This window comes from Nocardia sp. NPDC019219, from assembly GCF_040632645.1.
In the GTDB taxonomy this organism is placed as follows: domain Bacteria; phylum Actinomycetota; class Actinomycetes; order Mycobacteriales; family Mycobacteriaceae; genus Nocardia; species Nocardia sputorum.
In genome coordinates this window covers 398,378-454,101 of record NZ_JBEYCG010000004.1, presented here as the reverse complement: position 1 = coordinate 454,101, position 55,724 = coordinate 398,378, and the positions used below count along the sequence as shown (strand labels likewise).

Sequence of the window (55,724 nt, the reverse complement as noted above, 5' to 3'; positions counted from 1 at the left end):
AGCCGGGCGGCGGCCACGGCGACATTGGTGGCGGTGCCGCCCAGGAACTTCGCGAAACCGCGCACCTGTGCCAGGGCTACGCCGCTCTGTTCGGGATAGAGGTCCACTCCCACGCGGCCGATGGTCAGCGCGTCCAGCTCGCCCGCGTTCACGGCGTCACCACGCGCTGCAGTTCGTGCTGCAGCGCCTCGAGTTCCGCCCCGCCCGCCATCTGGCGGATCAGTTCGGGCAGGTCGATCTCGGACTTCTCGTAGGAGCCCAGCACCGCGCCCCGCTTCAGCAACAGGAACCGGTCGCCGACCGGATAGGCGTGGTGCGGGTTGTGCGTGATCAGTACGACACCGAGCCCGCGGTCGCGCGCCTGCACGACGTATTTCAGCACCACCCCGGCCTGTTTGACGCCGAGCGCCGCGGTGGGCTCGTCGAGGATCAGCACCTTCGCCCCGTAGTGCACGGCCCGTGCGATCGCGACGCATTGCCGCTGGCCGCCGGACAGGGTGCCGACCGGCTGTTCCATGTCGCGGATCTCGATACCCATGTCCGCCAGTGCGGTTCGTGCGATCTCGCGGCCCTTCTCGCGGTCCAGCAGACGGAAGGGGCCGTAGCCGAAGGTGGGCTCGGAGCCGAGTACGAAATTGCGCCACACGCTCATCAGCGGAACCACCGCGAGATCCTGATAGACCGTGGCGATGCCGCGATCCAAAGCCGCACGGGGTGAGGCGAACCGGACCGATTCGCCGTCCACGCGAAGGTCGCCGCGGTCGTGCTGGTGCACCCCGGCGAGGATCTTGATCAAGGTCGATTTGCCCGCGCCGTTGTCGCCGAGCACGCAGGTCACCTCGCCCGCGCTCACCACCGTGGACACGTCCCGGAGGGCGACGACGCCGCCGTAGCTCTTGCCGAGGTCGACGGCCTGGATGAGGGAAGTCATCGGCGCACCCTTTCGGCTCGTTTCTGGAATCTGTTGTTGACCAGGACCGCCGCCAGCAGCAGCACGCCGAGGAACAGCATGAACCAGTCGCTGTCCCAGCGGGCGAACACGATGCCCTGGCGCGCCATGCCGAAGATGAGCGCCCCGATCGCGGCGCCGACCGCCGAGCCGAAGCCGCCGGTGAGCAGGCAGCCGCCCACCACGGCGGCGATGATGTAGTGCAGTTCGAGCCCGACGCCCTGGTTGGCCTGCACGCTGGCGAACCGCAGGATGTCGCAGGAACCCACCACCCAGGCCGCGAACGCGGTACCCATGAACAGCAGGATCTTGGTGCGGTCGGCGGGCACGCCGACCGCGCGGGCGCTCGGCAGCGCACCGCCGACGGCGAAGATCCAGTTGCCGAACCGGGTGCGCACCAGAATCGTCGCGGCGATCGCGGTCAGCACGATCCACCAGACCACCGAGGCTTGCAGGTGCGCCTCGCCGAGGTCCAGGGTCGACGCGAAAACCCAGCCCGCCGATTGGTAGCCGTCCGCGCTCCGCACGCCCGACACCTGCACCGTGTCGGTGACCAGCCGCGTCACGCCGAGGTTCAGTCCTTGCAGCGCGAGGAAGGTGCCCAGCGTGACGATGAAGCTCGGCAGGCCGGTGCGCATCACCACCCAGCCGTTGAACGCGCCGACGGCCAGCGCGAACACGAGCGAGGCGAGCAGCGCGAACCACACGTTCCACCCGGCGTGCACCGCGAGTAAGGCGGTGACCAGCGCCGTGGAGGCCGTCATCACGCCCGCCGACAGATCGAACTCACCGCCGATCATCAGCAGCGCCACGGCCACCGCCATGATGCCCAGCGTGGAGGCATCGTCCAGCCAGGTCGCGACGCCGAGGGGGCTTAGGAACCGGTCGGTGACGAGCGAGAAGAACACGAACACCAGCAGTGCCCCCAGCGCCGCGCCGATCTCCGGCCGCACGGCCAGGCGTTGCAGCGGCGAGAGGCCCGGCCGGTCCTGCGCCGGGTCGGATGTCTTCGTGGCAACGGTCATGTCATCCACCTCAGCGCGTGCCCTGCGCGACGAGCGCGGCGACGGCTTCCACATTGCTCTTGTCGACGAAGCCGGGGCCGGTCTGCACCGGCGCGCCGCCTCCGACGGTGTTCAGGTTCGTCCGGTACAGCTGCAGCAGCACGATCGGCAGATAGCCCTGCTCGTACTGTTGCTGATCGACCGCGAACAGCAGCTTTCCGGCGCGGATCTCTTCCACCACATCGGAATTCAGATCGAAGGTCGCGACGGTCGCACCGGACGCCGCCTCCCGGACCGCGTCCACGGCCCGCGCGGCGACCTGCGAGTTCAACGTCAGCACCGCGTCGATGGAACGGTCGGCTTCCAGCGCGCCTTTGATCCTCGATTGCGCGTCGGTGGGATTGTTGATGTCCACCTGCAGCGTGGTCGCGTCGCCGAACGCCTTGGTCGCGCCACCGCAGCGCTCGTTCGCGCCGATATTGCCCGCCTCGTGGACGACGCACAGCATCTTCGTGCGCCGGGCCTCGGCGAGCCGCTTGCCCGCGGCCTGTCCGGCCAGCGATTCGCTCTGGCCCACATGAACGAACGCGCCGAACTTCGCGCTCTCGGACTCCCCCGAATTGATGGTCACCACCGGAATGCCCGCGGCGACAGCCTTTTCCACGGACGACCGCAGCGCCTCGGGATTGGCCATCGAGACGACGAGCCCGTCGACGCCCTGCGCCACCGCGTTGTCGATCAGCTTCGCCTGCTGGCCCGGATCACCGGAGGCGTTGTAGGCCACCCGGATTCCGAGATCCTTGCCCGCGGCCTCCGCGCCGTTCTTGACGACGTTCCAGAACGCGTCGCCGGGACTGCCGTGGGTCACCACCGCGACGGATTCCACCGTCCCGGCGGCGATCGGCGTCTGCGAGGGTGCGGGCGCGTCAGCGCCGGGGCCACTGCACGCGGCCAGCATTGCGGCCGTGGCGATCCACGGCAGCAGGCGCCATCCGGCGGTCACGCCGCGCTGTCGTCTCGAAGACATCGTTGTCGTCGCTTCCTCTAGATTCCCGCTGCGGCGAGCGCGATGTCGGCCAGGTGGCGCAAACTGCGACCGGTGTCATCGCGGGCCTGTCGAGCCGAGTCGCCCGGCCGCAGTACGGCATCCTGCTCCAGCACGTACCAACCTCGGTAGCCCGCGGCCCGCATGGTGTGCACGAGTGCCGCGATGTCGACGTCGCCATCTCCCAGCGGGACATACAGCCCGCGGCGCACGGCCTCGCCGTACTCGAGCTTTCCCCCGCGGACCTGATCGGCCAGGGCGCCGCGGACATCCTTGAGATGGATGTGCCCGATCCGCTCGGCGTGTCGCGCCGCGAGCCGCACCGGGTCCGTGCCGCCGATGAGCAGATGGCCGGTGTCCAGACAGATGTCGAGATCGGAATCGGCGAGGAACCGCTCGACTTCGGCCTCGCTCTCCACATGGGTGCCGACGTGCGGGTGCAGCACCGTGCGCAGCCCGTGCGCGGCGGCGGCGTCGCGGATCGCGGCGGCCGTGTCGACCAAGGCGCTCCACTCCGAGCCGTCGAGCTGCGTGCGCGCGTCGTACCCGCCGAATCCGGTCGCGGCGGCGAGCACGAGAACTTCCGCACCGGCGGCGGCCAGCAGGGCGGCGGCGTTCTCCGCGCGGTGGACCGCGTCCCGCCGGTCCCGGTGCAGCACGACGGCGAGGAATCCGCCGACGGCGGTGAGCCCGAAGGTCTCCAGTAACCGGCGCAGCTCCACCTGATCCTGCGGCAGATAGCCGGGAGGACCGAGTTCTGTCGCGGTCAACCCCAGCGCGGCCATCTCCCCCAGGACGGTCCGCGCGTCGAGCACGTGACCCCAGCCGGGGACCTCACAGACCCCCCAGGAGATCGGCGCGGCCGCGACGCGCAGCGGGTAGAGGGATTCGGTCATCGGTACTCTCCCGTCGAGGTTCACCGCTCTATTGGAGCGCTCCAACTATGTAACGCGGGTCATAGCGTGTCAAGAGTCGTCAGCGCGTCGACCGAAGCGCGATTACCAGGCAATTTCCGCTCTTCACGCCGCTCCCGAAGTCGGTCCGCCATCGCGGATTTCCGATTAGAGCGCTCTATTGCCTCGCCTACCAGGAACTTGTATCGTCCGAGCCGAAAAGGGCCTACGGAGGCGGAACGGAGGCGTCATGGCACGACCGACCATGGAAGACGTCGCTGCCCGCGCGGGCGTCTCGCGCGCCCTCGTCTCGCTGGTCATGCGCAACTCCCCGAAGGTCAGCGAACACCGCCGCCGCGCCGTGCTGGACGCGGCGAAAGACCTCGGCTACCAACCGCACATCCTGGCTCGCTCCCTCGCCAGCCGGACCTCCAGCATCGTCGGCGTGATGGTTTCCGATCTGCGCAACGCCTTCTTCGCCGATGTCGTCGAGGGCATGGACGCCGCCGCCCAGACCCGCGGCCTGGAACTCATCCTCAACACCGGCCGGCGCACCGCCGCCCGCGAGCGTGCCGCCCTGGAGAGCTTGCTCTCCTTCCGGCCGGGGGGCGTCATCCTGCTGTCGCCGGTCCTGCCCGCCGCCGCCATTCGCGAAGCGGCGCAGCAAGCTCCGCTGGTGCTGGTATCCCGCACTTCCACCGTCGCCGAGGTCGACACGGTCAACGACGACGGCGAGATCGGTGTCGGCCTGGCCGTCGATCACCTCGTCTCCCTCGGACATCGGCGCATCGTGCACCTCGACGGCGGCGGCGCCTTCACCTCCGCGCCGCGCCGCAAGGGCTACCGCGCCGCCATGCGGCGCCACGGCCTGGAGCCGATGGTCGTGCCGAGCGAGCACACCGACGCCGCGGGCATGGCCGCGGTACGCAAACTGCTGAACCTGTTCTCCAGCGAGAATTTCCCCACCGCGCTCGTATGCGGCAACGATTTCAACGCCGTCGGGGCCATGTCCGCGCTCGAGGAGGCGGGCCTGCGGGTGCCCGAGGACGTCTCCGTGGTCGGCTACGACAACACCTCCCTGGCCGCCCTGCGCCACGTCGCGCTGACCACCATCGACCAGCCACGCATCCAGATGGGCCGCCTCGCGATCGAGGCGCTCGCCGAACGCCTCCACGACGGCCGCACCACCCCGGCCCGCCGCCGGGTGGAACCTTCGCTCGTAGTCCGCTCCACCACGACCGCTCCACGCTGAACCACCAGGCCCGCAGCCCCGCCACCGCACGTCGCGATTCCACATATATAAGGAGAGCCGATGTCCTCGCACCGAGCCGTCACGCTGGGCCTCGCCGGAACCGGCCGCATCGGGAGCGCGCACGCCGAGACCCTGAGGAAACTCCCGAACGTGGCCACCGTCCTGGTCGCCGACGCCGACGCGGCCCGCGCCCGCACCACCGCCACCGACCTCGGCGTCGAGTTCGCCCCCGATCTCGACGCCCTCTTCGCCGCCGACCTCGACGGCCTGATCATCGCCACCGCCACCGACGCCCACCCCGAACTCATCATCCGCGCCGTCGACGCGGGCATCCCCGTCTTCTGCGAAAAACCCGTCGCCGCCGACATCACCGGCACCCTCGCCGTCATCGACCACCTCCGCAGCTCCCCCGTCCCCGTCCAGATCGGCTTTCAACGCCGCTTCGACGCCGGCTACCGCGCGGCGCGCGAAGCGATCCGCTCCGGGCGGCTCGGCTGGCTGCACACGTTGCGCGCGACGACCCTCGACCCGGCGCCACCGCCCGCCGAATACATCGCCCGCTCCGGGGGCATCTTCCGCGACTGCGGGGTGCATGATTTCGACATCATCCGCTGGGTGACGGGTCGCGAGATCACCTCCGTCTACGCACTCGGGGCGAACCGGGGTGCGTCGTTCTTCGCCGAAGCGGACGACGTCGACACAGCGGCGGTGCTGCTGCGCCTGGATGACGGCACCATCGCCACCGTGTCACTGACCCGATACAACGGGGCGGGGTACGACGTGCGACTCGAAGCGTTGGGCTCCAAGGGGAATGCGATCGTCGGGCTCGACGACCGCGCGCCGCTCACTTCCGTCGAACCCGACCACAGCCCCTCCCCCTATCCTCCCTATGCAGGGTTCATGGAGCGCTTCCGTCCGGCCTATGCCGATGAACTGGCGGCGTTCATCGAGGTCGCGACCGGACAGCTCGACAATCCCTGCCCGCCTGTCGACGCGCTGGAAGCGTTCTATGTCGCAGAGGCGTGCGAGCTGTCGCGGCGGGAGAGGCGAGCCGTCGAGGTAGCCGAAGTCCGGCGCTGACTGATTCGAAGTACGCTCGGTTCGTGGCAGATGATCATCACCAGTATGTGCGGTATGAGCAGGACCGGGCCATGCTGGCGACGATCGGAACCTCTCTCGATTCCCAGACCACTCGGATCAGCGTGCGGTTGCCTCGGTCCGCGGCTGAGTCCGCGGTCGCTGCCTGGAACCGCGACGAATCGTGCGAGATCGAGAACGAGAGCCGTGCACAGTACGAACTCCGTGACGCTGCCGCCGAGCTGGCTTTGATCGGCCTCGCAATCACCACGCGCGGGGTCTGGGATGGTGATGAGGTCGTCGTCGACCTGGACCTCGTTCAGATCGCGGCGGCATTGCGGGCCGCGCGGTAGGCCAAGCCGCTGCAGCTAGGGCGCGCTTTCCGTATCTCAGGTCCTTTCGCTCAGTGCAACGGCCGGGCCATCTCGTCCATAATCGGCGCGTCGGCAAAGGGCTGATCTTGACCGATCACCTGCCAGCCCCACGCCTCGTAGGCCGCGCGCGCAGGGTTGCCCACTCGCACCAGCAGGTAAGCCAAGCGTTCGGGGCGCTGCGAGAGCAAGGTGTCGTGAAAGAGCCGTGCGTAGCCCTGGCCTTGGTAGTCGGGGTGCACAGCGAACTCCCGAAAGATATAAACGGCCACGCTTTTCGATCCCGTAGCTATACGCGGGTAGACCCAAACTGCTTTCTTCCACACCGCTTGCGATCGACGGTAGGGCGTGCCGAACGCATAGCCGATCATCCGGCCGTCGATCCGGGCCGCGACGAGTTCGAACCCAGGTATCGGGGCGTACATCTCTTCCAGGCGTTCCCAGAATCGGGCTGGGCTGTACCACGGTTTGTCTTGCTGCTCGCGGTGGGAGTCGAGATATAAGATCTTCAGTTCGTCCGCGAGCTCGAGTGTCCCGGCCGCGTCATAGCGGGCGAGTTCGAGAGAGCGCGAGGTGGTCACGATTCGAGGGTCTCTGTTCGACGCACGGCGTCGCCCCGAAGTAGCTCGTGCAGTTCCCGTGCGCTGCCCGTGCGCCGCTGGTCTTTCGGTACGGCTGCGAGGACTTGCTCACCCAGGCCCATGACGAATCGCGTTCGATGTTCGATCGGCAACTCTTCCAGCGTGGTCGTCGCGTAGCCGGCACCCTCGATGGAATCACCGGCCGAGACCAGGCAAAGCGCTCGTTGCAACTCGATCTGGATCGGCCCGCGTCGACTGTCGGGCGGGTACAAGTCGAGCGCCGCCGACTGCGCTTCTTCTGCCCGGCGGGTATCGCCCAGATGGGAGTACACGAAACTCTCGGCGAATTTGACTCGCTCTTCGGGGTAGGCCCAACAGTGCCAGCTGTGATCCTTCGTCATGTGAGACGGGAGGGCGGCGAAAGTCTCCCGCAGCTCGATCAACGACGCCTCGGCTTCCTCGGCGCGCCCTAGCAAGGCGAATGATTGTGCCCTTGCGGCAAGCAGGCTCGGTCTTCCGACTGCTGGACCATCGGCAATCAACTGATCCGATTCCCCGAGCTCTTCGATGATGGTTTCAGGTGACTGTCCGTCATAGATCGCCCGAATAGCCCTGCGCCCCCGCACGAACATCATCGTGTGAAGGTCACCAGAGCAGTCAGCCGCGTAACGCGCGGTGCGCCACCACCGCATGCCTTCGCGTCGCTGGCCGAGGTCCCCGATGGCCTGAGCCATGTACTGGCTCAGTAGAGCGCCGATCTTGTACAACTCGCGTCGCTGGCGGGAATCTGCCGACATGCCAAGCGCCATCTCGAGACTCAGAACGTCGGCCAACAGCATCTCGCGCAGTTCCGCCGCCGTGTGGGTGACGTAGGCGGCCCCGTATTCGCGGATGATCTCGTTCCAGTCGTCGAGGTCAATCGAGACAGTCTCGGCGACAGCTCGATTCAGCCCATGCCGCGCTGACTCCAAGCCAAAGGCCATACCGACACCAGCGGCCGGCGCGCTGAGCAGAAAACTTCGGCGTCGCACGTCATCGACCTCTTTCCCCGCGTTCGGCAGGAACATCGGTGAATCATCCGACTCCATGCTATCCCTGCCGGTTCCGCGCTGGGCCGGACGAAAACCGAGTTCGGCGTCAGTCGCCACACCGAGCACAGCCCGCAACCCGGCGCGGTATTCCGCATTCGGCCAGCGAAGGACGCCACGCTCCAACTTGCCGATAGGTGAATTGAGAAACAGCCGGGCACTACGCCTCGTTCGTAGGCGAGTCGAGATGCCGTAGAAGGGCGCGTACATCGGCGACATCCATTCCAGCACCAACCGCTGGTTCCTCCTGCAAGTCAGCGAGTTGCTGTACGCCAGGGTCGTCAAGGATGCGGCCCATGAACTCCAGTTTCTCGTCTAGTCGCAGACGCACCACCTCATCGACCGTATCGCGAGTGACCAGGATGGTTACCCTTGTCTCGGTGTCCGGCGCCAGGCCAAGGCGGTGAATGCGGTCCAGGCTTTGCAGAAACCGGCCGGCCATGAAGTCACGATCGACATATACAGCATCGTGGCAGACCTGGTGGAGGCTGATACCCTCGCCGAGGGTGGCCGGGTTTGAGATCAAGACATTGCATTCAGGATCTTGACGGAAACGCCGGAGTTGCTCGTCGCGGTCGGGGGTGCCGCCGTAAACGACGGCTGGGTTGTAGCTCGAAAGCAGCTTTTCCAGCGTGGTGAGACTGCGCACGAATGTCGTCCAAACTAGCGTTTTGCGGCCATTTGCTACGTTGTCCGCGACGATCCTCAATGTCTCCTGATACTTCGGCGAGAGCTCGATGCGCGGTAGCTTTTGCAGAAGCTCGAATAGGGAATCGCCTGGCGAGGGTTCTAGGGGCGGAAGTTGATACTCCAGCGGTTCGTATGGGCTGGCGCCCTCCAGGAGCAATGCGGGGCTGATGGCAGCCATCAACAGCCGCAGCATGGCCCGGCCAAGAGCCTCGATGCTCTTACGCGAGCCTTCCGCCCGGGCGGAGAAGTTGCCCTTGAGGGCTTCATAGACTTCGGCGTGAAGCGGCGGCATATCCAGGTAACGGACCTTTGGTTCGAATGGCGGAAGCCCCAGCTCTCCCTTAGTCGTACGGGTGAACAAGGGCCGCAGCACCGAACTGGCGTAAGCCAAGTCACCGCCCCTGACGGCATCTGTCACCACACGCTTCCCATGCCCTGGCCATACGAAGGACAGTAGGTTTTCCAGATCCTTCGCTCCATTGGGAGCCGGCGTTCCGGTAAGGATCAATCGCCTGCTTGCCAGCGGACCGAGGGCGAGGCAGGCAGCACCATAAGTACCATTGGCGCCGAGCTTCATTCGGTGTGCCTCGTCCAGCACGATCATGGATGGCCCCGACCGCAACCAGGTGGCTAGGCGGCCTAGTGAACGGTCCAGCCGCTCGTAGTTCACGATTCGCAGCTCGGCGAGGAGGTCATCGGAACGTCCAGTTACCGCAGTGCGTAGCGGTTGCTTGAAACACACGGCGCTCTCGTACTCCCAGGACTCATAGGCTGACTTCGGTCCTACAACCAGCAGCCTTTGAGCCTCTCCGCGCTCGCGTGTCGCTGCGTAAACCGCCAGGGCAACACGGGTCTTGCCGGCGCCTGGGACGCTGAAGTTAGCGCCGTGGCGTAGCGAAAGTAGCCGGGCGACATCCCGTCGCTGGAACGAAGTGAGGTCGGCAGTCCAGTCCGAACCCAGCAATGCGACCACGTCTTCCGGCTGAACGACGTCATCGATGTTTCTGGAGCGCGGGTCTTCCAGGCTACGCTGTACCACGTCGGCGTCGTCAAGCACGCCATTGACGAGCGCCATGAGGTCTGCGTCCCAGTCGACGCCTGGGTGGGTCCAGGTGGCGAGTTCGCTAAGGTTGACCAGGAAGTCGTCTAAGTCGATCTCTGCAGACAGCGGTCCGCGCTGGCCGCTCGTAGACATCTTTGCGGTCAGCTGCGCGAAGTCGCGCTGGAAGCTCGATGAGGTACGGAGTTCCACTCTGGTGCGTGTAACGTCGAAGCCCAGCAGTAGCGAAGGAGTGGTCTGGTGGTTGCTCATGCCTGTGGTCGCTTCACGCTGACCGCGGCGATCAGCCAGCCCAGTCCGTTCCCGGGCAAATCTATGCTGCGCTGAGCCTCAATCGCCAGTTTGTCTAATACCGTGCGAAGCCGATCGATAGCGTCATCGAAGGCCCCCTCATCGAGGCTCGAATTTCCCCGGGACATCACGAGATCGGTGATGGACTGCTCCAAGTCTTTGCATGCGTCGTTGATTCGGTCTGGGGCAGCCAGCCGCTTTCGTCGCAGCCGAGCATCCCGGCCTGCGGTATCGATTGCCTCGTTGAACGCATCTCTATAGCTAGAGATGATCGATGCGGCAGCAGATTGCTCGGCAGGCGTGGCAACCTCGCCGATCGCCTCGACAGCCTTTGCCTGAAGTAATGCATCGGTGACAGAACGCGCAGCGGCAACGTTCGCACCTGCCGTCTTCACGCTACGGTTCAACCCCGGAATGGCAACGGTAGAGGGGGTATCCACCTGGGTTGCCCTCAATTCGTCGGGCAGGATCTTATCCAGGTAGCGACTCTGGAAGTCGGCGTCGATATAGCGAACGTCGGTCTTGGAGAAGTCGAGCAAGATCGCAGAAAGCCGCGCCTCCTTGAGCAGGTCGGCCTCTTCCTTGGTCTTAGCGTTCCTGTAGGCGCGGTAGAGTTCGGCGAGCTTCTCCTGAGATCGCTCGAGGTCCATGAGGCGCAGTGACGCTCCGCCGGCCGTCACGCTGCGCTTTATAAGGTCCCGTAACTGCGCGAGGACCCAGAGATCGCGCTCACAAGCTTGCGTGGTGGTGTGAAACGCCTTGGCTATTATCGACAAGTCGCGATTCAGCTCGACCCTCTGCTCATCGATCGCAAGCAGACGGTTGATGTACGAGTAGTCACGCCTCTGGTCCGGGCGCAACTGAAGGGACAGTTCGACGTCATTGATGTCTTCCCATGTGCAGGATTCCGGCAGTACCCCGACGCGCATACTATTGATGGTGTTGAGTTCGCGAAGCGCTGCACAACGGGTGTTTCCGTTGACCAGAATGCCTTCGTGGGTGATCAGGCCGGGTTCATTCTGCTTGTGCTCCTGCAGGCTTTCTTTCAAATCATCGAACGCAGGGTCACGGCGATCAGGTTCCGAAGGCCGTATCGTCAGCAGATACCGCAGGTAATCTTGACTCTTCTCAGCCCAAGGATCTGCAGTGAGGATGGCATCCCGGGCTGGATCCAGGCTGCGCTGCGCGCGTATGCGATGTGTGCCGGGGTTATAGAGCAGAGCATCCAGAGGCATGTCGATCACCTCGACGTGCAGCGGTCGGCCGCGCCACTCCACCGTCAAGGTCTCGGTAACTCCTGTGTACTCGCGCTGCTCCTTGAGCCGTTGCTCAACCAGGGAGCGAGTAGTAGCGGCGTTCGGAGGAACCCCGAAGTCAAGAAACATTTCTAGCAATCTCCTTGCGAAGATGTGGAGGAGGAAAAGTGCAGCAACCGAAGACGAGATAGGGCAGCCGAGACCGCCCCGACGAGCAATGAGCCCCGAGCTAGGTCAGCGCGGCACGGATAATGTCCCTGGACTCTGCAGGCAACGTCCGGTAAGCGGCCCATAGGTCCTCTGTCTCACTGAAGCTGCGAGCGTCCTGTTCTACCCAAGCCGCCAGCATCTTCCGCTCGTAGGCAGGCAAGCAGTCGATACGTGACAGGACCTCGCCCAGATCGGCGGTCAGGTCGCGGCCTCCGATGCGGCAGCGGTTGCACTCGATCACCAATTGAAGCTCCGTCTCACCAGTAGGCATCCGGACCGAACGGCGCGCAATATCGAGCTGTGAGGCGACGTATGTGCCGGCATACCGCTCACCGGGCCCGATTCCGCACGAGCGGCACTTATGACCATCGCGCATCATCAAGGCGTGCCGCTCAGCGGCCGTCACCGTGACACCAACCTTCCGAGTTGCCTTGCCGGGCTCCCATACGGGGATACCCTGCCTGACGAACCGGTGCTCATGTGAACCCAGGGCGGGGTCCTCGCGATTGGTGTCGATGCGCCATTCGAAGTCACGCAGATCGCGCATCCGACGGTCGATCTGGGAGGTATCGGGGAAGGCATCGCGCAAAGCGGTCTTCGTGAACACCTCACCAACGCCTACCTCCTGCACGAGCCAGAGCGCTACGCGCTTCATGGTACCGAGATTCGAGTTGTTCCAGCTAGGCATTGTCATATGAGGAATCCACCTTTCGGGTCAAGAGGGGCCAGCTTCGAGCAGCACCGCAGGATTGCGGCACCGACCAAAGTGCGGCATACCGCACCCTCTGAACTGAACAGCAAGGGAGGCCGGATCGAAAGGCAGCCGTGTGTCCTGGCTTTCGGATCATCCAAACCAGGACAGTGAGCACACGCGCAAACCTCCTGCGAGACAGGAAGATGGGATGGTTCCTGTGGACAACCCTCAAGGGGAGAACCAGCTTGGTGCAGCCCAGTACGTTCCCGAAGAGTCAAGAGTTCGGAGAACTTAGTCCCACCTTGTCCGACTCACAGAGAGAGTTCGCACTAGCCGTGCGCTGCCTGGTTGACCAAACCAGCCTTTCCTGCCGAGCAATCGAGAAGGCCATCGCAGCAAAGCTGCAGGAAGGAAGCAGTTCGGGGAGGTATCTGAGCAAGTCGGTGCTATCGAAGCTAGCCAACGGTGGGCACAAGCGCCCCCCTAGGGAAGCACCCCTTCGGGAGCTGCACACTTTGGCCCTTGACAGCTGCGGCACTGACGGAACGGTCATTCCCTGGGACGAGCTCAACAGCCTCCGCCTAGCAGTGTCGTGCCCCTCGGCCGAAGATGGGCCTCAACCCAGTGTCAATTGCCCGACGTGCGGTGCGGCCATGGCGCCCGAACAGGCCAGCGCAGCGACCAAGCCGGCTGAGCTTCTGACCGCCACAACCACGGACGTTGTGCCGGTCCCCTCACTCATGGGGGACCGGCACAACATCGGAACCATTGACGTGGCGTGGCCGCCAGCAATGGACTTGGCTGGATACATCTCGGCCGGCAATTTCGAGCGTGTCAACGGCCTCATCCGGTACGTCGGCACTGAAGCCACCCCGGCTGAGACAGCGGATGCCGTCATCTCCTGCCGGGAATTGGGCTTAGACGAAGCGACTGACACGATCATCAGCTACGCCGGAAGCCGATCGGAACTGGATGTGTTTCAGATTCTCCAATCGCTTAATCGACGCGACAAACGTACTGACGCCGATATTCTGCTGGAGCGAGCGCTCGCCAGCTTGATCCGCTCGAGATCATCCTGACAAGGCATTCCGATGTCGCAACCGGCCCACGCTGCGCTCGATGCCCTTGCGCAGGAGACACGGGACTCGACGGAAAAGCTACCTATCCGGGCTTGCCGGCTTCGCCACCTTCCAGGGCTCGGACCACAGCTTTTACCGAGACGTCGATACCCTCATGCTCCCACAGTCGCACAACTTTCCAGCCGGCGATACGCAGCGCAATGTCGGCGTCTCTATCACGTTCAATATTACGTTTAAGTTTTGGAGTCCAATACCACTCATTTGTTGCTGGTTGCCGTCCATGTTCCGGACACACATGCCAGAAACATCCATCGACGAAAACTGCTACCTTCCGAGCAGTGAAGACAATGTCCGGGCGAATCTTCACAGTTCCCAGATCCAGGCGGAAATCCTTACGGAACCGGTAACCCAACCGGTGCAGCGCGCTCCGCAGCCGTATCTCCGGCTTCGTGTCCGTGCGCCGGTTAGCTCGCATGTTCCGCGACCGCCCCTCGTTAAGCGGCGCGGGGTATCTACTCCCACTGCGCCGACTCCGAGATGACCTTCCCGCGTTAACCTCGGTCACTTCTCACCTAACTCACCTGGATGCGCACTAGAAGAACAGCCCTCCAGCGGTAAATTACCGATCTTAGCCGATGACTACCAGTCCACCAGCGACCGGGCCAAAATTTTGTAGTCCAGAAGCCTGCCCTGGCCCGTAACCTCATCCCAGGCAGCTTTCTGAACCGAACTCCCCTCCAGTCCAACTGCATATTTCAGTTCATCGAACGTAATGTGGTACGTCGCATCGACCTCACCAGTTCCTCTCGCAATCGATGCGAGCCGAGTAGGAAGCGGCTCAGCCGTGACTGTAACCAAATGAGGCAACCTCCCGCGGCGATGCCGGATCATGTTGCCGTTTTCGTGGCGGATATTTTGTACCCGATCGGATCGGATTGTCCACTTACAAGCCAACGCCGCGTGAAGCCATGGGTGCTCGGTCTGGGTGGGAGTTCCTTTAATGCCCACCAACACGTCTGGCTTGATCAAATAGTCTGTGCCGAGTGTGACTCGGAGGTTGGGATCTTGCTCGATTGCCCTGTCGATGCCCGCCAAGTGTTGATACTGGGCATATTCCACGATACTGCGACCGCGCTTCACCTCCCAATCGCGACGCGGGTCCAGCACGGGCAACTCGGTGGCCAAGTCAGTCCCAACCTGCACTTCCAGGAGCCCTCCGGGGTTGACCGGCGGCTCCTCGACGGGCCGACCGGTTAGGTTTGGGTTCGGCTCCCCCAAGTGATCGAGCACCAACGCCGCCAACCTCAGACTAGTCGGGTTGTCGACATCAGCCGAGTTCGGAACCCATTGCCAGCGAAGCGCGTTCTTTTTGCTGCGCTTCCACCCCAACAGTTCTGTCCTGAACGCCGCTCCCACGAACCGTAATGTACTCCGCCGGCCGAGGCGTGCCGCCGGTTGGTGCCACTCCTTGCCCTATGATCGCTCACATGTTCGGATGGCCTATCGAGGGCGCCGCCCCCAACGCCTACCGCGGTTGCGTAACTCCGGCACCCCCATCAGCGGAGGGACCATCAGCCGACGACGGTCGATGCGATGGCGATCTCCCGCTCCCGTTCGTCGCCCCGTCAACCTCGGGTAGCCCCATGCCGGGGGGCGACTATGCTCCGACCACGCAGCACGTTGCAGCCTCTTCTGCAATCCGCAGCAATGACTCCAGGTTCGGAATGGCCTATGCCGTAAGAACAGTCGGATGTGTGGACAACTTCGCGCACAACCGGCCACGACGTCGAGAGGTATTGGAGTGACCGAACTCAGTGTGATCGAAATTTGCGCCGGCGCCGGTGGGCAAGCGTTGGGTCTCGAGCTGGCCGGCTTCGAGCACGAACTTGCAGTAGAACTGGACCCGACCGCGGCTGCCACGATTGAGCTTAACCGACCTAGCTGGAAAATCGTACGGGGGGATGTCGCAGACATCCAGGTCTTCAATCCAAAGGCGTTCGCTCCAGAATCCCGGCCGACCGGCCGCCCGATCGACCTGTTCGCAGGTGGAGTTCCGTGCCCGCCTTTCTCCATCGCTGGAAAACAGCTCGGAGCGAATGACGAGCGAGACCTCTTCGCATGGGCCGTCGAGCAGGTTGCTATCTTGCAACCTCGAGCCTTATTACTCGAGAACGTACGCGGATTGAGCCTGCCGCGCTTCGCGGGATACCGTCAACATGTTCTGGACCGGCTACTTCATTTCGGCTACTCGGCCGAGTGGCGACTGATCCAGGCTTCCGACTACGGCGTCCCGCAACTTCGGCCCCGATTCGTACTCATCGCCATGAAGCCGGAAGAATTCGAGTACTTCCATTGGCCGGAGACTACGGAACAGGTCAAAACTGTGGGAGAAACTTTGCTACCACTGATGGAGGCGCGTCAGTGGCCGGGCGCAAAGGAATGGGCGGAGAAGGCGAATGATATTGCTCCGACGATTGTAGGCGGTTCTAAGAAGCATGGAGGCGCAGACCTCGGGCCCACACGCGCAAAACGCGCCTGGGCCGAACTAGGGGTCGACGCATACGGCGTGCACGACACCGCTCCGCCGTACGACAAACGTCCAATGACCGAATTCGGCCCAAAGCTAACCGTCGAGATGGTTGCTCGGCTGCAAGGCTGGTTGCTGATCCGGGACACAGAACATGCTGCGGAAATCGCCTCTACACGACCTGAGGGGCACGAATATGCGTGGTGGTTCACAGGCGGTAAGACAGCGCAGTACCGGCAGATCGGTAACGCGTTTCCACCACCCGTTGCAAGAGCGCTCGGATTGTCGATAGCGCGCGCACTTCGCCGCGAAGGCCAACCAATTAAGCGCGATATAGATACGTTCACCGACCCCATCTACCGAATTCTGCGAGACCAAAGCTCTTTCCTCACTGCGGAGCAGATTGCCAAAAAGTCCGGGCTGGAACTGGATGATCCGGAGATCGATCGACGGATAACTTTGCTCAGCAAAGACTTCGAGATCCTGAAAGAAGAGCGCAGTACAGGGCTGGCATATAAACTGGGCGAGTTCAGAGCCTTCACCGGCCAGAAGGACCACGCTCGCCACGAGTTCTACCGGAAGAACTTGTCACGCGTAAGCTGAGATGACAGTAATAGCGCATCAGAGCACGCCGTCTGGCTATACGACCTGACGGCGCACGGCCGGCCAGCGGATTGGAAGAAGGCGGGTGGTTCTTTTACCTGCCGGGTACCGGCGCGGCCATGTTCTCCGCGCCTACGCTTGCCAACACAGCAGGTCGACGGCCTGACAGCGCGGCAAAATGCACTTACCTACGTATGAGTGTGGCGCTTGCACCGATGCGTTCCGGTGGTTTGGATAGGCCTTGAGGTACACGAGCGGCGAAATCCCCCTCGAGCACGAGAAGGACAGCTCAGGATTGCCGCGCATGGCCTTGTCATCATGGCAAGCAAAGGTTTATAACGCGGCCGACGTTGGAGCCGGACGATTACGAACCCAGCCTTTCGACACCGACCGGGCAGTGCCTTAGGGCGGACTCTGATCGATGAGGAGTGCTGGAATCAGCAGATCCATCGCTGTTACCTCGTCAGCGACCACAAGACCTTCGATAATCGGGTCGAGGATCGGTGCCGCGTACAACCGCCCGGCCTCCGGGCCAGCGATACTGCGTGCACTGATAATCAACTCGTACAGCACCACGGCGAACAAGCGCAGACGAGCGGCGTCGTCGAGTCCGCGGCCGATCGCTGTCTTGGCGGCGTTGTCGAGCGTGGCCAGCACGTCCGTCAGCACGTCAATTTCCGCCTCAGCTTGGGCGTCATAGTTCATGCCCCGGAACGCCTGCCGTTCGAACTGAGCGCATCAGCCGGGCGTGGTTCAACGATTCGGCGTTGAACCGATGCGTGGTCGTCGACCACGCGAATGCCGGTCCATGGGCACCGACTGCGGGTCGCTCCTGTTCTGGCGACATGTGGCGCGATCCGGCCCGCGACCAGCGGCACAACGAGATCGACGCAGGCGGTGGATGGACAGCGCACCGCCAGGAGTTCGCCCGTCGCGTGATCGAACTTCGTCACGCCGCAATGCGTAGCGGTGATCCATGGTTCGCATTCCGAGCCGCACCCGTGCGCGTCATCGGGCATGGTGCACCAGTCCCCTCCGCTTGCTCGCATGCTGGACGACACTTTCCCGAATCGCATTGACCACGGTGCGCGCGGACGGCCGGAACGAGTTGCGCGGCGGTTGTACCCACGCACGGAACAGACCTGGTCGCTGGCCTGGGCCAGGCAGAGCGATGGTCCCTCCGCCACGGATGATGGATACCTGCAAGCGCGACATCTCCGCGAACAGCGCTATCCCGTCCGGAAGATCCGCACCTGCCAAAAATGTCCACCGCTTCGAACGCGGATGAGTCAGAATCGGGCCCGTCTCCGGGCCGTGGCACTCCAACCGCGCCTTCACCTCTGAACCTATGAATGCCGGCATCATCAATCCGCAGATCGCCCCGGTGCGGATCACAATGCGGCCCGTGTGCGGAGGATCTACCTCAGCGGGCAGGCCACACACATTTCGATAGAAGTGGCACACCGACAACGGCGTGTCCTTGATGTCGTTCGGCGAACTCATTCGGGTGTCCCTCCGCCTGGTTCAACGTGGTCGGCACCCGCCGCCGGGGAGTCGGTGAAAGTCCGATCTCAACCCGGCGGCGGGGCTGCTTTCAGCTTCGCCAGATCAGGCATTCGATCCCAGCCACAGGACTCACACAGAAGTAATACGCTTGCGCCAGCACGCATTTCAGGGGCAACAGGGGGTGAGCATGATCGTCAGCAAGTGGACAAGGTGGAGGTCAAGGCGCTTCGCTCGGCAGCCCTACGGCTGACGCAGGAACAGTTCGCCGAGAGGGTGGGCTTCACAACGGCGACGATTCGTAAATGGGAGCGCGCAACCCACGAGAAGCCGGTTCGGAATGAGTCAGCCGAAGCGTTGGACACCGAGCTTGCTCGACTCACCGACGAACAACGCGCTCGTTTCCGTGCCGAGATCAACTCCGTACACGAGGCTACGGTGCCGCTTGTTCACCCGCGCTTCGCCGGCATACCAAGCGCTAGCCTGGTCTCGGATGGTCACGATAGGGCGCCGGAAGTCGAGGACATTGTGAAGCGACGCGAATTCGGAATGCTACTAAGTGCCGCGTTCTTCGCGGCAGGTGATGGCCGGGCTCCGGCTCGGATCGGGATCGCCGACGCGCACAGGCTCGACGCGCTTGCGGCCGAGTTCGGACGCCGCGAGCAAGTCGTCGGTGGCGCTGCCCTTGTGAGCGACGCAGTTCAAGGACTCGAGGCAGCGAAACACCTCTTGGATACCTGCGCTTTCTCCGAGCAGGTGGGCCGCGCATTCACGAGCGCGGCCGGAGAACTCGCGACTATCGCGGGTTGGCTGGCGTATGACGCCGATATGTATCCTCTCGCCCGTCGTTGCTACGCCGGTGCGTTCGCGCTGGCAAGCCAAGCGGGCGATGACGAACTCACTGTGCATATCTGCCTCAACGCCGCACAGATGGCGCTGTCACGGCAGCGCACAGGCGAAGCGAATCCGCATCGCGCCCTCGCTCTCGCCGACCGCGCTCGGGCGCTCACACGCGGCCACGCACCGGGCCGAGTCCATGCCCTTATCGCGACACGCGAGGCGCAAGCGTACGGAATCCTCGGCGATCGCACGGCCTTCGGAAAGGCCATGGCTACCGCCTGGCGGGAGCTCGATTTCGCGCTCGACCATGAGTCGCGCGAGGACTGCCCACCATGGTTGCGGTTCCTCAATGCCACCGAGATCAGAAGCCATGAAGCCCGCGGCTTCGGCCACCTGGGTAATCATGCAAAGTCGGCAGACCTGTGCTCTGGTTTGGCCGTGGATAGAACCAGTGCCCGTAACTCTGCGAACTATCGCGCGGGTTCTGCGGCGGCGCTGGCCGATCTGGGCGACATCGGCGCTGCGGTGGAGCAGGGCATGTCGGTAATCGCCGACTTGGAGAACTCCGTGTCCTCCACTCGCACACTTCGTCTGCTCGAACCAGTACGGGTAGCGGCAGAAGGCCGGTCCGAAGAATTCTCGACTCGATTCGATGAGCTGGCGGGAAGGACGATCACCGTATGACCTCCGAGCATTCCGCGATGTCGGATCTCAACTTCCAGCACTACACCGCCCCAGAGGCCCGCGAACTCCGCGATGACGTCGAACGCATCTTCCGGGACTCCTACGTCGATGCGATCGAGTCCGGCGAGGAGTTCGAATCGCCGGAAGCGTTCATGCACCGGTTCGACGCCTACACCGATCCCGGCCGCGCCGGTGCGTTCGAGCTGGTGATCGCCCGTCTCGGCGGCGAGCTCTCCGGGCAGGCGTGGGGTTGGCCGCTCACCGCCAAGACCGCGTGGTGGGACGGGCTGCGACTGGACGAAGGTGACCACGTGGCGTTCACCGCTGAGAATGGTTCTCGGACATTTGCTTTCAGCGAGATCATGGTGCGCAAGCGGTTCACCGGCAGAGGAGTCGCCCGTGCCCTGCACGACGAATTGCTTGCGGATCGGACGGAGCAGCGGGCAACGCTGCTGGTGCGCCCGGACAATCGTCGGGCGTACGACAAATATCGCCGATGGGGGTGGTACCGCGTCGGTACTCTTCGACCGGGTTGGCCCGATGCCCCGCTGTTCGATGTTCTGATGCGTGCTCTTCAGTAGGTTCGCGTGGACCAGATCGGCGCGTACTTCGGCGTAGAGACTATCCCTCAGGGCTGATCAGGAAAATGTTCTGGCAATTGCCATTTCACCAAGGGTGGATCGTCCGTGCGCTGACGCGTTGCTAGCATCGGGCGGTTCGTGACAGGGGTTCCTACGAAGGGGGAATACGTGAGCGGATCGGACTGCGATCGTCGGCAGAAGCGGGTCATGGCGTCGCGCCGTGTCTCGTACACTTTGCCCGCACTGGTGGCTATGGCGCTTGTGTCGAGTGGCTGCGGGGCTGGTGGCACCGCTGCTCCCCGGCCGATCACCACGACCTATACCACCACCTCGAAGCCCCCGGCCCGCACGACTCCGCCGGTGACCACCACCCCACCGACGACGACCACTTCTCGGGTCACCTCGACCACGCCGACCACCGACACCGCGCAGCCGATCCACGTCGGGATCTGTGTCGACCAGATAACGAACACCCGGGTGATCGATGACCTATGCGACACCACCGACAGCCGCTACGCCACCTTCTGGTACCGGCACGCCGACACCCTGGTTTACCCGGCGGTCGGCGCCGCGGTGCTCCTGGCCGCCGGGACCTTCATGCGCCCGAGCGGAACGGCAGTCCACGACCGAGTCGTTCCGACCAGTGGCGGCACAATCCAGCGCGGTGTGCTCGGCCAGGGCCGCCCCGACACCGGCGGCGTCGGCTCGTAGTACGCACGCGCCGCAATTCCGTTCGGCTACGGGCGAGAAGGGCTCCGGGTCGAGCCGTGCGGAAACGCCTTGTAATAGTCGCGTCCGCGCCGGGTAATCACGTTGTCGACGCAATCTCTTCTGGGTATCGCCGTCACGACCCGGACATGCAGGAGCGCAGAAGTGGACATCGAGGACGCACGCCGCTACGCCGCAGCGATATGGCGGCGGGAAGATATGACGGCATCCGAGCGCCTGGCGGCCGTGAAAGCGGATGCCCATGCGCGCGGCAAGGAACCCTTCGATCTCGGGCGGCTGGAATCGCTGTGCGACACCAGCCATGAGGGCCGCATGGATCCGACGCACTGGCGCAAACGCAAGTTCGAGCTGATGTACTACAGCCATCCCGAGATGATGACGATCGAGGATCTCGCCGAACATGTCATGGCGACGCAGGGATGGATGTGGTGACCGGCGGAGATATCAGTCGGCGATCTGGCGCGTCGCCCGATCCGGCAGCACCCCGGCCAAGACGAGCTCCTCGTAGATCCGCTGCTGCTCGTCGTCGAGATTCGAGTACAGCATGTCGTAGGCCAATTCTTCCTCGGCGAGCACCGCGACCGGGTCCCAGTCGTCTCCGAGTGCCGCGACGACGGCGCCGCGCCGCCTTACCTCGTCCAGCGTGAGGTCGTAAGCGAAATTGTGGTCGGCCATTCAGGCATCTCCAACCAGGTTCTTTCCGAAATCGAAGTGACGACGATGCCCAACCGCATCCTTCCGAGCAATGATCTGCATCACATTCCGCCGTCGGACTTCATCACATTCGGCCGCACGACATCAGAGGCGGTAAGTGCGCCCAGAATTCGGCACCACAGCGGGCGCTAGGCGGGCAGTAGCCGCCCGATGGCCTTGGTCAATAGGTAAATCGAGGAGTGTCATGGGCAACGATCGAACGTGGGAAGACTTGGTCCCCGAAATCTGCGATGTCGCGATCCGCTACGGTGCCACCACGCACCTGTCGGAAGGGCAAGTCATCGTGTCGGCGACCACATCGCGGCCACACGATCATTCCGCCCGAAGCATCCTCATCACCCGTTTCGACGATGAAGCAGCGCGGATACGGACAGGATGGTGCATCGACGGCCTCGCCGACTATACGATCGGCAATCCCGGGCGGCTTTCGCACGTGGCAGCCATTATTGATGGAATTTGCTCGGGTGGCGCAGAGGAGCATGCCTTCCTCGGCGCTGACGGGCGCTGGGTCGGAGTTGCCTGGCAGATCCGAAGTCGACAGGGAGACGGGTTGGGCGGTGGCGATTTCGAAAGCCCGCATCCCAGAGCCGTACACCGTCTCGGTGCTTGGGATGATGATTCCGACTGACCTCTGAGAAGGAAGAAGCCGATTGCTGTCACGGTGTGCGAACCGTGGCAGCAATGGTTCCGTCGGCACCCGATTCGCTCGCCAGCTGCGTCTGCTGACGTCGGTGCGGGTAGGTGCATTGCTCGGCCGGAGACGCGCCGATGCAAATCGACGTCTTGTCAGCGAGCCGAGTCACGCTGGCAGTAGCCGCGCGATGACCTCGGTCAACTGTTGGACGTTGCGGCATTCGTGCATCGTCACCTGCTCCGCGTAGACGTGCGCCGCGGAGTCACCCGTCGACCACGACCGAGACGGCTCCGGATTCAGCCAGTAGGCGTGCTTCGCCCGGTCGACGATGGACTGCACCGCAGTGAGATTCGGATCCGTGCGGTTGGTCCGCCCGTCGCCGAGGATCAGAACCGAGGTGCGGGGGCCGAGGGCGTCGGCGTAGTTGTCGAGGAAGCCTTGAAAGGCCTCGCCATAGTTGGAGCTGCCGAAGCGCGCGACCTTGGTGGAGCGGATGATCCGGGCGGCGGTGCCGGGGGTCGGGGGTTCGCCGGGAGTGAAGAAGTGGGTGATCTCGTCGCAGGTGTCGACGAAACCGAAGCTGCGGACCTTGCTGAACTGGTCTTGCAGGGCCTGGATGAGCTGGAGGGTGAATTCGGCGAAGCCGGTGACCGAGCCGGAGATGTCGGCGAGAACGACCAGGTCGGGGCGGCCGTGTTTGCGAGCGCGCAGGACGGGGTCGATGGGGACGCCGCCGGTGGACATGGAGCGACGCAGGGTACGGCGTAGGTCGATCTGGCCGCGGACGGATTTGCGGCGGCGGACGGCGAGGCGGGTGGCGAGTTTGCGGGCCAGAGGGTGGACCAGGCGGCGCATTTCGGCGAGGTCCTGTTCGCGGGCGCCGAGGAAATCGATACGGTCGGTGCTGGTTTCGACGCCGCGGCGGGCGATGTATTCGGTGCCACGCAGTTGTGCCGAGCGCAGGCGGGCCTCGGTCTGGACGGCGGTGCGGAACGCGGCGAGGCGGCGGTTGGCTTCGATCGTGTGGACGGTGGTGTCGAGTTGGGAAGCGCCGTTCATGCCCGCGACGATGCGATCGATGAGCTCTTCCGGGCGTAGGGCTTTCATGGTCAGGTAGGAGGACCAGCCTGCGCCGGACGCGGTGGTGACCGGCGTGGACTGCCCGGCGCCCGCGCCGCCGTAACCGCCGAGTTCGGTGAGCGCCTGGCGGGCCAGTTCGGCGACCGAGTCCGAATCATCCTGTGCCAGTGCGGAGACGAGGCGATCGCGCAGGGCTTCGACGGACTCGGGTGTCGACTGATCGACCTGCTGCGGCTGCTGAGCGGTCAGGAAGTAGAGGTCGAAGAGCTGATCGAAGACGGCGCGCTGACCATTGCGCCGCAGCAGGCAGGCGGCCATGCCGGAGCGCAGCCGATCGCGATCGTCGATTCCGAGGGCAACCATCGCTTCGGCCGCATCGATGGTTTCGCTCGGCCCCGCGTTGATGCCGTGATCACGCAGGAGCCCGACGAACGCGACGAGCCGATCGGTCATCGATTCGGCGGCTCGCTGCCCTGCCTCGACCGCGCGAGGTGCGGACTTCACCTCACCGCCCTTCCTGCTGGGCATCCATGTCGAGCCCGAGCCGCTCGATCGCCAGGCGATGGTCCGACTGGTACTTCAAGAGCACCCCGAGCGTCGAGCGGACCACGCCTCCACTCAGGTTGCGCGCACCGAGGGCGACCAATGTCTTCGCCCAATCGACGGTTTCGGCGATCGACGGAGCCTTGCGCAACGAGAGTTGACGCAAGGCCCCGACCACCCGGACCACCGGCTCCCCCAGCGCCTCGTCCAATTCCGGGACCTTCATCCGCACGATCGCCCGTTCCAGTTCCGCCGTCGGGTAATCGATGTGCAGATACAGGCAGCGCCGCTTGAGCGCTTCGGACAGTTCGCGGTTGGCGTTGGAGGTCACGATGACGAACGGCTTGCGCACCGCGGTGACGGTGCCGAGTTCAGGGATGCTCACCTGGTAGTCGCCGAGCACCTCGAGCAGCAGCCCTTCCAGCTCCACGTCGGCCTTGTCGAGTTCGTCGATGAGCAGCACCGTGGAACGCGGGTTGCGGATGGCGGCCAGCAACGGGCGCGCGAGGAGGAACTCTTCGGTGAAGACGTGGTCGCGGGTGCTGTCCCAGCCCTCGTCGCCGGTGGCGGTGATACGGAGCAGCTGCTTGGCGTGGTTCCACTCGTAGAGGGCGCGGGCCTCATCGATGCCCTCGTAGCACTGCAGGCGCACCAGGTCGGACGTGGTCGCGGCGGCTACGGCCTTGGCGAGCTCGGTCTTGCCGACGCCCGCGGGGCCCTCGATCAGCAGCGGCTTGCCGAGGTGGCCGGCGAGGAACACGGCGGTGGCGATATCGAGGGACGGGAGGTACCCGGCCTCGGTGAGGCGCCCGGTCACCTCGTCCACCGACGCGAAGAACTTACTCATCGGTAACTAGTCTAGACGGCCTCAGCTCGGCGCCGGTATCCGGAAATGACTCGGCTCGGCATCCGAGGGCACGGCGCTCGCCATGGTGAACGGTTCGACCAGCGACCGCAGTTCGATCAGGTGCTTGGCGTGCGCGTCCAGCGCCCGATCCTCCTCCGAGACCGGCTGCCATTGCCGCACGGCGCGCGCCTTCATCTCGTCGTCCACCGCGACGACCACGGCGAGGCCGTGCGCCGCCAGCGCGGGTTCGTCGGAGTGCGCGTCGGTGGACGTCACGTGCACGCTCACATGCATGCTGCGCGGACCGGTGTGGATCAGCCGCGCGGTGACCTCCACGACGTGCCCGATCACGATCGGGCGGTAGAAACGGATGCCGCCGAAGTAGGAAGTGATGACCCGCTGCCCGGCCCAGTCCGCGCCGCACACGTACGCCGCTTCATCGATCCACCGCATCGTCCGGCCGCCATGGACCTTGCCACCCCAGTTGATGTCCGAAGGCGCCGCCAGGAACCGCAGAGTGGCGCTCGGCGCGGTGCCCGCGGACGTGTACCGCTGGGCGGCCATCGCCTCCTCGATGTGCTTGCGCACCGAGATCCGGGCGCGGGCCTGCCGGTGCCGCTGCGATTCCAGGAGCGTCGTCGGATTCCATTGCGGCACTTCGACGGTGCGGCGGTCGTCGTCCACCGCGACGAAGATCGTCAGGCACTGCGCCGACTGCACCGGCTTCACCCGGGTGGGATCGGTCGAATAGACCGTCACCAGGATGTGCATGCTGGTGCGCCCGGTGTGCACCAGGTCGGCATGCAATTCGACCAGCTCCCCGACCGAGATCGGCCGATCGAGGTGGATGTTCCCGACATAGGCCGTGACGCAGTAGCGGCCGCTCCACTGGGCCGCCGCCGCGTAGGCGACTTTGTCGATCCATTCCAGGAGTTTGCCGCCGTCGACCGAGCCCACGATGCCCGCGTCGGCGGGCTGGACGAGGAAGCGGTGGATCGCCTCGGCACGCCGACCGGCCGTAGCCGGTTCGGACACAGTCGGTTCGCTGTCGGTCGAGTTGGTCAAGGTCCACCATCCGTTCGGGCAGAGAATTTTCGGCTACCTGACCCCGTTGTCCGGGAGAACCTTAGGCCCCGGCATCGGTACGAGCGAGTAACGAGCCGACACCGACGCGGGACGGCTCCACCGGACGGCGCAGTTCGCGCTTTCGCGACCGATCAGCAACGCAGATAGGGGGTGCCCCTAATATCGCGGTTCGATTTGGTCCGCAGGGGAGAGAACACCCGTGACGTTTCGCGGCAAGTGCGCAAGAGTGAAGTCGTGCAGTCGCTGCCCCGTCGGTAAGCGCGACCGCGAAGCAGCGACCGTAGATCCGAGATCTGTCCGCGGGGGTAGGCCGTGGGCGGACCCGCAACGGGGGATGGTGGGCGAAGACGCTCACCGCAGAGTGAAAGGATTTACGTTGTTCTCCACAATCAGCGCACGCCGTACCGTGGCTCGTGTGGCCGTCGCCGGCGCCATCGCCGCAATCCCGTTGACAGCGCTGGCGATGCCCGCGTCCGCCACCCCGGGCACGCCCGGGGCCACCCCGGCGCGGTACGACCCGTATTACAACGACCGGTGCGACTTCGGCCCATTCCAGAACTGGAGTTGCAACAACAACCCGTTGTTCGGTTGGGGCTACAACCAGTACGGCGGCCCCTTCGGGCAGGGTTACGGACAAGGCTTCGGGCCGGGCATGTTCGGCAGCAGTTAAAGGTCCGCGAAGACGCGGTTGGCCCGCTCCGAATTCCGGAGCAGGCCAACCGTGCGAATCAGCCGAGAGATCAGGCGGTCTCGGTGATCGGGCGATCGACCCAGCTCATCAGGCCGCGCAGCTTGGCGCCGGTGACCTCGATCGGGTGCTCGGCGTTCTTCTTGCGCAGCGCCTCGAGCTCCTTGTTGCCGCCCTCGACGTTGGCGACCAGACGCTTGACGAAGCTGCCGTCCTGGATGTCCTTGAGGATGTCCTGCATCCGCTTCTTGGTGTCGGCGTCGATGACCCGCGGGCCCGACAGGTAGCCACCGAACTCGGCGGTGTCGGAGACCGAGTAGTTCATCCGCGCGATGCCGCCCTCGTACATCAGGTCGACGATCAGCTTCAGCTCGTGCAGCACCTCGAAGTAGGCCATCTCCGGCGCGTAACCCGCCTCGACCATGACCTCGAAACCGGTCTTGACCAGCTCTTCGGTGCCACCGCACAGCACGGCCTGCTCACCGAACAGGTCGGTCTCGGTCTCTTCCTTGAAGGTGGTCTTGATGACGCCGGCGCGGGTGCCGCCGATGCCCTTGGCGTAGGACAGCGCCAGCGCCTGGCCCTCGCCCTTCGGGTCCTGGTCGATCGCGATCAGCGCGGGAACGCCCTTGCCGTCGACGAACTGACGACGCACCAGGTGGCCGGGGCCCTTCGGGGCGACCATGCCGATGGTGACGTTGGCCGGGGGCTTGATCAGGCCGAAGTGGATGTTGAGGCCGTGGCCGAAGAACAGCGCGTCGCCGTCCTTCAGGTTCGGCTCGATGTCGTTGGTGAAGATCGACGCCTGCGCGGTGTCGGGCGCGAGCACCATGATGACGTCCGCCCACTCCGAGACCTCCGCCGGCGTGCCGACGGTCAGGCCCGCCTCCTCGGCCTTCGGGCGCGACTTCGACCCCTCGGCGAGACCGACGCGGACCTCGACGCCCGAGTCGCGCAGGCTCAGCGAGTGCGCGTGACCCTGGCTGCCGTAGCCGATGACAGCGACCTTGCGGCCCTGGATGATCGACAGGTCGGCATCGTCGTCGTAGAACATCTCGACTGCCACTGTGGTTCCTTCCGGGATCATCCCCGCGCGAGGCGGGGCACACCGTGCTTGCGCCGGTGTTGATTTTCGTTGTTCTGGATCGGATCACCCCCGCAGGAGCGGGTGGGGATCATTCCCGCGTCAGCGGGGAGGGCGGCACGCCAACCGTCGATCGCAGAAAGACTAGCGTGTGGCCGCCGCTCACTACCTCATCGAGTGGCGGTGATGGACTTCGGTCCACGCCCCACCGCGACGACACCGGACTGCACGATCTCCCGGATGCCGTACGGCTCGAGCATGCGCAGCAGCGCGTCGAGCTTGGAACGGGTGCCGGTCGCCTCGACGGTGAGCGCGTCCGGCGACACGTCGATCACCTTCGCGCGGAACAGCCCCACGGCCTCGATCACCTGGGTGCGCACACTGGCGTCGGCGCGCACCTTCACCAGGATCAGTTCGCGGGCCACCGAGCTGTCGGAGTCCTGCTCCACGATCTTGATGACGTTCACCAGCTTGTTGAGCTGCTTGGTGACCTGCTCCAGCGGCAGGTCTTCGACGGTGACGACGATGGTCATGCGCGAGATCTCGGGGAGCTCGGTGCCACCGACCGCCAGCGATTCGATGTTGAAGCCGCGGCGGGAGAACAGCGCCGCGACCCTGGCCAGCACGCCCGGTTTGTCCTCGACGAGAACGCTGAGGGTATGCGTGGTACTCATCCGTTGTTCACCCTGTTCTGTTCCTGCGACATCGCCGCGTGGATGACCGCCGGCTCGGCCGCCTGCTCGTCCTCGTCGAACAGCGGGCGGATGCCGCGAGCGGCCATGATCTCGTCGTTGCTGGTGCCCGCGGCGACCATCGGCCAGACCTGGGCGTCCTTGCCGACGATGAAGTCGATCACCACGGGGCGGTCGTTGATGGACTGCGCCTCGCGGATCGCGGCCTCCACGTCCTCCTCGCGCTCCACCCGGATGCCGTGGCAGCCGAGGGCTTCGGCGAGCTTCACGAAGTCGGGGATGCGCAGGCTGTGCGTGCCCAGGTCGGTGTTGGAGTAACGCTCCTGGTAGAACAGCGTCTGCCACTGGCGCACCATGCCGAGGTTGCCGTTGTTGATCAGCGCGACCTTGATCGGCACGCCCTCGACCGCGCAGGTGGCCAGCTCCTGGTTGGTCATCTGGAAGCAGCCGTCACCGTCGACCGCCCACACCTCTTTGTCCGGCGCGCCCATCTTGGCGCCCATGGCCGCCGGGACGGCGTAGCCCATGGTGCCGAGACCACCGGAGTTCAGCCAGGTGCGCGGCTTCTCGTACTTGATGAACTGGGCGGCCCACATCTGGTGCTGGCCGACGCCCGCGCAGTAGATCGCGTCGGGACCGGCCAGGCGGCCCAGCGCCTCGATGACGTACTCCGGCGACAGCGAACCGTCCGCGGGCGGGGTCCAGCCCAGCGGGTAGGCGTCGCGCACGCCGTCGAGGTAGGTCCACCAGTCGGTCAGCGGCAGCGGCAGCGAATTGCCCGCGGCCGGATCCGCCTTCAGCGTCTCGATGAGTTCGACGATCACCTCGCGGCAGTCGCCCACGATCGGGACGTCGGCGTGCCGGTTCTTGCCGATCTCGGCCGGGTCGATGTCGGCGTGGATGACCTTGGCGCCGGGCGCGAAGGAGTCCAGCTGGCCGGTGACGCGGTCGTCGAACCGCGCGCCGAGGGTGATCAGCAGGTCCGAGCGCTGCAACGCGGCCACGGCGCCCACGGTGCCGTGCATGCCGGGCATGCCCATGTTGAGGCGGTGGCTGTCGGGGAACGCGCCGCGCGCCATCAGCGTGGTGACCACGGGGATACCGGTCAGCTCGGCCAGTTGCAGCAGTTCGGCCGAAGCGTCGGCCTTGATCACGCCGCCGCCGACGTAGAGCACGGGGGCCTTGGCCTCCATGATCATCCGCGCGGCCTCGCGCACCTGCTTGCCGTGCGGCTTGGTGACCGGGCGGTAGCCGGGCAGCCGCATCTCCGGCGGCCAGCTGAAGGTGGTCTGCGCCTGCAGCACGTCCTTGGGGATGTCGACGAGCACCGCGCCGGGGCGTCCGGACGCGGCGAGGTAGAACGCCTCCGCGATGATGCGCGGGATGTCGACGCCCTCGGTGATCAGGAAGTTGTGCTTGGTGATCGGCATGGTGATGCCGGAGATGTCGGCTTCCTGGAACGCGTCGGTGCCGATCAGGCCGCGGCCGACCTGGCCGGTGATGGCCACGATCGGGACCGAGTCCATCTGCGCGTCGGCGATCGGGGTGACCAGATTGGTCGCGCCGGGGCCGGATGTGGCCATACACACACCGACCTTGCCGGTGGCCTGGGCGTACCCCGTGGCCGCGTGACCCGCGCCCTGCTCGTGCCGGACGAGGACGTGGCGCACCTTGGTGGAATCGAAGAGCGGGTCGTAGACGGGAAGGATCGCGCCACCCGGAATGCCGAATACGGTGTCGACGCCGAGCTCCTCGAGCGATCGGACGACCGACTGCGCGCCGGTGACCCGCTCGGGCGGGACCGGGCGGCGGTTGGCCGCGGAGGTCGCGTTGGCAGCGGGCGTGGCCTGCTGGTTCGCCGAAGGCGCTGGCCTACGGGCCGAAGGCCCGGGCCGTGCGGTAGGTGCGCTCACCGTCTTCGTTCCTTACTGGTTGTGGTTCCGACCCCGGATGTTGTGCCAGCGGTGTCTTGCGCTTCGCCATGTCGGACAGTAGTCCGAACATAAAAAAGCCCCCGACAGCACAGGGCTGATCGAGGGTGGCGCGTCGCAACGCGAGCTGACGTATTCGACTCAGTGTGTCAGGCTCAACGCTGGACGCGCCGGCCGATTACGAGCAACTCGTTTCGATTCACGCGCACGACGTTAAGCGGGTGTGAACCGAAGAGTCAAACAGATGACCCCGTGTGTCCCATTATGTGGGACAGTGCGGTTGCTTGTGTCCGTTCATCAGGATGCGAGGATGGTGGTGTGTCATCACCGCATCAGTCCGTGCCACCGTCTGAATCGTCCCACACGCCCGCGACGACAACGGATACGGGTAGCGCCTCCGAAGCCCGTGTGATCCGCATCCCACGGCTGGCTTTCCTGGGCGTGTTCATCCTGCTGATGTGCGTATTCTTCCCGTTCGTCGGCTGGCCCGCCGGACTGTGGTGGCTGCTGCTCATCCCGGTCGTGGTGCTGGCGTGGGTACTGCGGACGCAGACCGCCGTCTCCGACGCGGGACTGGACCTGCGGACGCTGTTCGGTTCGCGCCACCTCGACTGGGCGCAGGTGAAGGGTGTGCGGATCCCCAAGCGCGGATACGTGCGCGCCGACCTGACCGACGGCACCGAGGTGAAGTTGCCCGCGGTGAGCTACGACCGGTTGCGCGATCTGGCGGCGTTCTCCGGCGGACGGATTCCGGACCCGTTCGCGGAGCCGCGTGAACCTGCGACGGAAGAGTCCACCACGGAGACGAGCGACCAGGACACGGATCCCAGCGGCGACGGCGCCCCTCGGACCGATGGGGTCGCGAAGTCCGGCGAGGACGCGACGAAGACGCGCGACGGCGACAACCCGGCGTAAGCGCCGACAATGCCGGCGGCCGACGGGTCGCACAGTCCAGCGTCGACGAAGGCACGTGATCATGGCCACAGCACGGCATCGAGCGCCGATGGCAACCGCGAACCGGCACAATCTGCGTTCACTCACGCCCTGACGCCTCGCGTCGCGTGGTCCGGCGCGCCGAGGCGGAACATTCACCGCTATTGGGAGGTTGCCCGAGTCATGGGATGATTCCCCCGGAGCCGTGACCCTCCTCGTCCCACCCCGACGCTCCGGCACCTCCGGCGTCACCCCGTCATCGCCCGCGACATCCCGCACCGGCGACACACCCGACCCGGCTGACCGCGCGATCGGACGCCACACCACCCGGCCGGTGGACACGCCCACCGGGAGTAACGTGGTGGACCGCCGAGCAGGCTCTGCGCCGTCGCACGTCAGCCCCCCGCGACCCGAGGACCATCCACATGCCACCGCTTCGTTCACGAACCACGACCATCGGCCGCAATGCCGCGGGCGCGCGCGCACTCTGGCGCGCCACCGGCATGACCGACACCGACTTCGGCAAGCCGATCGTCGCCATCGCGAACTCCTACACCCAGTTCGTGCCCGGCCACGTGCATCTGAAGAACGTCGGCGACATCGTGGCCGACGCGGTGCGCGCCGCCGGTGGCGTGCCGCGCGAATTCCACACCATCGCCGTCGACGACGGCATCGCCATGGGCCACGGCGGCATGCTCTACTCGCTGCCCTCGCGCGAGATCATCGCCGACTCCGTCGAATACATGGTGAACGCGCACACCGCCGACGCGCTGGTGTGCATCTCCAACTGCGACAAGATCACCCCGGGCATGCTCAATGCCGCCATGCGGCTGAACATTCCGACGGTGTTCGTCTCCGGCGGGCCGATGGAGGCGGGCAAGGCCGTCGTCGTCGGCGGCGTCGCGCAGGCGCCCACCGACCTCATCACCGCGATCTCCGCGAGCGCGAATCAGGCGGTGTCCGAGGAAGGTCTGTCCGAGGTCGAGCGGTCGGCGTGCCCGACCTGTGGCTCGTGCTCGGGCATGTTCACGGCGAACTCGATGAACTGCCTCACCGAAGCGCTCGGACTCGCACTGCCCGGCAACGGCTCCACCCTCGCCACGCACGCCGCGCGCCGGGCGCTGTTCGAGCGGGCGGGCACCGTCGTGGTGGACATCGCCAACCGCTGGTACCGCGAGGACGACGCGTCCGTGCTGCCGCGCAATGTCGCCGACGCCAAGGCCTTCCGCAACGCGATGGCCCTGGACGTCGCGATGGGCGGGTCGACCAACACCGTGCTGCACACGCTGGCCGCCGCGCAGGAGGGCGAGGTCGACTTCGATCTGCACACCATCGAGGAGATCAGCCGCCGGGTGCCCACCCTGTCGAAGGTGTCGCCGAACTCCGACTACCACATGGAGGACGTGCACCGCGCCGGCGGCATCCCCGCCATCCTCGGCGAACTGCGCCGCGCCGGGCTGCTGGAGACCGACGTCACCACCGTGCACACCGCGTCCTTCGACGAGTGGCTCGACACCTGGGACATCCGCTCCGGCAAGGCTTCCCAGGAAGCGATCGAACTCTTCCACGCCGCGCCGGGCGGGGTGCGCACCACCGAGCCGTTCTCCACCGACAACCGCTGGTCGTCGCTGGACACCGATGCCGCGGGCGGCTGCATCCGCGATCTGGAGCACGCCTACACCAGGGAAGGCGGCCTGGTCGTGCTGCGCGGCAACATCGCGCCCGACGGCGCGGTGCTCAAGACCGCGGGCATCGACGAGGCGCTGTTCTCCTTCCAGGGCCCCGCCGTGGTGGTGGAGTCGCAGGAGGAGGCCGTGTCGGTCATCCTCGGCAAGAAGATCAAGCCCGGCGACGTGATCGTGGTCCGCTACGAGGGTCCCGCGGGCGGTCCCGGCATGCAGGAGATGCTGCACCCGACCGCCTTCCTGAAGGGCTCGGGCCTCGGCAAGGAGTGCGCGCTGATCACCGACGGCCGGTTCTCCGGCGGCACCTCCGGTCTGTCGATCGGGCACATCTCGCCCGAGGCGGCCAGCGGTGGTGTCATCGGGTTGGTCGAGAACGGTGACCAGATCCGCATCGACGTGGCCACCCGCACGCTCGAGGTCCTCGTCGACGACGCCGTCCTCGCCGAGCGCCGCGCCAAGATGGAAGCGTCGGAGCGGCCCTGGCAGCCGGTGAACCGCGATCGTCCGGTGACGACCGCGCTGCGCGCCTACGCCGCCATGGCCACGTCGGCCGACAAGGGCGCCGTCCGCCACGTGCCGTAGCTCGCCGGATCCGCCGCCCATCGGCTCCGATGGGCGGCGGAAAGCGGCGTTCCCCGACTCGGTCAGCCGATTGTGGCGTGGTCGGCGATCGGCGAATCCCGGAAGAGTTCCGCGTGCTCGGCCACCCACTGGTCGAACGTTCGCGCTGGTCTGCCCGTCACCTGTGCGACGGTGTCGACGACGGTCGTGGACGCGGCGTCGGGTGTGGCATACCAGCCGACGACGTACTCGGCGTCCGCCCGGGACACACCCGTGGCAACCAGCCGCTCGACGGCCTGGTCGTGCGTGATCCGGACGAAAGCGATGTCGCGGCGAATGGCCCGGGACAGGATGGCGATCCGTTCTCGCGGTGTCAGCGGCGCGGGCCCGGTGAGGTTGTAAGCACGGCCGGAATGGCCGTCTTCGAGCAGCGCGACAGCTGCCACCGCCCCGATGTCGGCTTCGTGTACCAGCGCGCTGGGGAAGTCGTACGGCTCGCGCACCACCGCCTCGCCGCGAATCGATTCGATCCAGCCCAGCGTGTTCGACATGAACTCTTGCGGTTCCAGTCGAGTCCATTCCACACCCGAGTCCCGCACAGCCTCCTCGACCGGCCCGACCGCGCCACCCCACACCACCGTGAAGCGGCGCACGCCCGCCTCGACCGCGCGCCGGACCAGCTCCGGCCCGGCTTCGGCAAGGCCGGCGGTCACGGTGACGTGCAACCGGTCGACGCCCTCCAAGGCGGCAGCCAACCGCTGCGGTTCCGTATGCGTGCCGGCCACGAGTTCCACCTCGGCCGGGAACTTCCCCGCGGCGGCGACCGGATTCCGGGTCAACGCACGAACGCGCTCACCGCGGCGGACCAATTCGGCGACCACGTGCCGACCGGTGTTGCCGGTGGCACCCGTAACAAGTGTTGTCACAGTCGAATTCCTTTCGTCCCGAGGGACGCTAGAAGTTCAACTGCGCTCGAGGTCAAGGAGACGGCGAAGCCGCGCCCGTCCGGGAGGAACCTAGTCGAAGGGCCCGACGCCGGTGAGTGGGTTGCCGCCGTGCAGGTACCAGTAGGCGCCTACGGCGGCCGCTACGGCGAGGAGAAGGACCACGAACGAGCCGGCCGCCGGGCGGGTGGCCCAACCGCGATTGCGGTCGAAGGACAAGCGACCCGGACCGGTCAGGATGATGACGGCGGCGACGCCGGCCAGGATGCTTTCCAGTTCCACCGCTCCCGGCCCGGCCTTGTACTGGAAGCCGGGGGCCATGCCCTGTTTCCAGGCCCAGGCGTCGAGGATCACCGCGAGCACCGCGCCCGCGGCCAACGGGGTGGCCAGCCCGAGGATCAGCAGCGCGCCGCCGCCGACCTCGCCGGCGGTCACCAGGATGGCGGACACCGACGGGTGATCCCAGCCGCCGCGCTCCATCATGTCGCGGGTGCCGTCCAGGCCGGGGCCGTGGAACCAGCCGGTGAGCTTCTGCAAGCCGTGGTAGAGGAAGGTGGCGCCGACTACCAGGCGCAGCAGCAGCAAACCGAGATCGAGCGTGCCGCGGCGGTAGTCGCCGTTGCGGCGGCGCAGGCGCGCGCTGTCGCTCGGCGGGGTGGGAGCGGGCGGGATGCTGGCGTAATCGTAGGTGGACGCGGACTTGTCCCCCGCGACCTTGCTGTGGGCGGTGGTCGGCACGTCCGGATCGAGCCCGAGCTCGTCGTCGGTGCGTGGGACGTCCTTGGACAACTGCGGCCGCTGGGCTGGATCCACCCGCTCGAATTGCTCGGTCGGCGAGTCGTACGGGCTGGTCACGCCCCGACCGGTGGTCGAAACCGCCGACTGCTCGGCCGTGGAGGGAGCGGGGTTCCCGGCCTTGGGATCCGGCGTGTCTTTCGGCTTGTCGGTCACGGCAACTACCCTATGCCGCACCCCGTCACGGCGGGCAAGTACGGCGCGGCGTGTTCGGTGCGCGCAACACCCACCCGGAGGGGGCGCGGGCGACGTTATTTCCGTAACGTCTGGACTATGAGTTTGGTTGTCGTGGGCCGCGTCGCGGCGAGCTTGGCGCTCGGCTCCGTCCTGCTGGTCGGGTGCGCCCGGTTCGACGATTCGGCGTCCAGCCCGTTCACCCCGGAGCCGACCCTGCGCGGAGCCAACATCGACCCGAAGAAACCGAGTCAGCCACCCACCTCGACCACCCGGCCGAGCGGCCCCTGCATCGATCCCGACCCGGCGGTGGTGGCCACCTGCCTGGACACCACCGGCGGCCTGGTCACGCTCGCCGACGGCGCGCTGGTCGCCGAGCGCCGGACCGGCCGCATCCTGAAGGTCGCCCCGGAGCAGCCGCCGGTCGAGATCGCCCGGCTGGACGTGGACGGTTCCGGCGACGGCGGTCTCAGCGACATCGCGCTCTCGCCGACCTACCGCGAAGACGGGTTGATGTACGCCTACATCACCACCGGCAGCGACAACCGCGTGGTCCGCATCGCCGAAGGCGGCTCCCCCAAGGACGTCCTCACCGGGATCCCCAAGGGCACGACCGGCAATCACGGCGCGATCGAGTTCGCCGCACCGGACCAGATGCTGGTGCTGACCGGCGACGCGGGCAACCCCGGCGCGGCGGCCTCGGCGGGCTCGCTCGCGGGCAAACTGCTGCGGGTGAACTCACCGGTGCCCGGCCGCACGCCCGCGCCGGAAATCGCCGTCTCCGGCATCGGCACCGCGGGGGACGTGTGCCAGGACGGCAAGGACAGCATCTGGATCACCGACCGCACACCCGCCGAGGACCGGTTGCAGCGGCTCGGCGGCGACGGCGTGGTCACCACCGTGTGGACCTGGCCGGACCGGCCCGGCGTCGCAGGCTGCGCCGCCGCGACCGACGGCGTCGCGATCTCGCTGACCCGCGCGAAGGCCGTCGCCATCGCCTCCGCCGACCCGAACACGCACGCCGTCACCGCGGCCCCGTCCCTGGTGGCGCAGGACAGGTACGGACAGCTCGGCGGCGCGGCGGTCGGCGCCGACGGCACCATCTGGGTGACCACGGTGAACAAGACCGACGGCCAGCCGGGACCGTTCGACGACCGCGTCGTCCGCATCCCGCCCCCGCAGGCCGGTGGCGGCGGCCCGGACTGAGTTCGCTGTGTTCTCGGCCGCGCGGGCGCGGCGTGTTCGCGGCCCTCTTGTGGTTCGCGTCCGAGTGGCCGCCGCTGGCGACTGCGTCGCGGACGTGGCGGCCACTCGGACCCGAACCGGGCCGCGAACGGAACATGCTCGGTCTCGCTTCGCTCGAAACCGGCGGTAGAGCCGGTGAGGCGCGTGCGGCGGTGACAGCACGATCCGGGCTTCGCCTTGTCGAGGCGACCAAGGGGCCAGGAGGCCATGTGTCGCTTGACAGCGCCGCTGCGGTCCGGCCGCTCATGCTGCGTGCGTCGCCTTCGATCGGCCGGAATGCCCGCGGACGCTTCAGGAGTCGTCCCGATCCTGGGCCGGGATACCGAGCACGGTGAGGAAAGCGGTCGCCGCGGGTGGGCGGCTGCGGCTCCAGATGACGTATTCGACGCGGGCCGGGGCGTCGGCGACCTCGATGGTGACGACGCCCTCCAGCTGCGGCGCGTAGGCGGCGGGGAGCATGGCCACGGCGAGTCCTGGGCGGACGAGCCGAGCGATGTAGTCCGCGCTGGTCACTTCGAAGGCGACGTCACGGTCGAGACCGGCGGCTGCGAACGCCTGATCGGATTGAAGGCGTCCCGCGGTTCCGGCCGGCAGGTCCACGAAGACCTCCGACGACAACCTGCGCAGATCGACCGTCGGCGCACCGGCGAGCGGGTGGTCCCGCGCGACCACGGCGACGAGCCGGTCGCGGGCGAGTTCGTGGGCGGCGACGCCGCGTGGTCGCGCGGTGACCGGCAAGCCGAGGAAGGCCACGTCGATGGCGCCTTGCACGACGCGCTCGATCAGTTCCTCGCTCGCGCCGACCCGCAGACTGACGCGCACGTGCGGATATCGCGTGCGGAACTCACGCAGCGCATCCGGGATGTCGACCGCGGCGACGGTGGGGATCAGCCCCACGGCAAGTCGTCCGCGCACCTCACCGACCGCCGCGGCGACCTCGGCGGCCGCGCGCTCGGCGGCGTCCAGGCACTGGCGGGCAGCGGGGAGGAACGCCGCGCCTGCCGGTGTCAGGCGCACCCGGCGGCTGGTGCGCTCGAACAGTCTCACGCCCAGTTCCCGTTCCAAGCGGGCGATCTGGTGGCTGAGGGCGGATTGCACGACCAGGCATCGTTCGGCGGCTCGGGTGAAGCTGTTCGTCTCGGCGACCGCGAGGACGTAGCGCATCTGTTGGAGCTCCATAGACCAATCGTGAATCGAGATCGATGAAGTGACAAACATGTGTTGGACTCATCAATAGTCGCCGGGCGAGACTTCCCCTGTGAAAAGTCCAGCAGCACAGACAATTTCCGGCGGAGACGCGCCGCTCGGAAATCTGTCCCGCACCGTCCTGACGGCGCTCGCGCCCGTGTCGTGGGGCACGACCTACGTCGTCACCACCGAACTGCTCCCACCAGGACACCCGCTGTTCGCGGGACTCCTGCGCGCGTTGCCCGCGGGGTTGATCGCGCTGGCGATCACGCGAACGCTGCCGCGCGGAGCGTGGTGGGGCAAAGCAGCGGTGCTCGGCGTGCTCAACATCGGGCTGCTGTTCCCCCTGCTGTTCCTGGCCGCCGAACGTCTGCCGGGTGGCGTGGCCGCGACCTTGGCGGCTGCCCAGCCGCTGGTCGTGGCTGTCCTGGCCGTGGCCGTCCTGCGGGAGAGCCCGTCCGCCTGGCGCCTCGTGTGGGGCGCGATAGGCGTCCTGGGTGTCGGCTTGGTGGTCATCGGGCCGGATGCTTCCCTCGACTTCGCCGGAGTCGCGGCGGGCATCGCGGCCGCGGCTTCGATGGCGCTGGGCCTGACGCTCACGAAGAAGTGGGGACGCCCCGCTGCGGTCGGTCCCACCGCTTTCGCCGGCTGGCAGCTCACCGCGGGCGGACTGTTTCTGCTGCCCCTCACGTTCCTGGTCGAAGGTTCCCCGCCCGCGATCGACGCGCCCGCTGCCTGCGGCTACCTGTGGCTCGGTCTGGTCGGCGGTCTGCTCGCCTACGTCGTCTGGTTCCGCGGCATCGGCGCCTTGCCCGTCACCTCGGTCGCGGTTCTCGTGCTGCTGTCGCCGCTGGTCGCCGCCGTTCTCGGCGCCGTCCTGCTGGGCCAGACCCTCGGCCCGGTGCAGTTGGCAGGCTTCGCGCTCGCGCTCGCCGCCATCGTCGCGGGGCAGCTTCCCGCGCCCACCCGCTCGTCCACCGTCGTATCGACCCCCGAAGGGATACTGAAATGAAGATCGCAGTCGTCGGAGCCAACGGCATGGTCGGCTCGCGTGTCATCGCCGAGGCCGTGCGCCGCGGCCACGAGATCGTCGCCGTGTTCCGGAGACGGCCGCCGACTCCCTTGCCGCCCGGGATCTCCGCCGTCGAAGGCGACGCGAACGACGCCGACCGGATGAGCGAACTGTTCGACGGCGTCGACGCGATCGTGGCGGCGACGCGTCCGGCATCCGGGCAGGAACACACCGTCACGGCGACGACGACGACCCTGCTGGACGCGGCACGGACCACTCGGTCACGCATCCTCGTCGTCGGCGGCGCCGCCCCTCTGCAGGCTTCGGAGCACTCCGATCGGCTTGTCCTCGACAGTCCGGAGTACGTCCCGGAGGCGGTTCGCCCCATCGCCGCCGCCAGCGTCGCGCAGTGGGAGTCCTGCCGGGCGCATCCGGCCAACTGGGTCTATCTCAGCCCGCCCGCCCTGCTCGAGCCCGGACAGCGGACCGGAAAGTACCGGCGCGGCGCCACCACACTGATCATCAGCGCCGACGGCTCGTCCCGAATCTCTGCCGAGGATCTCGCCGTGGCCGTCCTCGACGAACTCGAAAGCCCAGGCGAGAGCAGGCATTTCACCGTCGGTTACTGAGCGCGGGCATCAGCCGCCCATGGCTTCCGCGTGCGACGATCGGCATCAGGCACTCCGGCCGGTGGGCCCGGCGATGACGACAAAGGAAACGACCAGATGAAGAGAGTCCTCGTGCTCTCGGCCGCGCTCGCCTGTCTCGGCGCTACGGCGCTGGTATCCGCGGAGCGGACGACGGCACACCGTCCGGACCCGCGCACCACGATCGGCCTGCCCGCCGGATTCCAGCCGGAGGGCATCGCGATCGGATCGCGACCGGTGGCCTACTTCGGCTCACGGGCCGACGGCTCCATCTACCGCGCCGACCTGATGACCGGACGAGGCGACATCCTGAGCCCCGGGCCGGGTACGCCGGCGCTGGGCCTCCAGATCGACCACCGGGGCAGGCTGTTCGTCGCCGGTGGCACCGGAGGCGACGCCCGCGTCGTGGACGCCGACACGGGCGCGGTGCTGGCGAGCTACCGGCTCGGTACGCCTCCGGACACGTTCGTCAACGACGTGGTGCTCACCCCGACGGGCGCGTGGTTCACCGACTCGCGAGCGCCGGTGCTCTACCACCTGCCCGTCGGCGACGACGACGCGCTGCCGCCGCCTCCCGCGGTGGTGCGGCGACCACTGACCGGCGACCTCCGCTACGAACCCGGCGCGATCAACGCCAACGGAATCGTGCGCACGCCCGACGGCGACGGGTTGATCGTCATGCAGTCGGTGACCGGCCGGTTGTTCCGCGTCGAGCCGGCGACGGGCGTGACGCGACAGGTCGATCTGGGCGGCGAGACGCTGCCCGGCGGCGACGGGCTGCTCTTGCGCGGCGGCACACTGTTCGTCGTCCAGAACCGGTCCAACGCGATCGCCGTGGTCTCGCTCGATCCCTCCGGCACGACGGGGACCGTCGAACGGCGCGTCACCGACCCGCGCTTCGACGTGCCGACGACGGTCGCGATGTTCGGAGACCGTCTCTATCTCCCGAACGCCCGCTACACCACGCCGCCGACCCCGGACACGACCTACGACTCGGTCGCGCTCGACCGCCCTCGCTGACGGCTCAGCCGCACGCGGCGAGGACGAGTTCCCGGACGCGGGCCGCGTCGGCCTGGCCGCGGGTCGCCTTCATGACCTCGCCGACGATCTTGCCCGCCGCCTGCACCTTGCCGGAACGGATCTTGTCGGCGATATCGGGGTTGGCGGCCAGCGCCTTCTCCACCTCCGCCTGCAGGGCGCTGTCGTCGCTGACCATGCCGAGCCCCTTGGCCTCGACGATCTGCGCCGGATCGCCTTCGCCTTCCAGCACATGGTCGACGACCTGCTTGGCCACCTTGTTGTTGATCGTCTTCGCGTCGACCAGCTTGATCACCTCGGCGACCTGGGCCGGGGTGATCGGCAGCTCGTCCAGCGCGACTTCGCGCTCCTTGGCCTTCTCGGTGAGGTAGGCGACCCACCAGGAGCGCGCCTCGTTGGCTGGGGCGCCCGCGTCGACGGTGGCGATGATCAGGTCCAGCGCACCCGCGTTGACCAGGTCGCGCATCACCTCGTCGGACAGGCCCCAGTCGGACTGGATGCGCGCCCGGCGCAGCCACGGGTACTCCGGGATGGTGTCGCGCAGCTGCTCCACCCAGTCCGCGTCGGGCGCGACGGGCTCGAGATCCGGCTCGGGGAAGTAGCGGTAGTCCTCGGCGGTCTCCTTGCGGCGGCCGGGCGAGGTGGTTCCGTCGGTCTCGTGGAAGTGCCTGGTCTCCTGCACGATCGTGCCGCCGCCCGCGAGCACCGCGGCCTGCCTGCGCATCTCGAAGCGCACCGCGACCTCGACGCTGCGCAGCGAGTTGACGTTCTTGGTCTCCGTGCGGGTGCCGAATTCCGTTGCGCCGATGGGCATCAGCGAGACATTCGCGTCACAGCGCAGCGAGCCCTGCTCCATCTTCACGTCGGAGACCCCGAGCGACTTCAGCAGATCCCGCAACGCCGTCACGTAGGCCCGCGCCACCTCCGGCGCACGCTCCCCCGCGCCGGTGATCGGCTTGGTGACGATCTCGATCAGCGGCACACCCGCCCGGTTGTAGTCCAGCAACGAGTGGCTGGCGCCGTGGATGCGGCCGGTCGCGCCGCCGATGTGCACCGACTTGCCGGTGTCCTCTTCCATGTGCGCGCGCTCGATGTCGACGCGGAAGGTGCTGCCGTCGTCGAGCACCACGTCCAGGTGCCCGTTCGTGGCGATCGGCTCGTCGTACTGGCTGATCTGGTAGTTCTTCGGCTGATCGGGGTAGAAGTAGTTCTTACGCGCGAACCGGCCCCACGGGGTGATCGAGCAGTTCAGCGCCAGACCGATCCGGATCGCGGACTCGACGGCCTTCTGGTTGACCACCGGGAGCGAACCGGGCAGACCGAGGCACACCGGGCAGACCTGGGTGTTCGGCTCGGCGCCGAACTCGGTCGGGCAACCGCAGAACATCTTGGTCGCGGTGTTCAGCTCGACGTGGACCTCCATGCCGAGCACCGGCTCGAACCGGGCGATGACATCCGAGTAATCCATCAGGTCGACCGTGGGTGCGCTCATGGCCATCAGTTTAGGTAAACGCTCCCGTCGCAGCGCAGCGGCTCTCGCGTCGCGCGGCGCTACTTCGACGGGACCCGCTGCCGCAACCACCCGGTGACGTAGTCGAGGACCTCGGGCGCGATGGTCGTCTCGATGGTGCTGTACTCGCTGGGACGGCCGGTCTCGGTGGGTTGCATCAGATGGTTGAGGCCGGGGAAGACGTGGACGGTCGCGTCGGGGTCGGCGGCGAGGAGGTCGCGCATCGGCTGCTCGCTCTGCGCCGGGGGCACCTGGAGATCCTTGCCGCCGAAGAACGCGAGCACCGGGACGCGCAGGGCCGAGAGGGCGGGCGCCGGATCGTAGGCGACCAGGGCCGCCAGATACGGCGTGATCTGCGCGGCCGCCTGATCGTCCGGCACGCGCTGGTCGGCGGGCCGGGACTGGTTCTGCCGCACGGCCAGCTGTTTCGCGCCTTGCAGGTCACCCGCCTTCAGCAGAGTGGCCACTTCGGTGGTGTCGCGCACCTGGGCCTCGATCTGGTCGGGTGGTGCGCCGTTGGCGGCGGCGAGCAGGCGGGTCTGCTCGATCAGCACGTCCGCGCCGGGAACGCCGGGTCCGGCCATCAGGACGGCGAACGCGACGCCACTGTCCGGGCGCGCGGCGACCAGCGGCGCGAGGTAGCCGCCCTCGCTGTGACCGAAGAGCCCGACTCGGGCCGGGTCGATGTCGGCGCGGTCGCGCAGGAAGCGGACGCCCGCGGCGGCGTCCTCGGCCAGGTCCGTGTAGCTCGCGTCGTCCAGCTTGCCGCCGGTGCCGCCGACGCCGCGATCGTCGGTGCGCAGCACGGCGTAGCCCGCGCGGGTGAAGGTGTGGGCCAGCAGCAGGAACGGCTTGTGCCCCATGAGGTCCTCGTCGCGGTCCTGCGGTCCGCTTCCGGTGATCATGAGGATGGCGGGGAACGGGCCCGCGCCCTGCGGCTCGGTCAGGGTGCCCGCGATGGTGACGTCGCCGTTGCGGTAGGTGACGTCCTCGGTCTTGTACGGGAACGGCGGCTTCGGTTCCTGCGGACGGGCGGGGGGTTCGACCTTGCCTCGGCTCAGCGTCAGCCGGAAGCTCTGGCCCGACTGGGTGAAATCGCCGGTGATCCGGTCGCTTCCGGACTCGTATTCGCCGTGGAACACCGGGTCGCCCGGGATGTCGGGGATCGCGAACGACACGCCGTCGCGGTCGGAGCTGACATCCTTCAGTTGCGTGCCCGTCACCCCTTGCGAGGGGATGTCGATGGTGGCTGTGCCGTCGTCGCGGAAGGTCACGCCCACCTGCACCGGTTGACCGGGGACCTCGATGGCGCCGTGCCAATCGCCGATGGTCGGATCGGGCGGATTCGACTCCGAACACCCGGCGACCAACGCCGCGATCACGAACAGGGCCAACGCGATCAGTCGCCCACTGCGCATGCGACTCACAGTACCGACCGCGCGCACCGGCCCCCGCTATTCGCCGCGCGCGTACCGCACCGCAGCGGCGATTTCCGCCATGTCGAGCTGCAGGCCGGGGTTCTGTTCCCGCACCTCCTGGAACTCCAGCAGGGCGTCCTCGACGGTGGTCTGCCGAGCGGTTCGGTTCAGCTCGCGACGCACGTACTGCCCCAGCGGAAGTCCGGCGGAGCGAGCGCGGCGGCCGAGGACGCCGAGCGCATCGATGGGCAGGCCGTAGCTTTGCACGAGCGCCACGGCGTCGTCATCGATATCCGGTGCCAGGTCGCGTCCTTTGGATTCCAGGAATTCCACGACCGTGTCGTCCGGTGTACGCCGCCGCGCCAGCGCGATCAGCTCACGCCCGATGTAGTCCGGCAACGGCAGCCCCGCCGCGCGCGCCCGCCGGTGCAATACATCGACGGTGGCTTTCGGCAGATCGTTCACGTGGATCTCGGCCATACCGGCCAGGGTAGCCGCCGCGCCGGTACGGGACGAACCGAAGCGGTTTCGGTCGCCGGTGCGCCTCCGTTCACGCGTCATCGATCCGGTCTGCGCCGAAGAGCGCGTCGACCTGTGCGCGTTCCTACCCGAAGAACGCCTCCGCTTCGCGATAGCGCTCCGTCGGCACGCGCTTGAGCTGTTTGGTGGCCTCCGACAGCGGAACCAGGTCGATGGAGGTGCCGTGCAAGGCGACCATCTGGCCGAACTTGCCCGCGTGCACGGCCTCGGCCGCGTGCAGGCCGAAGCGAGTGGCCAGCACCCGGTCGTAGGGCGTGGGGCTGCCGCCGCGCTGCACGTGACCGAGCACGGTGGTGCGGACTTCCTTGCCGATGCGCCGCTCGATCTCCACGCCGAGCTGCTGCGCGACGCCGGTGAAGCGCTCGTGGCCGAACTCGTCGATACCGCCCTCGCGCAAGGTGAACCCGGAGTCCGGCGCCGGGTGCGAGCCCTCGGCGACGACGCAGATGAAGTGCTTGTCACCGCGCTGGAACCGCCGCTTGATCATGGCGCACACCTCGTCGACCTCGAACGGGACCTCCGGCACCAGGGTCAGGTGCGCGCCGGCCGCCATGCCCGCGCTGATCGCGATCCAGCCCGCGTGGCGGCCCATCACCTCGATGAGCATGACGCGCTGGTGCGATTCGGCGGTGGTGTGCAGCCGGTCGATCGCCTCGGTGGCGATGCTCAGCGCCGTGTCGTGGCCGAAAGTGACGTCGGTGCAATCGATGTCGTTGTCGATGGTCTTCGGGACGCCGACCACCGGCACGCCCTCGTCGGACAGCCAGCTCGCGGCGGTGAGGGTGCCCTCGCCGCCGATCGGGATCAGCGCTTCGATGCCGTTGTCGTCCAGGGTCTGCTTGATCCGGCCCAGGCCGGCGCGCAGCACGTCGGGGTTGGTGCGGGCGGTGCCGAGGATGGTGCCGCCCTTGGTGAGGATGCGGTCGGTGCGGTCGTCGTTGCGGATCTGGATCTTCCGATCCTCCAATAGGCCGCGCCAGCCGTCCTCGAAACCGACGATCGCGTCTCCGTAACGGCCGTTCGCGGTCCGAACGACAGCGCGGATGACCGCGTTCAGTCCTGGGCAGTCTCCGCCTCCGGTCAGAACTCCGATGCGCATGGCCGCTATCTTGCCCTTCATGTCCGATCTCGGCAGCCCCGCCCCCGTGAACGGCGTGTAACACCGACCTGGACAGATGACCTCATGCGGCCGGGCAGCGTCCCCCGGACAGTTCGTCGAGATGCTCCGAGACGACCGTGGCGAGTTTGTCCAGGACGTTCATGCCGTCGCTGAACGATCCCGACTCCGGCTGCACGGCGATCGCGATCGCGATCTGCCCCGAGGGGACGTCGATGACCCCGAACTGCCGCACCAGGTAGTTGCCCGAGACGTCCGGGCCCCAGCCGCCCTTGAATTCGGCGCCGCCGAGCTCGCCGAGACCCCAGCGCTGGCTGGCGATGACCTGTTCCATCAGCGAGGTCACGCGATCGGTTTGCGGCAGGCAGGGCAACCGCGAGGCGAACCGCACCTGATCGGTCAGCGACCACTCCGCCTGCCCGAAGGCCGAGTGCTCGGAACGGGTGCGGGTGGCGGGCACGACGGTCTTGTTGTCCCCGCCTTCGCGCAGGACCGCCTGGACGGCCTGCGCCGCCTCCTGCGGCGTGCCGAGCGACTGCCAGAGCACGTCGGCGGCGGCGTTGTCGGACTGCGTGATCGCGGCCGACGCGGCGTAGCTCGAGCTGCCCGGACTGCGCCGCAGCGCGGCGATGGTGAGCGGCACCTTCATCGTCGACCAGGCCGGACCGCTGGTCCATTCACCGAAGGTGATCGCCTGCTCGCCGCCGACCGGCATGATGGCCATGCCGAGCTTCCCCCGCACGCCCGCCGCGAGCTCGGCATAGCTCGCGGCCAAGGTGCCCGGCAGGATGAGGGACAGGCCCTTCTGGTCGGTGCGCGCCGCGGCCTCGGTGATGCTCGGTTCGCTCGATGCCGAGTCCTCGCTGCGGTCGGTCGTACACCCGGCCACCAGCGCTACGGCAAGCGCCGCACAGCCGAGGACGTTTCGTATTCTGCGGAATCGCCGACCGCCGGCCGCGACGACAGGGGCGCGGCCTCGGGTCGGCTGACTCTTGTCTCCCCGCCAAGTGACGACGGCGCGGTCAACAAGCATGGACACCTCCACCTACCCGCCCGATGTCGCCGAGCGGCCGGGATCGGAACCGGCGCTGCTGGCCGGCCTCACCCGAGAACTGCTTCTCGTTATCCCGGAGAACGTACTAGATGTTTCGATTACGCCCCAGTTCGCCGAAAACACCTGACCGACACAGCCGGTGCCGAACAGAGCGCCGGATATCGGTAACACTCAATAGCATTGCGGTATCACCGCAGGATCTGTCGGGTTCGCCGAACCCCGTCGCCGCGATCCGGCTTCCGGCGAACACGTCTGGCGGGCTTCACGATGTTTTTATATTCCATATGAGCTATATTGCCAATATGGCATCTACGTTCGAGGCGCTGGCCGAGCCACGCCGCCGGGAGATCCTGGACCTGCTGCGCGAGCGGGAGCGACTGGTCGGCGACCTGGTCGCGCAGCTGCGACTGGCCCAGCCGACGGTGTCCAAGCACCTGAAGGTCCTGCGCGGCGCGGGTCTGGTCGACGTGCGCCAGGACGCACAGCGGCGCTGGTACCGGTTGCGACCGGAACCACTGGCCGAGATCGAGGCCTGGCTCGCGCCGTACCGGCGGATGTGGGACACGAGCCTCGACGCCCTGGAACGTCATCTCGACGCCATGCCCGACGAGAAAGGACAACCATGAGCGATCCCCGAGCACAGCTGCGCACCATCGACGGCGCCCCGACCCTGCGGTTCGAACGCAGGCTGGCGCATCCCCCGGCGAAGGTGTGGCGCGCGATCAGCGACCCGGCGGAAATGGCCGCCTGGTTCCCGGCCGCGGTGACGACCGAACCACGGCCCGGCGCGGCGATGCGCTTCACCTTCGCCGACGCACCCGAGACGGTCGAAAGCACCTCCCGCGGCGAGGTGCTCGAGTTCGACCCGCCCAAGGTCTACATGTTCCGGTGGAACGAGGACGTGCTGCGATTCGAACTCGTGCCCGACGGGGACGGGACGCTGTTGGTCTTCACCCACGTCCTCGGCGGCGGACCGCTAGGACGGCTCGGCGCCGCGCGATCCGCCGTCGGGTGGGATCGTTGCCTGACGGCACTCGCGGGCCTGCTCGGCGACAGCCCCACCGAGCCGGACACGACTTGGCTTGCCGATATCGAGCGCTATATCGAGGAGTTCGGGCTCGACACGGGCGACTGCGAGGAGGTCGCCGGTGGCTACGTGTTGCGGTTCGCGCGTGACCTGGTGTGGCAGCCGATGGACTCGGTGTGGACTTCGCTCGTCGGCGACGAGACCCCGTCCGTGGGCGCCCGGCCACCCGTCCGGTCGACCAATCAGCATGTCGAGGCGGGTGCGCTGGTCGACGTCGAGCCGCCTCGAACGTTGGCGTACGAGTGGCGGCACGACGGCGCCGTCGCGGGCACGGTCCGCTGGGCCTTCGAGGCCGATCCCGACCTGGGCGTCCGAGTGGAACTCACCCAGACCCTGCCGGAGGAATTGGCTCGGCTACGGCCGGAACTGCTGGCCGCCTGGCACGTCCAGCTGGAACTCTTCTTCGCCGCCACCCGAGGCGACATCCGCTGCCCCTGGCCCGCCGATCGCGTGGCCGCGCTGGCCGAACGGTACGCGGTGGCACTCGGGTGAATCACTCTGTGCCACTGCGGCTCAAACGCACCCGCCACCGGGTTCCGACTGCTTACGATCCCGTAGCACATCGCGAAACATGCACCTGACCGGCGCGTAGCCGACCCGCTTGCCCGCACGCGTCGGCGAAGAGCCTTCCCTTCTGGAGTCATGCCTTTTGTCCACGCCACCGTCCCCGCAAGCCACTTCCGAAAGCCCGAAAGGCTGCCCCGTCCAACACGGTTCACCGCTCGACGCCGACGGACCCCGGGTCCCGCTGTACACAGAGGAATTCGCCGCCGACCCGCATCGCGCCTACCGGGAGATGCGCCGCCGGTTCGGTTCGCTCGTGCCGGTGGAACTGGCGCCGAATGTGCCCGCCACGTTGGTGATCGGCTATTACACGGCGTTGCGCATCCTCAACGACCCCGTGCACTTCCCGGCGGACCCACGGACCTGGCAGCAGGGCATTCCCGGAGACTGCCCGATCCTGCCGATGATGGAATGGCGGCCGAATGCCCTGCGCAGCACGGGCTTCGAACACGAGCGCTACCGCCAGGTGAACGTCGCGAGCCTCGGCGAGGTCGACCTGTACGCGTTGCACACGACGACCGAACAGGTCGCGGGCCCGCTGATCAACGCCTTCTGCCAGGACGGCGCGGCGGACCTGATCAGCCAGTACGCGTTCCCGCTCACGTTCGCGGTGCTCAACGAGATGCTCGGCTGCCCGCCGGAGATCGGGCAGCAGGTGGCGATGGGCATGGCCGCCATCTTCGAGGGCGTCAACGCCGACAAGGGCAACGCGATGCTCGCCGACGCGCTGTTCGAGCTGGTGCAGCGGAAGCGACGGAATCCGGGCGACGACATCACGTCGCGACTGCTGCGCCACCCCGCCGCCCTCGACGACCGGGAGATGATCCACCAGCTGGTCACCCTGTACGGGGCGGGAATCGAACCGCAGCAGAACTTGATCGCCAACACCTTGCGACTGATGCTCACCGACCGCCGGTACGCGGGCGGGATCTTCGGTGGCAGTCTGTCCACCCGCGACGCGCTCGACGAGGTGCTGTTCGACGACCCGCCGGGAGCCAACTACTGCTTCAGCTACCCCAAACAGCCCATCCTGATCGACGACGTGTGGTTGCCCGCGCACCAACCGGTCGTCATCAGCATGGCCGGGTGCAATCACGACCCGGCGATCAACACCGGCGAGCACACCGACAACCGCGCGCACCTCGCGTGGGGTGCCGGACCGCACGCCTGCCCCGCCAGATCGATGGCATACCTGATCGCGCAGGATGCCATCGACCAGTTGCTCGACGCGCTGCCCGAGATACAGCTCGCGGTCCCGGTGGAGGAGCTGATGTGGCGCCCGGGTCCGTTCCACCGCGCCCTGGTCTCGTTGCCCGTCGTCTTCCCGGAGACTCCACCGTTGCCCGCGTTCGGGTAGGCGAGCGATCGAATTTTATTCGCGCTGATCGGGATTGGTGGCAATCAGCTTCCGATGGAGGAGGATCCACGCGGCGCAGCCGCGAGCGCTCATCCGACCGACCGTCAGGAGCACATGTGACCACTTCCCTTCCGGTGAACCTCGAGCACGCGAGCGATATCCATCCCGACATCGACGTGCCGCTGATTCGAGACGCCATCCACCCGGAGCGGGCACTGTGGTCGGCTTCGCAACTACACCGGCTGACCAGCCTGGTGGCCGCGGAGCTGGCGACGCCGCTGCTGGACATCGTGCGCTTCGACGCCGAGCGGCGCTGGTGGAAGCGCTTGGCTCTGACCATGGGCGTCGAGCTGTGGCTGCTGTCCTGGGCGCCGGGGCAGGGCACCGCACCGCACGACCACGGCGGCGCGTCCGGCGCGTTCACCATGACCGTGGGCGAACTCAGCGAGGAATACGTGCATCCCGGCGGGACGGTGCGGAAGGCGGAACGGCGGGCCGGCGACACGATCGGATTCGGCCCCGATCGTGCGCACCAGTTGCGCAATGACAAGTCGTTGCCCGCCGCGTCCGTGCACGCGTACTCTCCCCCGCTGCGGCCGGTCCGGGAATACCGTACGCTAACTGACTTCGCAGGTTCGTCGGCGAGCGGAGTGAGTGCACGATGAGTACAGGCGCCGAGGACATGGTCGCGCAGGCCAGGGCGCAGCTGGAGCGGGTGGCGCCGGAACAGGCGGCCGCGTTGCAGTCCCAGGGAGGGCTGATCGTGGACATCCGGCCCCACGCGAACCGGAGCGCCGAGGGCGAGATACCGGGTGCGGTCGTGGTCGAACGGATCGTCCTGGAGTGGCGACTGGATCCGAACGGCGAACACCGGCTGCCGGGCATCACCCCCGACACGCCGGTGGTGATCGTCTGCAACGAGGGCTACGCCTCCAGTCTCGCGGCCGCCGACGGGCTGCGGCTCGGGCTGCGCCGGGTGACCGATCTGGTCGGCGGGTTCCGGGCGTGGAAGGCAGCGGGCTTGCCGGTGGCGCCGGGCGGAACCCCGGCCGTGCCCTAGCCGGCCCGGCGGCGACGAAGCCGCGCCGCCGAACCCGTCAGTAGACGTACACGACCGCGTTCTCGCCGCCGCTGCAGGTGACGAGCGGCCCGTCGGGCTGACAATTCATGGTGTATGCCCGGCCGGTGACCGGGCTCGTCGCGACCACCGTGCGCGGTGCGTCGCGGGTGGCGTTCTGCGCCGAACCGAGTGCGGCATAGGCCTGGCGCACCTCTTCGGCGAACGCGCAGCTCGTCACGGCGGTGCCGGTCGCCGACTGGGTGAACGTCCCGGAGGAGGCATGGCCCTGGCCGCACGGCTTCGCGCCGGGGGGCAGCGTGACGGGAGTCTGCTTCGCTGAGCTGGACGTGGTCGGCGAAGCAGCGGTGCGGCTCGGCGCTTGGGCGCTTGGCCGCGTGGTCGCGGCGGGCGCCTCGCCGCGGTCGGCGGAGGAGGAGGTCGTCTCGACGCCGCCGGAGCCGAACGATTGCCACGCGATCGCGCCACCGACGGTCAGCGCGACGATCGCGAAAACGGCCACCATGATGGGTAGCGCGATCGAGCGCCCCGGGCGCGACGCGTCGTACGCGGCCTCGTCGTAATCGTCGTAGCCGTACTCGGGCTCCTCGCGGCCCAGTGGACGGCCGGTGCGCGCCGGGTAGTCACCGTGCGGCGGATAGTCGGTGCGTGCGGCGTGATCGCCCGGTCCGGCCGGCGTCAGGAACTGGGTGGGAGCCGAGTCCGGCGCGGGAAGGTAGTCGTGGGTGGCTTGCCGTGTAACCGATTCGGATAGCCGTCGATCCGGAGAGCGCGGGACCTCCGTGTAGTTCTCGGCTCCCGGATGCGGCTCGGCATAACCCGGCGCTTCCGAATAAGCCCGCGGCATGTCGGAGTACGCCTGAACCGTGGTCGGTTCCGCGTACTTCTGCGTGGCGGCGGGATCCGCCTGCCCGAAGGCGTCCGGCTGTCCCGCGTACCCCTGCGCGGAATCGAAGGGGCCGGGTGCGGCGTAACCCTGCGGATACGCCTGCGTCGGCGGGGCCGGATACTCCGGCCCCTGCGAGTATCCCGCGGTCTCCAGATACGCCTGGGTTTCCGGGTACAAGTGCGCGTCCGGGAAGGGGCGCATCGGAGGTAACTCCACCTCCGGCGTGTGCGGCGCACGCGGCCCCGCGTCCGCCGGCGGGAGCGGCGTGAACTGGAACTCCGTCGGCCGGACCACCGTCGGCGCGCTCGGATGGATCACCGCGGGCAGCGACAGCTCTCCCGTCGACTCCGGCGCGACCGCCGCACCCGCGGGTTCACCGGTGCGCGGGGACCGGTCGGGTGCGCGCACCACGAGCGTGGGCCCGGTGGCCGGAGCCGCGGCGAGGGCGGCGCGAGCGGCCCTGGCCAGCGCGGTCGCGGTCGGGAAGCGGTCGGCCGGATCCTTGGCCATACCGCGGTTCACCACCTCGTCCAACGCGACCGGGATACCGGCGGCCTGCGTGCTCGGCCGCGGCGGCGGATCGGACATGTGCGCCTTGATCAGCACGTTCATGCTGGCCGAGGGGAACGGCGTCGCTCCGGTCAGGCATTCGTGCAGCACGCAGGCCAGCGAATAGACATCGGCACGGCCGGTCACCGGCCCGACATCGAAACGCTCGGGAGCCATGTAGATGTAGGAACCGACGGCCATGCCGACCAAGGTCACCGCGCTGTCGCCCTCGGTGTGCGCGATGCCGAAATCGACGAGATACGCGAAATCCGCGTCGGTGACGAGGATGTTCGCCGGCTTCACGTCGCGGTGCACCAGATTGCTCGCGTGCGCGGCGTCCAGGGCCGAGGCGATCTGCTCGATGATGCCGACGGCGCGGGCGGGACTCAGCGGTCCCTGACCGCGCAACAAGGTGCGCAGGTCGACGCCCCGCACCAGCCGCATGTCGATGAACAGCACCCCATCGATCACGCCCCAGTCGTGGATCGGGATGACGTGCGGTTCGGCCAGCCGCGCCGCAGCCTGCGATTCGCGACGGAAACGCAGCTGGTACATCGGGTCTTTGGCGAGTTCTTCGGAGAGCAGCTTGACCGCGACCACCCGGTCCTTGACCGTGTCGTAGGCCTCGTAGACCTCCCCCATCCCACCCTTGCCCAGCAACGATCGCAGTTCGTACGGCCCGAACCGCGTGCCGGTTCTCGGCCCAGGTTCCTGCACCCGTCATCCCTCCGCATCCCGGGCAGGGATCGCACACCGGGATCACGCGGTCCGCGACCGGAGCCTGCCCGTCACAGAGTGGATTCTCCGGGTGTCACCACCCCGTGGTCAAACGCGAACACGATGGCCGCGGCCCGATCCCGCAGCTCGAGCTTCCCGAAGATATGTCCCACATGACTTTTCACGGTCACCTCCGAGATGCCGAGTTCACGAGCGATCTCCGCGTTCACCCGGCCGCGACCGATCAGTACGAGCACCTCGTACTCGCGTGCGGTCAACTCGGACAGGCGCGCGTCGGTGGGGGTGCGCACCGGACGCACCGTGCGGTAGGCCGACAGGACGCGGCCGGTCACCGCCGGGTCGAGCCAGGCTCCGCCGCCCGCGACCGTCCGCACCGCGCGGATGAGGTCCTCGGCGGGCGAGTCCTTGAGGATGAATCCGGCCGCGCCCGCGCGCAGCGCCCCGGACAGCAACTGGTCGTCGTCGAAGGTGGTGAGCACCAGAACCGGCGGAGCGCCGTCGCGCGTCCGCAGCGTCCTGGTCGCATCGATGCCGCCGACCCGTTTCATCCGCAGGTCCATCAGCACCACGTCGGGGCGCGCCTGCGCGACGGCGGCGGGGACTTCGTCGCCGTCGGCGCACTCGGCGACCACGAATCCGTCCCGTCGGCGCAGGATGCGCCGCAGACCGCCGCGCACCAGCTCCTGGTCGTCCACCACCAGCACGGAGACGGCGTCGTCACCGCTCGCGGGCGAGGTCACGCTCACTCAAGAACCCTCTCGTCCGGTGGTGGCGCCCGGTAGCACCGAGCACGAGAATCCGCCGCGCCCCGGCGCGAGCGGAATGCCCGCCCGCACCGACCAGCCGCGGCCGGACGGACCCGCGGTCATCCGTCCGCCGAGCAGTTCGGCGCGCTGGCGCATGCCGGACAACCCCATGCCAGCGCCGCGCTGGGCCGGCAGCCCGGCGGGCACGGTGTTGTCCACCGTGAGGGTGACCACCGTCGCGTCCACCGCGAGCCGGACCCTGGCCGACGCCCCGTACGCGTGCTTGACGACGTTCGCCAGCGACTCCTGGCCGATCCGGTACAGCGCGAGCCCGACCGCCGGTGACACCGCGCCGAGATCGCCCTCGCGGTCGTAGCGCACGTCCAGGCCGGCTCGCACGAAATCGCCGACCAAGTCCTCGATGTCCTCCACACCCGGTTCCGGGACCTGTTTCCAGGGTCGCGCGTCGAGCAGGCCGACCGTGCGGCGGATGTCGGCCATCGCCTGCCTGCCCAGCCGCTCGGCGTCGGTCAGCGCTTCCACGGCCTCCTCCACGTCGCGGTCGGTCTCCAGCGCATGCCGGGCGGCGGTGAGGTGCAACAGGGTGACGCTCAGCGAGTGCGCGATCACGTCGTGCACCTCCCTGGCGATCCGGTGGCGCTCCTCGTCGGCGGCCTGCGCCGCGCGAATGTCCTGGTATCCGCGTTCCTGGTAGAGGAAGCGACGCTGATATTGCAACATCAGCCCGGCCATCCAGCCGAACGCGATCCCGACCAGATAGGTGGGCAGCCCCTCGGGCACGTGGCCGATCGCGTCGAAGGCGACCAGCTGCAGCATCATCGCGACCGTCACCGGGATGCTCACCCGTTTCGGCGCAATCGCCGCGATCTCCCCCGCGGCGGCCACCAGCACGAACGGCGCGAAATCGGCGGCGACCGGCTGGGCGAGGAACAGCGCCTCGGCCGCCATGGCGAGCACGCCGAGCAGCAGCGGGCGCGGCAGCACGCCGAGCAACGCGTGCAACGGCCCGAAGGCGCAGGTCAGCAGGACCGCGATCACCGGAAGCAGGGTCGGGAAGTAGCTGTGCCGCTGCACGGCGGCCGCGACCGCCACGGCGAGGACCGCGACATCGACGCTGACGATGACCGACGGCGGATAGTCGTAGGGCAGCTCCTCGACGCTGCGCCGGAAGGACGCGACCGGATCGCGCGCGAACTCGGCGCACCGTTCGCGAACGCGCCGCATCGAGGCCCGCACGCGGCCGTCGCGCGGCGTACCGGGCGGTGCTTCGGATACGCCGGTCGAACCCATTCTGTAAGGCTAGCCGCCGTATCCGGGCCGGTACATCGTCCCGCGAGCGGGCCGCCGCTCCTACCGTGGGCGGAGACGCATTCGGGTCCCTGGCACGACGACAACAAGACGGTCGCGTCCGTAGCGTTGGCGGTAGTTCACAGAGGAAGGCGAGGGCCATGTCCTGGACGGATCAACACGCTCGAACCGACATCGTGCACGCCGTGCTCACCCGCGCGGCGCTCGACCCGGCCGATCCCGACCTGTTCGAGGGGTTCTCCGAGCTGGATCGGCTGTTCGGCGGCGCGGACGGACTTCTGCTCACGCTGCGCTACCGGTGGGACCTGCATTTCGCCGCGAAACTCGACCAGGGGCTGACGGCGATGGAGGCCTATCTCGAGCTGGCGGCCGAGCAGCCGGTGCTGCGCGCGGTGCTCGACGCACAGTATCGTCGCCGCAAACTCGCGTCGGAGGCCATGGCGCGGTAACGCGCGACAAGGAACGAAGAGATTTGATCGACCGTACGGAGCGGGGGACGACGATGCCGGAACCGGCGATGCTGGAACTATCGGGCGTGACGAAGGAGTATCGGGTCGGCGGGCAGGCGGTCCGCGCGCTCGACGACGTCGGATTGCGCATCGAGACAGGGGAATTCACCTCGATCATCGGGCCGTCCGGGTCCGGCAAGAGCACCCTGCTGCATTTGCTCGGGGCGCTGGACAGCCCCGATGCGGGCTCGATCCGGTTCCGGGGCGAGGAGATCGGCGCGCTCGACGAGGAACAGCAGTCGGAGTTCCGGCGGCACCAGGTCGGTTTCGTGTTCCAGTTCTTCAACCTGCTGCCCACGCTGTCGGCCTGGGAGAACGTGGCGATACCGAAGTTGCTGGACGGCACCGGTTTGCGCAAGGCCAAACCGCGCGCCCTGGAGTTGCTCGACCGGGTGGGCCTGGCCGAGCGGGCCGAGCACCGTCCGGCCGAGTTGTCCGGCGGGCAGATGCAGCGGGTGGCGGTGGCGCGAGCGCTGATCATGGACCCGCCGCTGATCCTGGCCGACGAGCCCACCGGCAACCTCGACTCCAAGACCGGCGCGGCGATCCTCGAGCTACTCGGGGAGATCGCCGGATCGGGCAGTTCGGTGGTGATGGTGACCCACGACATGGGCGCGGTGACCTACTGCGACCGGGTGATCACGCTGCGCGACGGGCGGATCGGCTCCAACGACAAAGTCGAGCGGACGGTCAACGCGTGAGCGGTCAGGC

General features: G+C 67.2%; 57 protein-coding genes and 1 pseudogene (1 of these 58 cut by a window edge). 25 read left to right on the top strand and 33 right to left on the bottom strand.

Features of this window, described 5'->3' with window-relative positions; genetic code table 11:
• The 5 genes in view from iolC to ABZ552_RS11515 are tightly spaced (at most 17 nt apart) and all read right to left on the bottom strand, a layout consistent with a single transcriptional unit that may run on beyond the window.
• A protein-coding gene (gene iolC / locus ABZ552_RS11535; RefSeq protein ID WP_281917657.1) for a 5-dehydro-2-deoxygluconokinase crosses the window boundary here: on the bottom strand, positions 1-152 show its beginning. Its footprint begins 793 nt before the window's first position; 152 of the gene's 945 nt are visible here — the first part of the coding sequence; it begins with the start codon at positions 150-152; its stop codon lies beyond the left edge, outside the window.
• Positions 149-931 carry an ATP-binding cassette domain-containing protein gene (locus tag ABZ552_RS11530; RefSeq protein WP_357436778.1) on the bottom strand — a complete coding sequence of 261 codons (783 nt, stop codon included), beginning with the start codon at positions 929-931 and terminating at the stop codon, positions 149-151. The genes iolC and ABZ552_RS11530 overlap by 4 nt, the downstream gene beginning before the upstream one ends.
• A complete protein-coding gene (locus tag ABZ552_RS11525) occupies positions 928-1,974 on the bottom strand; it encodes an ABC transporter permease (protein WP_281917656.1) in 1,047 nt (348 codons plus the stop codon). Before ABZ552_RS11525 ends, ABZ552_RS11530 begins: the two co-directional genes overlap by 4 nt.
• Positions 1,975-1,984: 10 nt before the next feature.
• The gene (locus ABZ552_RS11520) at positions 1,985-2,980 is read right to left on the bottom strand and encodes a sugar ABC transporter substrate-binding protein (RefSeq protein WP_357436775.1); all 996 of its coding nucleotides are present in this window, start codon (positions 2,978-2,980) and stop codon (positions 1,985-1,987) included.
• 17 nt (positions 2,981-2,997) lie between these two features.
• Positions 2,998-3,894 (bottom strand): TIM barrel protein, encoded by an 897-nt coding sequence (locus ABZ552_RS11515; protein WP_357436772.1) that lies wholly within the window; start codon positions 3,892-3,894, stop codon positions 2,998-3,000.
• Between the two features lie 247 nt (positions 3,895-4,141).
• On the opposite strand from ABZ552_RS11515, the gene ABZ552_RS11510 reads away from it, so the two are divergent.
• The 3 genes from ABZ552_RS11510 (at position 4,142) to ABZ552_RS11500 (ending at position 6,573) form a co-directional block, all read left to right on the top strand.
• Positions 4,142-5,143 carry a LacI family DNA-binding transcriptional regulator gene (locus ABZ552_RS11510; RefSeq protein WP_357436769.1) on the top strand — a complete coding sequence of 334 codons (1,002 nt, stop codon included), beginning with the start codon at positions 4,142-4,144 and terminating at the stop codon, positions 5,141-5,143.
• 60 nt (positions 5,144-5,203) lie between these two features.
• Positions 5,204-6,223, top strand: a complete 1,020-nt coding sequence (locus tag ABZ552_RS11505; RefSeq protein ID WP_357436766.1) for a Gfo/Idh/MocA family oxidoreductase — start codon at positions 5,204-5,206, stop codon at positions 6,221-6,223.
• 71 nt (positions 6,224-6,294) lie between these two features.
• On the top strand, positions 6,295-6,573 hold the full coding sequence (locus tag ABZ552_RS11500; RefSeq protein ID WP_357436764.1) for a hypothetical protein: 279 nt from the start codon (positions 6,295-6,297) through the stop codon (positions 6,571-6,573).
• 50 nt (positions 6,574-6,623) lie between these two features.
• On the opposite strand, the gene ABZ552_RS11495 is transcribed toward ABZ552_RS11500, so the two are convergent.
• From ABZ552_RS11495 to ABZ552_RS11475, 5 genes are all read right to left on the bottom strand, one after another.
• Positions 6,624-7,172 carry a GNAT family N-acetyltransferase gene (locus tag ABZ552_RS11495; protein ID WP_357436761.1) on the bottom strand — a complete coding sequence of 183 codons (549 nt, stop codon included), beginning with the start codon at positions 7,170-7,172 and terminating at the stop codon, positions 6,624-6,626.
• Positions 7,169-8,494: a hypothetical protein gene (locus ABZ552_RS11490; RefSeq protein ID WP_357436758.1), complete on the bottom strand. Its 1,326-nt coding sequence runs from the start codon at positions 8,492-8,494 to the stop codon at positions 7,169-7,171. Before ABZ552_RS11490 ends, ABZ552_RS11495 begins: the two co-directional genes overlap by 4 nt.
• Complete coding sequence (locus ABZ552_RS11485; RefSeq protein WP_357436755.1) at positions 8,421-10,262, bottom strand: DEAD/DEAH box helicase; 1,842 nt, start codon at positions 10,260-10,262, stop codon at positions 8,421-8,423. Before ABZ552_RS11485 ends, ABZ552_RS11490 begins: the two co-directional genes overlap by 74 nt.
• On the bottom strand, positions 10,259-11,686 hold the full coding sequence (locus ABZ552_RS11480; RefSeq protein WP_357436752.1) for a transcriptional regulator: 1,428 nt from the start codon (positions 11,684-11,686) through the stop codon (positions 10,259-10,261). Before ABZ552_RS11480 ends, ABZ552_RS11485 begins: the two co-directional genes overlap by 4 nt.
• A gap of 100 nt (positions 11,687-11,786) precedes the next feature.
• A complete protein-coding gene (locus tag ABZ552_RS11475; protein WP_357436749.1) occupies positions 11,787-12,461 on the bottom strand; it encodes a hypothetical protein in 675 nt (224 codons plus the stop codon).
• 653 nt (positions 12,462-13,114) lie between these two features.
• Between ABZ552_RS11475 and ABZ552_RS11470 the strand changes: the two genes are divergently transcribed.
• Positions 13,115-13,540, top strand: a complete 426-nt coding sequence (locus tag ABZ552_RS11470; RefSeq protein WP_357436746.1) for a hypothetical protein — start codon at positions 13,115-13,117, stop codon at positions 13,538-13,540.
• 82 nt (positions 13,541-13,622) lie between these two features.
• Here the strand turns inward: ABZ552_RS11470 and ABZ552_RS11465 are convergent, their stop codons facing one another.
• Positions 13,623-14,105, bottom strand: coding sequence for a very short patch repair endonuclease (locus ABZ552_RS11465; RefSeq protein ID WP_357436743.1), 483 nt, complete (start codon positions 14,103-14,105; stop codon positions 13,623-13,625).
• A 74-nt stretch (positions 14,106-14,179) separates the two neighbouring features.
• A complete protein-coding gene (locus ABZ552_RS11460; protein WP_357436741.1) occupies positions 14,180-14,956 on the bottom strand; it encodes an NgoMIV family type II restriction endonuclease in 777 nt (258 codons plus the stop codon).
• A gap of 385 nt (positions 14,957-15,341) precedes the next feature.
• On the opposite strand from ABZ552_RS11460, the gene dcm reads away from it, so the two are divergent.
• A complete protein-coding gene (gene dcm, locus ABZ552_RS11455; RefSeq protein ID WP_357436738.1) occupies positions 15,342-16,670 on the top strand; it encodes a DNA (cytosine-5-)-methyltransferase in 1,329 nt (442 codons plus the stop codon).
• Between the two features lie 402 nt (positions 16,671-17,072).
• Here dcm and ABZ552_RS11450 read toward each other — a convergent pair whose 3' ends face one another.
• Both ABZ552_RS11450 and ABZ552_RS11445 read right to left on the bottom strand, forming a co-directional pair.
• A complete protein-coding gene (locus ABZ552_RS11450; protein WP_357436735.1) occupies positions 17,073-17,375 on the bottom strand; it encodes a hypothetical protein in 303 nt (100 codons plus the stop codon).
• A 303-nt stretch (positions 17,376-17,678) separates the two neighbouring features.
• A complete protein-coding gene (locus ABZ552_RS11445; RefSeq protein ID WP_357436733.1) occupies positions 17,679-18,173 on the bottom strand; it encodes a DNA-directed RNA polymerase subunit beta in 495 nt (164 codons plus the stop codon).
• 204 nt (positions 18,174-18,377) lie between these two features.
• Here ABZ552_RS11445 and ABZ552_RS11440 point away from each other — a divergent pair, with 204 nt between their 5' ends.
• On the top strand, positions 18,378-19,697 hold the full coding sequence (locus ABZ552_RS11440; RefSeq protein WP_357436730.1) for a hypothetical protein: 1,320 nt from the start codon (positions 18,378-18,380) through the stop codon (positions 19,695-19,697).
• Entirely contained in the window at positions 19,694-20,278 is a 585-nt protein-coding gene (locus ABZ552_RS11435; protein WP_357436727.1) for a GNAT family N-acetyltransferase, read from the top strand. Before ABZ552_RS11440 ends, ABZ552_RS11435 begins: the two co-directional genes overlap by 4 nt.
• Positions 20,279-20,595: 317 nt before the next feature.
• Here ABZ552_RS11435 and ABZ552_RS11430 read toward each other — a convergent pair whose 3' ends face one another.
• Positions 20,596-20,751 (bottom strand): hypothetical protein, encoded by a 156-nt coding sequence (locus ABZ552_RS11430; protein ID WP_357436725.1) that lies wholly within the window; start codon positions 20,749-20,751, stop codon positions 20,596-20,598.
• A 4-nt stretch (positions 20,752-20,755) separates the two neighbouring features.
• Here ABZ552_RS11430 and ABZ552_RS11425 point away from each other — a divergent pair, with 4 nt between their 5' ends.
• Positions 20,756-20,989 (top strand): hypothetical protein, encoded by a 234-nt coding sequence (locus ABZ552_RS11425; RefSeq protein WP_357436722.1) that lies wholly within the window; start codon positions 20,756-20,758, stop codon positions 20,987-20,989.
• Between the two features lie 162 nt (positions 20,990-21,151).
• The gene (locus ABZ552_RS11420) at positions 21,152-21,439 is read left to right on the top strand and encodes a hypothetical protein (protein ID WP_281878398.1); all 288 of its coding nucleotides are present in this window, start codon (positions 21,152-21,154) and stop codon (positions 21,437-21,439) included.
• A gap of 12 nt (positions 21,440-21,451) precedes the next feature.
• Here ABZ552_RS11420 and ABZ552_RS11415 read toward each other — a convergent pair whose 3' ends face one another.
• Positions 21,452-21,682 (bottom strand): DUF6400 family protein, encoded by a 231-nt coding sequence (locus ABZ552_RS11415; RefSeq protein ID WP_281917637.1) that lies wholly within the window; start codon positions 21,680-21,682, stop codon positions 21,452-21,454.
• A 223-nt stretch (positions 21,683-21,905) separates the two neighbouring features.
• Between ABZ552_RS11415 and ABZ552_RS11410 the strand changes: the two genes are divergently transcribed.
• Complete coding sequence (locus ABZ552_RS11410) at positions 21,906-22,349, top strand: hypothetical protein (protein ID WP_281878396.1); 444 nt, start codon at positions 21,906-21,908, stop codon at positions 22,347-22,349.
• 171 nt (positions 22,350-22,520) lie between these two features.
• On the opposite strand, the gene ABZ552_RS11405 is transcribed toward ABZ552_RS11410, so the two are convergent.
• From ABZ552_RS11405 to ABZ552_RS11395, 3 genes are read right to left on the bottom strand one after another with little or no spacing between them, the layout of a single operon-like run.
• Positions 22,521-23,939 (bottom strand): VWA domain-containing protein, encoded by a 1,419-nt coding sequence (locus ABZ552_RS11405; RefSeq protein ID WP_281878395.1) that lies wholly within the window; start codon positions 23,937-23,939, stop codon positions 22,521-22,523.
• A 1-nt stretch (position 23,940) separates the two neighbouring features.
• Positions 23,941-24,825 (bottom strand): MoxR family ATPase, encoded by an 885-nt coding sequence (locus ABZ552_RS11400; protein WP_357436718.1) that lies wholly within the window; start codon positions 24,823-24,825, stop codon positions 23,941-23,943.
• Positions 24,826-24,846: 21 nt separating this feature from the next.
• Entirely contained in the window at positions 24,847-25,890 is a 1,044-nt protein-coding gene (locus tag ABZ552_RS11395) for a hotdog domain-containing protein (RefSeq protein ID WP_281878393.1), read from the bottom strand.
• 436 nt (positions 25,891-26,326) lie between these two features.
• Between ABZ552_RS11395 and ABZ552_RS11390 the strand changes: the two genes are divergently transcribed.
• Entirely contained in the window at positions 26,327-26,581 is a 255-nt protein-coding gene (locus ABZ552_RS11390) for a hypothetical protein (protein WP_281878392.1), read from the top strand.
• 70 nt (positions 26,582-26,651) lie between these two features.
• Here ABZ552_RS11390 and ilvC read toward each other — a convergent pair whose 3' ends face one another.
• From ilvC to ABZ552_RS11375, 3 genes are all read right to left on the bottom strand, one after another.
• Complete coding sequence (gene ilvC / locus ABZ552_RS11385; RefSeq protein WP_174372187.1) at positions 26,652-27,653, bottom strand: ketol-acid reductoisomerase; 1,002 nt, start codon at positions 27,651-27,653, stop codon at positions 26,652-26,654.
• Between the two features lie 200 nt (positions 27,654-27,853).
• Entirely contained in the window at positions 27,854-28,357 is a 504-nt protein-coding gene (gene ilvN, locus ABZ552_RS11380) for an acetolactate synthase small subunit (protein ID WP_039799659.1), read from the bottom strand.
• On the bottom strand, positions 28,354-30,288 hold the full coding sequence (locus tag ABZ552_RS11375; RefSeq protein WP_357436715.1) for an acetolactate synthase large subunit: 1,935 nt from the start codon (positions 30,286-30,288) through the stop codon (positions 28,354-28,356). The genes ilvN and ABZ552_RS11375 overlap by 4 nt, the downstream gene beginning before the upstream one ends.
• A 426-nt stretch (positions 30,289-30,714) precedes the next feature.
• Here ABZ552_RS11375 and ABZ552_RS11370 point away from each other — a divergent pair, with 426 nt between their 5' ends.
• Together ABZ552_RS11370 and ilvD are read left to right on the top strand one after the other, a co-directional pair.
• The gene (locus ABZ552_RS11370; RefSeq protein WP_281917632.1) at positions 30,715-31,221 is read left to right on the top strand and encodes a PH domain-containing protein; all 507 of its coding nucleotides are present in this window, start codon (positions 30,715-30,717) and stop codon (positions 31,219-31,221) included.
• Positions 31,222-31,664: 443 nt separating this feature from the next.
• The gene (ilvD, locus tag ABZ552_RS11365; RefSeq protein WP_281878388.1) at positions 31,665-33,506 is read left to right on the top strand and encodes a dihydroxy-acid dehydratase; all 1,842 of its coding nucleotides are present in this window, start codon (positions 31,665-31,667) and stop codon (positions 33,504-33,506) included.
• A 62-nt stretch (positions 33,507-33,568) separates the two neighbouring features.
• On the opposite strand, the gene ABZ552_RS11360 is transcribed toward ilvD, so the two are convergent.
• Together ABZ552_RS11360 and ABZ552_RS11355 are read right to left on the bottom strand one after the other, a co-directional pair.
• Positions 33,569-34,411: an NmrA family NAD(P)-binding protein gene (locus tag ABZ552_RS11360; protein ID WP_281917631.1), complete on the bottom strand. Its 843-nt coding sequence runs from the start codon at positions 34,409-34,411 to the stop codon at positions 33,569-33,571.
• A gap of 90 nt (positions 34,412-34,501) precedes the next feature.
• A complete protein-coding gene (locus ABZ552_RS11355; RefSeq protein WP_281917630.1) occupies positions 34,502-35,380 on the bottom strand; it encodes a DoxX family protein in 879 nt (292 codons plus the stop codon).
• 117 nt (positions 35,381-35,497) lie between these two features.
• Here ABZ552_RS11355 and ABZ552_RS11350 point away from each other — a divergent pair, with 117 nt between their 5' ends.
• Positions 35,498-36,604: a PQQ-dependent sugar dehydrogenase gene (locus tag ABZ552_RS11350; protein WP_357436711.1), complete on the top strand. Its 1,107-nt coding sequence runs from the start codon at positions 35,498-35,500 to the stop codon at positions 36,602-36,604.
• A gap of 330 nt (positions 36,605-36,934) precedes the next feature.
• Here ABZ552_RS11350 and ABZ552_RS11345 read toward each other — a convergent pair whose 3' ends face one another.
• On the bottom strand, positions 36,935-37,822 hold the full coding sequence (locus ABZ552_RS11345; protein ID WP_357436708.1) for a LysR family transcriptional regulator: 888 nt from the start codon (positions 37,820-37,822) through the stop codon (positions 36,935-36,937).
• A 79-nt stretch (positions 37,823-37,901) separates the two neighbouring features.
• Between ABZ552_RS11345 and ABZ552_RS11340 the strand changes: the two genes are divergently transcribed.
• The 3 genes from ABZ552_RS11340 (at position 37,902) to ABZ552_RS11330 (ending at position 40,510) form a co-directional block, all read left to right on the top strand.
• Positions 37,902-38,843 (top strand): EamA family transporter, encoded by a 942-nt coding sequence (locus tag ABZ552_RS11340; protein WP_357436705.1) that lies wholly within the window; start codon positions 37,902-37,904, stop codon positions 38,841-38,843.
• The gene (locus ABZ552_RS11335; RefSeq protein WP_357436702.1) at positions 38,840-39,472 is read left to right on the top strand and encodes an NAD(P)H-binding protein; all 633 of its coding nucleotides are present in this window, start codon (positions 38,840-38,842) and stop codon (positions 39,470-39,472) included. The genes ABZ552_RS11340 and ABZ552_RS11335 overlap by 4 nt, the downstream gene beginning before the upstream one ends.
• A 96-nt stretch (positions 39,473-39,568) precedes the next feature.
• Positions 39,569-40,510, top strand: a complete 942-nt coding sequence (locus tag ABZ552_RS11330) for a superoxide dismutase (RefSeq protein ID WP_281917627.1) — start codon at positions 39,569-39,571, stop codon at positions 40,508-40,510.
• Positions 40,511-40,514: 4 nt separating this feature from the next.
• Here the strand turns inward: ABZ552_RS11330 and gatB are convergent, their stop codons facing one another.
• The 5 genes from gatB to ABZ552_RS11305 form a co-directional block, all read right to left on the bottom strand.
• On the bottom strand, positions 40,515-42,020 hold the full coding sequence (gatB, locus tag ABZ552_RS11325) for an Asp-tRNA(Asn)/Glu-tRNA(Gln) amidotransferase subunit GatB (protein WP_357436699.1): 1,506 nt from the start codon (positions 42,018-42,020) through the stop codon (positions 40,515-40,517).
• A gap of 59 nt (positions 42,021-42,079) precedes the next feature.
• On the bottom strand, positions 42,080-43,456 hold the full coding sequence (locus ABZ552_RS11320; RefSeq protein ID WP_357436696.1) for an alpha/beta fold hydrolase: 1,377 nt from the start codon (positions 43,454-43,456) through the stop codon (positions 42,080-42,082).
• Positions 43,457-43,492: 36 nt separating this feature from the next.
• Complete coding sequence (locus ABZ552_RS11315; RefSeq protein WP_357436693.1) at positions 43,493-43,936, bottom strand: hypothetical protein; 444 nt, start codon at positions 43,934-43,936, stop codon at positions 43,493-43,495.
• Between the two features lie 124 nt (positions 43,937-44,060).
• Positions 44,061-45,095 carry an ATP-dependent 6-phosphofructokinase gene (locus tag ABZ552_RS11310; RefSeq protein ID WP_159838561.1) on the bottom strand — a complete coding sequence of 345 codons (1,035 nt, stop codon included), beginning with the start codon at positions 45,093-45,095 and terminating at the stop codon, positions 44,061-44,063.
• Positions 45,096-45,177: 82 nt separating this feature from the next.
• Positions 45,178-46,002 (bottom strand): serine hydrolase, encoded by an 825-nt coding sequence (locus tag ABZ552_RS11305; RefSeq protein ID WP_281878365.1) that lies wholly within the window; start codon positions 46,000-46,002, stop codon positions 45,178-45,180.
• A gap of 142 nt (positions 46,003-46,144) precedes the next feature.
• On the opposite strand from ABZ552_RS11305, the gene ABZ552_RS11300 reads away from it, so the two are divergent.
• The 6 genes from ABZ552_RS11300 (at position 46,145) to ABZ552_RS11275 (ending at position 50,235) form a co-directional block, all read left to right on the top strand.
• Positions 46,145-46,294, top strand: a complete 150-nt coding sequence (locus ABZ552_RS11300) for a hypothetical protein (protein ID WP_281878363.1) — start codon at positions 46,145-46,147, stop codon at positions 46,292-46,294.
• A 175-nt stretch (positions 46,295-46,469) separates the two neighbouring features.
• Entirely contained in the window at positions 46,470-46,793 is a 324-nt protein-coding gene (locus tag ABZ552_RS11295; RefSeq protein ID WP_195086171.1) for a metalloregulator ArsR/SmtB family transcription factor, read from the top strand.
• A complete protein-coding gene (locus tag ABZ552_RS11290) occupies positions 46,790-47,746 on the top strand; it encodes an SRPBCC family protein (RefSeq protein ID WP_281878362.1) in 957 nt (318 codons plus the stop codon). Before ABZ552_RS11295 ends, ABZ552_RS11290 begins: the two co-directional genes overlap by 4 nt.
• Positions 47,747-47,903: 157 nt before the next feature.
• Positions 47,904-49,175, top strand: coding sequence for a cytochrome P450 (locus tag ABZ552_RS11285; RefSeq protein WP_281878361.1), 1,272 nt, complete (start codon positions 47,904-47,906; stop codon positions 49,173-49,175).
• 116 nt (positions 49,176-49,291) lie between these two features.
• Positions 49,292-49,840 carry a cysteine dioxygenase family protein gene (locus ABZ552_RS11280; protein WP_281878359.1) on the top strand — a complete coding sequence of 183 codons (549 nt, stop codon included), beginning with the start codon at positions 49,292-49,294 and terminating at the stop codon, positions 49,838-49,840.
• Positions 49,837-50,235 carry a rhodanese-like domain-containing protein gene (locus tag ABZ552_RS11275; RefSeq protein WP_281917623.1) on the top strand — a complete coding sequence of 133 codons (399 nt, stop codon included), beginning with the start codon at positions 49,837-49,839 and terminating at the stop codon, positions 50,233-50,235. The genes ABZ552_RS11280 and ABZ552_RS11275 overlap by 4 nt, the downstream gene beginning before the upstream one ends.
• A 1,345-nt stretch (positions 50,236-51,580) precedes the next feature.
• Here ABZ552_RS11275 and ABZ552_RS11270 read toward each other — a convergent pair.
• The 3 genes and pseudogenes from ABZ552_RS11270 to ABZ552_RS11260 form a co-directional block, all read right to left on the bottom strand.
• A pseudogene (locus ABZ552_RS11270) lies at positions 51,581-52,408 on the bottom strand (serine/threonine-protein kinase); the annotation flags it as partial.
• A 71-nt stretch (positions 52,409-52,479) separates the two neighbouring features.
• Positions 52,480-53,133 (bottom strand): response regulator transcription factor, encoded by a 654-nt coding sequence (locus ABZ552_RS11265; protein ID WP_281880809.1) that lies wholly within the window; start codon positions 53,131-53,133, stop codon positions 52,480-52,482.
• A gap of 42 nt (positions 53,134-53,175) precedes the next feature.
• Positions 53,176-54,486, bottom strand: coding sequence for a histidine kinase (locus ABZ552_RS11260; RefSeq protein ID WP_281878357.1), 1,311 nt, complete (start codon positions 54,484-54,486; stop codon positions 53,176-53,178).
• Positions 54,487-54,644: 158 nt separating this feature from the next.
• Here ABZ552_RS11260 and ABZ552_RS11255 point away from each other — a divergent pair, with 158 nt between their 5' ends.
• Positions 54,645-54,953: a hypothetical protein gene (locus tag ABZ552_RS11255; RefSeq protein ID WP_281878356.1), complete on the top strand. Its 309-nt coding sequence runs from the start codon at positions 54,645-54,647 to the stop codon at positions 54,951-54,953.
• A gap of 53 nt (positions 54,954-55,006) precedes the next feature.
• Positions 55,007-55,714, top strand: a complete 708-nt coding sequence (locus ABZ552_RS11250) for an ABC transporter ATP-binding protein (protein ID WP_281880808.1) — start codon at positions 55,007-55,009, stop codon at positions 55,712-55,714.
• Positions 55,715-55,724 lie beyond the last annotated feature (10 nt).

What these genes read in the sequence shown, in the direction of transcription:
- ABZ552_RS11530 (WP_357436778.1), bottom strand. Translation starts at nt 931, where the DNA reads ATGACTTCCCTCATCCAGGCCGTCGACCTCGGCAAGAGCTACGGCGGC.
- ABZ552_RS11525 (WP_281917656.1), bottom strand. Translation starts at nt 1,974, where the DNA reads ATGACCGTTGCCACGAAGACATCCGACCCGGCGCAGGACCGGCCGGGC.
- ABZ552_RS11520 (WP_357436775.1), bottom strand. Translation starts at nt 2,980, where the DNA reads ATGTCTTCGAGACGACAGCGCGGCGTGACCGCCGGATGGCGCCTGCTG.
- ABZ552_RS11515 (WP_357436772.1), bottom strand. Translation starts at nt 3,894, where the DNA reads ATGACCGAATCCCTCTACCCGCTGCGCGTCGCGGCCGCGCCGATCTCC.
- ABZ552_RS11510 (WP_357436769.1), top strand. Translation starts at nt 4,142, where the DNA reads ATGGCACGACCGACCATGGAAGACGTCGCTGCCCGCGCGGGCGTCTCG.
- ABZ552_RS11505 (WP_357436766.1), top strand. Translation starts at nt 5,204, where the DNA reads ATGTCCTCGCACCGAGCCGTCACGCTGGGCCTCGCCGGAACCGGCCGC.
- ABZ552_RS11500 (WP_357436764.1), top strand. Translation starts at nt 6,295, where the DNA reads ATGCTGGCGACGATCGGAACCTCTCTCGATTCCCAGACCACTCGGATC.
- ABZ552_RS11485 (WP_357436755.1), bottom strand. Translation starts at nt 10,262, where the DNA reads ATGAGCAACCACCAGACCACTCCTTCGCTACTGCTGGGCTTCGACGTT.
- ABZ552_RS11480 (WP_357436752.1), bottom strand. Translation starts at nt 11,686, where the DNA reads ATGTTTCTTGACTTCGGGGTTCCTCCGAACGCCGCTACTACTCGCTCC.
- ABZ552_RS11475 (WP_357436749.1), bottom strand. Translation starts at nt 12,461, where the DNA reads ATGACAATGCCTAGCTGGAACAACTCGAATCTCGGTACCATGAAGCGC.
- ABZ552_RS11470 (WP_357436746.1), top strand. Translation starts at nt 13,115, where the DNA reads ATGGCGCCCGAACAGGCCAGCGCAGCGACCAAGCCGGCTGAGCTTCTG.
- ABZ552_RS11450 (WP_357436735.1), bottom strand. Translation starts at nt 17,375, where the DNA reads ATGAACTATGACGCCCAAGCTGAGGCGGAAATTGACGTGCTGACGGAC.
- ABZ552_RS11445 (WP_357436733.1), bottom strand. Translation starts at nt 18,173, where the DNA reads ATGAGTTCGCCGAACGACATCAAGGACACGCCGTTGTCGGTGTGCCAC.
- ABZ552_RS11435 (WP_357436727.1), top strand. Translation starts at nt 19,694, where the DNA reads ATGACCTCCGAGCATTCCGCGATGTCGGATCTCAACTTCCAGCACTAC.
- ABZ552_RS11415 (WP_281917637.1), bottom strand. Translation starts at nt 21,682, where the DNA reads ATGGCCGACCACAATTTCGCTTACGACCTCACGCTGGACGAGGTAAGG.
- ABZ552_RS11410 (WP_281878396.1), top strand. Translation starts at nt 21,906, where the DNA reads ATGGGCAACGATCGAACGTGGGAAGACTTGGTCCCCGAAATCTGCGAT.
- ABZ552_RS11400 (WP_357436718.1), bottom strand. Translation starts at nt 24,825, where the DNA reads ATGAGTAAGTTCTTCGCGTCGGTGGACGAGGTGACCGGGCGCCTCACC.
- ilvC (WP_174372187.1), bottom strand. Translation starts at nt 27,653, where the DNA reads ATGTTCTACGACGACGATGCCGACCTGTCGATCATCCAGGGCCGCAAG.
- ilvN (WP_039799659.1), bottom strand. Translation starts at nt 28,357, where the DNA reads ATGAGTACCACGCATACCCTCAGCGTTCTCGTCGAGGACAAACCGGGC.
- ilvD (WP_281878388.1), top strand. Translation starts at nt 31,665, where the DNA reads ATGCCACCGCTTCGTTCACGAACCACGACCATCGGCCGCAATGCCGCG.
- ABZ552_RS11350 (WP_357436711.1), top strand. Translation starts at nt 35,498, where the DNA reads ATGAGTTTGGTTGTCGTGGGCCGCGTCGCGGCGAGCTTGGCGCTCGGC.
- ABZ552_RS11345 (WP_357436708.1), bottom strand. Translation starts at nt 37,822, where the DNA reads ATGGAGCTCCAACAGATGCGCTACGTCCTCGCGGTCGCCGAGACGAAC.
- ABZ552_RS11335 (WP_357436702.1), top strand. Translation starts at nt 38,840, where the DNA reads ATGAAGATCGCAGTCGTCGGAGCCAACGGCATGGTCGGCTCGCGTGTC.
- ABZ552_RS11330 (WP_281917627.1), top strand. Translation starts at nt 39,569, where the DNA reads ATGAAGAGAGTCCTCGTGCTCTCGGCCGCGCTCGCCTGTCTCGGCGCT.
- gatB (WP_357436699.1), bottom strand. Translation starts at nt 42,020, where the DNA reads ATGAGCGCACCCACGGTCGACCTGATGGATTACTCGGATGTCATCGCC.
- ABZ552_RS11320 (WP_357436696.1), bottom strand. Translation starts at nt 43,456, where the DNA reads ATGCGCAGTGGGCGACTGATCGCGTTGGCCCTGTTCGTGATCGCGGCG.
- ABZ552_RS11315 (WP_357436693.1), bottom strand. Translation starts at nt 43,936, where the DNA reads ATGGCCGAGATCCACGTGAACGATCTGCCGAAAGCCACCGTCGATGTA.
- ABZ552_RS11310 (WP_159838561.1), bottom strand. Translation starts at nt 45,095, where the DNA reads ATGCGCATCGGAGTTCTGACCGGAGGCGGAGACTGCCCAGGACTGAAC.
- ABZ552_RS11300 (WP_281878363.1), top strand. Translation starts at nt 46,145, where the DNA reads ATGGACACCTCCACCTACCCGCCCGATGTCGCCGAGCGGCCGGGATCG.
- ABZ552_RS11295 (WP_195086171.1), top strand. Translation starts at nt 46,470, where the DNA reads ATGGCATCTACGTTCGAGGCGCTGGCCGAGCCACGCCGCCGGGAGATC.
- ABZ552_RS11290 (WP_281878362.1), top strand. Translation starts at nt 46,790, where the DNA reads ATGAGCGATCCCCGAGCACAGCTGCGCACCATCGACGGCGCCCCGACC.
- ABZ552_RS11275 (WP_281917623.1), top strand. Translation starts at nt 49,837, where the DNA reads ATGAGTACAGGCGCCGAGGACATGGTCGCGCAGGCCAGGGCGCAGCTG.
- ABZ552_RS11260 (WP_281878357.1), bottom strand. Translation starts at nt 54,486, where the DNA reads ATGGGTTCGACCGGCGTATCCGAAGCACCGCCCGGTACGCCGCGCGAC.
- ABZ552_RS11255 (WP_281878356.1), top strand. Translation starts at nt 54,645, where the DNA reads ATGTCCTGGACGGATCAACACGCTCGAACCGACATCGTGCACGCCGTG.
- ABZ552_RS11250 (WP_281880808.1), top strand. Translation starts at nt 55,007, where the DNA reads ATGCCGGAACCGGCGATGCTGGAACTATCGGGCGTGACGAAGGAGTAT.